This is a genomic window from Halobaculum rarum (assembly GCF_040025155.1).
GTDB classification, from domain to species: domain Archaea; phylum Halobacteriota; class Halobacteria; order Halobacteriales; family Haloferacaceae; genus Halobaculum; species Halobaculum rarum.
In genome coordinates, this window is record NZ_CP157275.1 from 1,384,755 (window position 1) to 1,439,188 (window position 54,434).

The window sequence follows — 54,434 nt, forward strand, 5'->3', positions numbered from 1 at the left end:
TAGAAGGGCTCGACCTCGAACTCGAAGTCGGGCCAGGAGGTGGAGACGTTGGCGAGGTTGTCCGAGAGGATGTTCGCGGCGGTGATCAGCATCGACTCCTGAGCGTCCCAGCCGTCCTTGGCGCGGCCCGTCCGGGACGCGCGGGAGAACGCCTTGTCGAGGAGTTCCTCCGCGCGGGGGGTGGTGGGGAGGTCTTCGAATGTCATAGTCAGTTGCAGGGAGTTGACGACGACGGCGTATAAGCCCGTTCGTTCGGGTTTCGCGTGCTCTCGGGTGTGTTTGGCGGAGTCGCAGTGACGGGCGGGCAGGACGACGTGGCGGTGCGACAGCCGAGCGCAACGCGGAGATCGCTCGCGTGCTCCGGGCAGACAGACCGCGGCCATGGCAGCGGTTCCACCCGAAACGGCGCCCGCGCGGCGCGGCTGAAACAGAGAGACACGCACGCGAAGCCGTCATCGTCGGAACAGCACCTTTATCAGTCGCACGAAGCGAAGTTCCAACGAGACTACTCTCGGAGGCTCATGGTGACGGAGCAAACACAACCGGAGGTGAACATCGGACTCGTCGGTCACGTCGACCACGGAAAGACGACGCTAGTGCAAGCGTTGTCGGGCGACTGGACCGACCAGCACAGCGAGGAGATGAAGCGCGGGATCTCCATCCGTCTGGGGTACGCCGACGCGACGCTGCGTCGGTGCCCCGACTGTGCCGAGCCCGAGTGTTACACCGTCGAGGAGACGTGCCCGGAGCACGACGTCGACACCGAGATCCTGCGGACGGTCTCGTTCGTCGACGCCCCGGGCCACGAGACGCTGATGGCGACGATGCTCTCCGGAGCGTCGATCATGGACGGCGCGGTGCTCGTCGTGAGCGCCACCGAGGACGTCCCGCAGGCGCAGACGGAAGAGCACCTGATGGCGCTGGACATCATCGGCATCGAGAACATCGTCATCGCCCAGAACAAGATCGACCTCGTCGACGACGAGCGCGCTCGCGAGAACTACGAGCAGATCAGGGAGTTCGTCGAGGGCACCGTCGCCGAGGACGCACCGATCGTTCCCGTCAGCGCCCAACAGGAGGTCAACGTCGACCTCGTCATCTCGGCGCTGGAGGAGCGCATCCCCACGCCCGAGCGCGACGAGACGCTCCCGGCGAAGATGTACACCGCCCGCTCGTTCGACATCAACCGCCCGGGAACGACGGCGAAGGACCTCCTCGGCGGCGTCATCGGCGGGTCGCTCGCGCAGGGAACCCTCTCGCAGGGCGACGAACTCGAACTCCGCCCGGGCCGTGAGATCGAGGAGGGCGGCTCCTCGGAGTATCACTCGATCGAGACCTCCGTGCGCTCGCTGCAGGCGGGCGGCCAGTCCCAAGACGAAGTCGGGCCGGGCGGCCTGCTCGGCGTCGGCACGGGGCTCGACCCCAGCCTGACGAAGGGCGACGCGCTCGCGGGCCAGGTCGCCGGCGAGCCCGGCACGCTGCCGCCGACCAGGAACGCGTTCGAGATGGAAGTCGAACTGCTCGACCGCGTCGTCGGCGAGGGTGACGTCGAGGAGATCTCCACCGGCGAGCCGCTGATGCTCACCGTCGGCACCGCGACCACGGTCGGCGCGGTGACGAGCGCCCGGACGGGCGAGTGCGAGGTCAACCTCAAACGCCCCGTCTGCGCCGAGGAGGGAGCGAAGATCGCGATCAACCGCCGGATGGGCGCCCGCTGGCGCCTCATCGGCGTCGGGACCCTCACGGAGTAACGAAGCCGGTGACGATGGTCGTCCTCGACACGAACGCGCTCATGATGCCGGTCGAGTGCGGCGTTCGCGTGTTCGAGGAACTCGACCGACTGGTCGACGACCCCGACCTCGTCACCCCGGAGGCGGTCGTCGCCGAGCTGGAGAAGCTCGCGGCGGGCGCCGGCGAGGAGGCCACCGCAGCGTCGGTCGGCCGCGACCTCGCCGAGCGGTGTCGAGTCGTGGAAACGACGGATCAGTACGCCGACGACGCGGTCGTCGAGCTCGTCGCGGGCGGCGCCGACACCGGCGCCGACGCGAGCGTCGACGGCTACGTCGTCACGAACGACCGCCCCCTGCGCGAGCGCCTCCTCGCTCGGGGCGTACGCGTAATCGGTTTAAGGGGCGCGAACACACTCGCGATAACAGAACCATAGCATGTACAAACGGGTACGACTCAAGGACACGGTCGAGGTCCCGCCGGAGCATCTGGCGGACGTGAGCCGCGGCCGCGTCCGCAAGCTCTTGCAGGACAAGTTGGAGGGACGCATGGACGAGGACGTCGGCAGCGTTGTCAGCGTCATCGAGGTCCAAGACATCGGCGACGGCGCCGTCCTCCCGAACAGACCGGGCGTCTACTATCAGGCGGAGTTCGACGCCGTGACCTTCGATCCGGACATGCAGGAGGTCGTCGACGGGAACGTCGTGGAGGTCGTCGAGTTCGGCGCCTTCGTCGGCATCGGCCCCGTCGACGGCCTGCTGCACGTCTCGCAGATCTCCGACGAGTACCTCGCGTACGACGGCGAGAACCAGCAGCTCGCCTCGACGGAGTCCGACCGGACGCTCGGCGTCGACGACGCCGTCAGGGTGCGCGTCGTCACGAAGTCGATCGACGAGCGCAATCCGCGCGACTCGAAGATCGGCCTCACCGCCAAACAGCCCGGGCTCGGCAAGCACGCCTGGCTGGAGGCGGACGTTCGACGCCGTGCCGAGGGGGCCCCCGCGGAGGGTAACTGATGGCGGAGGACCGCCTCGCCTGCCGCGAGTGCCACTTCGTCAACGGCCCGGACGCTCAGACCTGCGAGAACTGCGGTTCCTCCTCGCTGACGGAGGACTGGGCGGGGTATGTGATCATTCCCCACCCCGAGGAGTCCGAGATCGCCCCCGAGATGAACGTGAGCGAGCCGGGCAGCTACGCGCTGAAGGTCCGGTAACGGGCGAGCGCGAGGACGAACGCCATGCTCACGCTCCCCGACGACCTTCGCGGCGCGTTCAAAGATCCCATGGGCCCCGTCTACACCGACCCCGAGCGACTGCTCGCGGACGCCGGCCACCCGATCGTCGCCGTCGGCGACGTCGTCACCTACCACCTCCGCGTCGCCGGCCGCGACCCCGACGTCGCCGTGATCGACGGGAAGACGAAGCGCGAGGCCGTCGGCGAGGAGATCGCCGCCGTCCTCGACGGGGAGAATCGCCGGCTCGAAGTCGACAACGAGCCGGCGACGCTCTCGACGGCGATGCTCGACGCGCTGGTCGAGGCGCTCGCGAGCGACGACCCGATCGTGATCCACGTGACCGGCGAGGAGGACCTCGCGACCGTTCCCGCGATCGTCGCGGCCCCCGAGGGCGCGAGCGTCGTCTACGGCCAGCCCGATCAGGGGATGGTGCTCGTAGACGTGACCACGGAGTCGAAGCGGGAAGCGCGGGACCTCCTCGGGAAGCTCGATGGCGACACCGCTGGGGCGCTGGCGGCGCTGGGCGTCGACGGGTAGCCAGTCGCACACGCCGGGCTCCGCTCGCGGCCGCTGAATCGGGGTACAGCCCCTTCGAAATCCTTTTCCGCCTCTCGGGCGCACTCACTGACAACTGAACCATGGACATCGACATCATCTCCGAGGACGAGAACCCCATGCTCCACCGGACGGACGTCCGGTTCGAGGTGCAACACGACGAAGCAACCCCCGCCCGTCTGCAGGTCCGGGACTCGCTGGCCGCCAAGCTCGACAAGGGCTCCGACGAGGTCGTCATCCAGGACCTGGACACGAAGTTCGGCATGCGCAAGACCGTCGGCTACGCGAAGGTGTACGAGACGGCCGATCACGCCGCCGACGTGGAGCAGGACTACGTCCTCGAGCGGAACGCCATCACCGGCGACGAGGACGCCGAGGCAGAGGAAGCCTAACGCCGGATGCGCGTCCTCGGCGTCGAGGGCACGGCCTGGTGCGCCAGCGCCGCGGTGTTCGACGCCGAGGCCGACTCCGTGTTTATCGAGTCCGATCCCTACGAACCCGACAGCGGCGGCATTCACCCGCGCGAGGCCGCCGAACACATGGGCGATGCGATCCCGCGGGTCGTCGAGACCGCTCTCGAACACGCCCGCGAGAAGTACGACGACCGCGCTATCGACGAGCCGCCGGTCGACGCCGTCGCGTTCTCGCGCGGCCCGGGGCTCGGTCCGTGCCTGCGAATCGTCGCCACCGCGGCGCGAGCGCTGGCGCGGACGCTCGACGTGCCGCTGGTGGGCGTCAACCACATGGTCGCACACCTGGAGATCGGCCGCCACCGCGCCGGCTTCAACTCGCCCGTCTGTCTGAACGCCTCGGGCGCGAACGCTCACCTGCTGGGCTTTCACGACGGTCGCTACCGCGTGCTCGGCGAGACGATGGACACCGGCGTCGGCAACGCCCTCGACAAGTTCACGCGCCACGTCGGCTGGAGCCACCCCGGCGGCCCGAAGATCGAGGAACACGCCGAGGACGGCGAGTTCGTCGAGTTGCCCTACGTCGTGAAGGGGATGGACTTCTCGTTCTCGGGGATCATGTCGGCGGCGAAGGCCGCCTCCGACGACGGCGTTCCCGTCGAGGACATCTGCTTCTCGCTGCAGGAGCACGTCTTCGCCATGCTGACCGAGGTGGCCGAGCGGGCGCTGTCGCTGACGGGCACCGACGAACTGGTGCTCGGCGGCGGCGTCGGGCAGAACGCGCGCTTTCGGGAGATGCTCGCGGGAATGTGCGCCGAGCGCGGCGCCGACTTCCACGCCCCCGAGCCGCGCTTTCTCCGCGACAACGCCGGGATGATCGCGGTGCTCGGCGCGAAGATGGCCGCCGCCGGCGACACCGTCGCGGTGGCCGAGTCCGCCATCGACCCCGACTTCCGCCCGGATCAGGTGCCGGTGACCTGGCGCACGGGCGAGTCGGTCGCGCGGGTGCCGAGCGCGGCCGGCGAGGAGGATGGCGAGAGGGACGACCGCGACGCCACCGACCTGCGCGGCGCGGAGGCGACCGTCGAGGTCCGCGGCGACGAGGTCGTGAAACGGCGGCTCCCGAAGGGGTACCGCCATCCGGAACTGGACGCGACGCTGCGGCGCGACCGGACCGTAGCGGAGGCGCGCCTGCTCGCGGCCGCCCGCGAGGCGGGCGTGCCGACGCCGCTCGTGCGCGACGTGGACGTCGCCGAGGCGACGATCACGATGCAGTTCGTCGGGGAGCGCGATCTGGCGGCGGCGCTCACCGCCGACCGCGCACGGACGGTCGGCGAGCACCTCGCGCGGCTCCACGACGCCGGGATCGCCCACGGCGACCCGACGACGCGCAACGTCAGAGTCGGGCGTACAGGCGGATCTGAAGACCGACGGCTCTTCTTCATCGACTTCGGCCTCGGCTTCAGCTCCGATCACGTCGAGGACTACGCGATGGACTTGCACGTGTTCGAGCAGTCGATCGAGGGTACCGCGAGCGAGGCCGGCCGGCTCGTCGCGGCGGTCGAGGACGGCTATCGGGCGGTCGGCGACCCGGCCGTGCTGGACCGGCTCCGCGGCGTCGAGGGACGCGGTCGCTATCAGTAGCGCCGCCGATGGTCAACGCATCGGGACGACCGGGTCGCCATCCCGGATGAACCTTCGGCGCCGAACTGTCCGGCACGAGCCAAAACGATTTATCCGACGGCGTTGTTATCCGAGTCATGGCAGACAAACCGCAGACCGGGGAGCTCTTCGGGATCCCGTACAACTTCGAGCGTCCGAGCGTCGGTCGCCTGCTGTCCTCGTACTGGAAGCCCGGCAAGGGCATGCTGGTCAAGAAGCCGTTCGGCATCGGCTACACGCTCAACCTCGCGAACTGGCGCTCGTGGCTCGTCCTCGTCGTCGCGGGCGCGCTGCTGTACCAGGAGCGCTCGAGCGGCGACGGCGACGCCGACGAGGAGGCCGAGCCGGTCGAGGTCGTCGTCGACGACGACTGAGCGTCGGGATTCGACGCTTACTCCGTCCACTTCTCCGACTCCGCGCGATCCCGCCAGGCGCGCTGCTGTGCGCGCTCGGAGACGTGGTCGACCCCGTCGGCGACGTCCTCGCGGACGGTCGCCTCGAACGCGTCCAGTTCGTCGAGGAGGTTCCGCCGATAGGCGGTGACGAGCTCGTACGTCCAGCGGTCCTCGACGACGCCCGCGGGGAGCAGTCGGTCGCGGATCTCGTCGGCGTACTCGTCGTGGCCGGCAGCTCGGAGGAGGTCTTCCGCCTCCGCGAAGCGGTCCATCGCGTGGCCGGTTCTATGGTGACAGCCGAGCAGATCGGCGTACGCGCGGTATGCGTGTTCGATCCCGAGTTGTACCGAATGCAGCGCGGCTCGCTCGTCGGCCGTCAGGTCGGGGACGGGTGAAGCCGGTTCGTCGACGGACATACCTTGGGTTACGTCACCACACACCAAGGGCGTTGTGCGCCCGAACGGTTAGGGGGACCGACGCCGAGGGAGGTCGCATGAACGGGCCGTTCCTCGCGTCGGCGGCGCTGATGGTGTCGTCGCTCGCCGGCTACGTCCTCGGAACCGTCGCACCGTACCCCGGTCGGGAGGCGAGTATCGCGGGACTACTCGTGGGCGTGACGCTCTCGACGGTGACCTACGGTCGGAGCGGCGGCGGAGCGACCGAGCCCAGGAGCGATGCGGGAGCGACCGAGCCCAGGAGCGATGCGGGAGCGACCGAGCCCAGGAGCGAGGCACACGAGGGGAGTGAGTCGCGGTGATCCGCGCGATGTCGTACACGGACGGGGAGGCCGCGACGTTCGAGGAGGTGACGGCGGCCGCGGAGGCGCCGGGCACGACGTGGGTGTGGGTAAACGCAGCGGACGGGGACGCCGCCGCAGCCCGGGAGGAACAGGCGAGCGCGGGGCGCGTTCCGCGACCGACGGGCGACCTCGCGACGGTAACAGAACGGTTCGACATCCACCCCCTGCACGTCGAGGACGTGCTCGGCGACGCCCGCCCGAAGTCGGAGCTGCTGGACGAGTACGCGTTCCTGCTCGTGAAGAGCGCGCGATTTCGCGTCGGCGAGACGACGTTTCTCGAGGAGCTCCGGACGCGTCCGGTGGGCGTGTTCGTCGGCGACGACTGGCTGGTGACGGTGACGACGGACAGCGACGACGCCGTCGAGGCGGTGTGGAACCGACTCGCGGGCGCCGACAGGCGGGCGCTGGCGCGCGGGGCGGACTTCGCGGGCTACCTCGTCGTCGACCGGATCGTGGACGGCTACTTCCGCCTGCTGGACGAGTTGGAGGACGACATCGAGACCGTCGAAGAGCGCGTCATCGAGGCGCCCGACCCGAGCACTCTCGCGGCGATCAACGAACTCCGGCGGGAGCTGCTGTCGGTCCGGCGGGTCGTGTGGCCGACACGCGACGCGGTGAACGCGCTCTCGCGCGGCGACGCCGACCAGATCGCCGAGGCGACCGAGAAGTACTACCGGGACGTGTACGACCACCTCGTGCAAGTGGTGGAGTTGACCGAAACGTACCGCGATCTCACCGCCGGCGCGCGCGACATCTATCTCAATACGCTGTCGCAGTCGACGAACGAAGTGATGCGCCGGCTCACGGTCGTCGCGACGATCGTGCTCCCCCTGACGTTCGTCGCCGGCGTGTTCGGGATGAACTTCGAGTCGATGCCGGAGCTCGGCTGGCCGTACGCGTACCACGCGACGATGCTCGGGATGGCCGGCATCGCCCTCGTGCTCGTCGCGTACTTCCGGCGCGAGGGGTGGCTGTGATCCGAACGGGGTCGACGGCGCGACCGGTCCGCCGCCAGAGCCGAGTCGATCCGCCGGCCGCCGCGTGACGCTCACCCGTCGACGATCCGCCGCACCGACCCGCCGTCGTCGCCGACGGTACAGACGTACAACTCCCCGTCGGGCCCCTCCCCGAACGAGAGCAGCCCGCCCCCGAGCCCGTCGGTGGCGACCGCGCGGGTCGGCCATCGACCCGACTCGCGCGGCTCGGCCAGAAACAGGTCGCCGCCCGGGCGGTAGTCGCCGAACACGTACGTCCCCGCGAGGTCGGCGACGGCGTCGCCGCGGTAGACGTAGCCGCCGATGACCGAGATCCCGGTCACTTCGCCGTCGCCGGAGTGGGGGTACTCGATCACCGGGTCGATCAGCGGGTCGCCGTCGGGCGTCTCCGTCGGCGCCTCCGCGGCGTCGAACGGGTGGAACCCTTCCCGGACGTTCCAGCCGTAGTTGCCGCCGACACCGACGCGGTTCACCTCCTCGTAGCGGTTCTGTCCCACGTCGGCGACGAGGAAGTCGCCCGTCTCGCGATCGAAGCTGAACCGCCACGGATTGCGGAAGCCCCACGCGTACTGCTCCGGAAGTCCCTCGCCGTCGACGAGGGGATTGTCGTCGGGAACGCCGTAGGGGTCGCCGCCGTCGCCGATCCCTACGTCGTCGCCGCCGAGCGGATCGATGCGGAGAACGCTGCCGAGGAGGTTCTCCGCCACGTCCTGGCCGTTGCCGCCCGCGACGCCGTCGTACCAGTCCTCGACGTGGCCGGTCCCCCGGTCGCCGCCGCCGCCGCCGTCGCCGACGCCGACGTACAGCAGTCCGTCCGGGTCGAACACGATCGACCCGGCGTTGTGGTTGGCCTGCGGCTCCGCGATCTCGAGGAGGACGCGCTCGCTGTCGGGGACGGCGGCGTCGGGCGTCGCACGGAACTCCGAGAGGACGAAGGTGTGGCTGTAGTCGCTCGGCATCTCGTCGCGCAGAGGGGCGCTGTACCGGACGTACACTCGGTCCTCGTCGGGGAATTCGGGGTGAAACGCGAGCCCGAGCAGTCCCATCTCGCCGCCCGCCCGGGCCAGTCGGTCGGCCACATCGAGGAACGGCGACCGGTCGCCGCCGGAGCCGTCGTCCCCCCCGCTCGCGACGACGGTGACTGTGCCGCCCTGATCGACGACGTACAGGCGGCCGTCGACGGCGGCGGGCGCCTCCAGTCCCAGCGGCGAGGGGAACCCCTCGGCGACTGGTTCGGTCGCCAGCGAGCCGGGACCGACGGGCGCCCCGTCGGTGGTGGTTCCCTCGGTCGCGTCGGCGGTGTCGGTTCCGGCGGTCGTGTCGGATGCGTCGGTCGGATCGGTCGCCTGTCCGCCGCCGGGAGCGCCCACACAGCCCGCGAAGGCCGTCGCCGCGAACGTGCCCGCGACCCCCGTGCGCCGGAGGAACGACCGACGATCGAGCAGTTTCCCCCGTTCGGGTCGGTTCATGACCGCGGTAACGAGCCGTCGAAGGGAATACCCGTCGCCGGTTCAGGCTCACGGGAAACGGTATGGTGCCACGGAACGTACATTTCGGCATGAAGCGAACGACGTCCATCGCGCTCGGAGCCGCCGGCGGACTCGCAGCGGCTGTCGGGCTATGGGGCCTCTACCAGCGATACACGACCGAGACGGTGCCGTACACCGTCGTCGCGCACATCGGTGACACGGAGCTTCGCCGGTACCCGCCGACAGTCCTCGCGGAGACGGTCGCGGAGGACGAGCACGAGGCCTTCCGGCGACTATTCAGGTACATCTCCGGCGCCAACGAGGCGAGCGACGACATCTCGATGACCGCGCCCGTGAACGTGAGCGACAGCGAGAGCCGAGGCGACGGAGGCCGCGCGAACGACGACTCCGACGGCGTCTCCATCCCGATGACAGCGCCGGTCGAGCGAACGGACGCCCCCGGCGATGGTGCCCGCATGGCGTTTTCTCTCCCCGCCGACTACGACGCGGAGTCGGCGCCACGACCGACCGACGAGGACGTGACCCTCGTGGCGGTGCCAGAGCGAACGCTCGCGGTACGGCGGTTCTCGTGGCGGCCGACCGACGAGCGGATCGAGCGGGAGACCGACCGGCTTCGTGAGTCGCTGGCGGCGGCGGACGTGCCGACGGACGGAGAGCCGTTCTATATGGGGTACGACGCGCCGTGGACGCTGCCGTTCCTCCGGCGCAACGAGGTCGCCGTCTCGGTGGAATCGGCCGGGTGAGCGGTGCGAGGCGGTCGTGTGAGGCTATCGCGACAGTGATCAGACGGCGATCGTCTCGCCGAGGTCGGGTGCCGCGGCGTCGTAGCCGTCCGCGCGCAACTCCTCGGCGAACGTCGGGCACCGGTCGCCGTGGTTGACGAGGACCGTCGCGCCGTGGTAGTCATCGAGGAGCGACCGGAGGCCGTCGCGGTCGGCGTGCGCGGAGAAGTCGAACAGTTCGACGCGGGCGGCGATGGGGACGACGCCGCCGTCGAGTTCACAGCGGCCGTGTTCGAGCAGCTGTCGGCCGTTCGTCCCCTCGACCTGATAGCCGGTGAGACAGACGCGGTTCGTCGGATCCGAGCGGAGCATCGGGAGGTAGCGCATCACCGGCCCGCCGGAGAGCATTCCGGAGGTGGTGACGATGGCCTCGTTGTCGGCGGCGATGCGCTCTCGTTGGCCGTCACTCCCCGTCACGTACCGCGCGCCGGACTTCGCCCGCCGGAGCGCCTCCGGATCGCGGACGTACTCGGGGTACCGCCGGACGATGTCGGTGACACGCTGGCCCATCCCGTCGAGGTACGGCCGGATCTCGGTGTCCTCCAGCACCGTCAGCACCTCCTGCGTACGGCCGATCGCGAACGCGGGGATCAGCGCGGTACCGCCCTCGTAGCGCGTGGTGCGGACCGTCTCGACGAACCGCTCCTCGACACGGGCGCGGTCCTCGTGAGTCACGTCCGAGTAGGTGCTCTCGCAGATGACCGCGTCCGCGTCGGGGCGCGCCGTCGACCCGGACAGCAGGCGGGTGTCGTCGGTGTGGAAGTCGCCGGTGTACAGCAGCCGGGTGTCGCCGTCAGTAACGAGGACGTGGGCGCTTCCGGGGATGTGGCCGGCGTTGTGGAAGGTGATCTCGTACTCGGTGCCGCCGGCGGCGACGGTGAACGGTTCGCCGTAGCCGTGGCGCTGCTCGACCTCGCCGAGGCGCTGGACGTGGTTCTCGGTGAAGGTGCACTCGTAGCCGCGCAGCTTCAGCGTGTCGCGCGCGAGCACCCGCGCCAGCTCGGCCGTCGGCGGCGTCCAGTGGATCGAGGGCCGACGGTCGCCACGCAGCAGGGCGGGCACCTGCCCGACGTGGTCGAGGTGGCCGTGGCTGACGACGACCGCGTCCGGCTCCGGCCGGCCGACGGGGTACTGCGGCGGTTCCCCGGTCAACATCCCGTAATCGAGGAGGAGCGCGTCGTCGACGAGAATCGCCGAGCGGCCCACCTCGCGGGCGCCGCCGAGGAACTGAATCTCCATTGGCGGGACGGAGGCGCTCCGAGTGGTTGGCTTCGTCGGTTCGGGATGGACGAGGGGAACCGACGCCGGCGGACGACGCCGCGACGGCCCCCACGGGCGGGGCAACGACGGCGACGACGGCGGCGCTCTCAGATCACCTGGACGGCGACCAGCGCCGCTGCCCCCAGCGCCAGCACGCACAGCACGCCGACCGAGAGGGTCGACAGCCGATTCATGTTCATACCGGGATCCGGCGAGGAGTCGCCACATAGCCGTTCGATCCCCCGTATCAGGGGTAAAATCGAGATCGCGACGGGGGTCGCGCGGCGACCGTCACTCGACGAAGTGCGACCGCGCGACCGTGACGGAGCGGTCGCCGAGGGCGAACGATTCGATCGCCCGGCGGGCGATCCGGGAGCGTGCCGCACCGCGGCCGAACAGCGCCGCCGCGACGCGGACGAGGGACGGGGGAACGCGCCGCCCGTGGTCGAGCCAGAACGCGAGGTTCGCGGCGGATCGCCGCTGGAGCGCGATCACGCGCTCGACCGTCGGCCGTCGGCGTGCCTCGAACGCGCGGAGCCGGGACCGCGGGACGACCCCCTCCGAGTACGCGAGCGCACGGACGATCCGGTCGTGGGCGACGACCGCGTCCTCGACGGCGAGGGGGTTGCCCTGCGCGCCGATCGGGCTGGCGACGTGGGCGGCGTCGCCCAGGATCAGGAGCCCGTCGCGGGTCCAGGTGTCGGCGATCCCCGGCGAGACGTCCAGTAACGTCGTGTCAGCGAAGCCGTTGAGGTTGTCGTCGACGGCGGCGGCGATATCGGGGTCGACGGCGGCGACGCGCCCGCGGAAGGCGTCGAAGCCGGCCGCCCGGATCGCCGGCCACTCGCCGTCCCGGAGGAGATAGCCGACCTGCAGGTCGCCGCCGCCGAGGCCGAAGTGGACGAGGACCCCCTCGCGGGCGATCTGCCCCTGCGTGCCCGCGTCGACCGCGCCGGCCGGGAGCGTGAACCAGACGAGATCGATCGGCGACTCGAACAGGCCCGGATCGATCCCCGCCTCCTCGCGGACCGTCGAGTAGCGGCCGTCCGCGCCGACGACACAGCGCGCCTCGACCGCGACCGTCTCGTCGGCCGCGCGGTCGCGGGCGGTCACGCCGCGAACGGCTCCGTCGTCGTCCGTCACGAGTCCGGTAACGGTCGTGGCCGGATGAAACGAGAAGCCGTCGAAGGCACCGGCGCGGTCGACGAGGCGTTCGAGCAGCGCCGGCTGCTCCATCATCAGCGCGTACGGGTAGTCGGTGTCGAGCAGGTCGAACTCGAGGACTGAAACGCGCTCGCCGTACAGCGAGAACGCCCCCTCGGCGACCGTCTCGTGGGCGAGGTCGAGCACGTCCTCGAGCACGTCCATCTCGTCGAACAAGCGGACGACGCCGGGGTTCCAGCCGAATCCGCGGTACACGCGCTCGAAGGTGCCCTCCCGTTCCACGAGCGTCACGTCGACGCCGCTGCGTGCCAGCAGGTACGAGAGGACCGCGCCGCCGGGACCGCAGCCCACCACGGCGACGTCGGTACGGTCGGTCCGATCGGCCTCGGGCGGATCAGTCTCCGACAGGTCCGACCCTGGCGAACCCGCGGTGGGGGCGTCGACCATCGCGCCTCAGTCGTCGGCGCTCGCGGCGCCCACGTCCGTGTCCGCCTCGCCGAGTCCCGGAACGACGCCGTCCTCGCGCCAGCCGCGCGCCTCGTAGTACTCGTCCAGCGCCGCATCGAAGCCCTCGATGTCGTACGGGAGCGCGTCGTCCGCGCGGTCGAAGCCGCGGCGGTTGTTGAACGCCCGCTCCAGTTCGACCACCCGCGCGCCCACCTCCAGCAGGTCGTCGTAGTCGGCCTCCAGCAGGGAACCGAGCCGCTCCTCGGTCATGAAGTCGCGACTGAACTTGCAGGCGACCGCCGAATCGAGGACCGCGTTGTGGTTCTCCGCGGCGGCGACCATCGGCGCCTTCCCGTCGAGTCCGCGCTTGTCGACGGCCTGCTCCTTGTCGACGAGCGGGTACTCCTTCGGGTAGAAGCTGGCGTACATGTGGTCGGCGCCGCGGTTCGAGGTGGCAAAGGAGAGGCCCTGCCCGTTCAGCGTCCGACCGTCGTGAGCGGCGAACTCCAGCCCCTTCACCGACCAGTCCTCGACGCCCAGCTCGGGGGCGGCGCGGTGGACGCCCTCAGCGAGCAGGTCGCCGACCTCGCCCTCGCGGTAGGCGGCCTTCCGGAGCGCCTCGCGGGCGCGCTCGGGGTTCGCGAGGTCGTCCTCGCTCTTCAGGTAGGCGGCCATCGTGTCGCCCGCGGAGATGGTGTCGACGCCGAGGCGGTCGCACAGCTCGTTGGCCTTCATCACCTCGACCACGTCGTCGACGAGCTGGTTCGACCCCCACGCCATCACCGTCTCGAACTCCGGCCCCTCCGTCTCGACGCCGGATTCCTCGTCTCTCGTCGGGAGCTTGCACGCGAACGCGCACTGCGAGCAGGTGCCCTTCTTGTACTTCTTCGATTCGACCGCGTCGCCGCCGATCCCCTCGACGCCGTCGAACGACAGCGCCGAGAAGTAGTCGGTCGGCAGCGCCTCCACCTCGTTGGCGTACTCGGTGACGCTGGTGGTACCCTGCCGCTTCATCACGTGGTCCGACGTGGCCGCCTCGCGGTGGATCTCCGTCCCGATCGGGTCGATCTCCACGTCCGCCTCGCTGTCGCCGTCGAAGGTGAGCACCTTCACGTTCTTGCTTCCCAGCACCGCGCCCATCCCGGTCCGCCCGAACGCGCGCGTCTCGCTGGTCAACACGCACGCGTAGCGGACCAGGTTCTCGCCGGCGGGACCGATACACGCGAGATGCTCGGCCTCCAGATCGTGCGTGTCCTCGGCCCACTCGGTCACCGCGGGCACCTCCGCGCCCGCGAGGTCGGGAACCTCCTCGAACTCGACGCCGTCGTCGCGGACGTGGACCGCCAGGGGAACGTCACTGACGCCGCGGAGCTCGACGGCGGCGTACCCCGTCCCGGTGAAGTTCCGCGAGAGGAAGCCGCCGGCGTTCGAGGAGGCGACGCCGTCGGTCAACGGCGAGACGCTCGTCATGTTCATCCGGCCGGTGAAGCTCATTTGCGAGTGCTGGAGGGGGCCGGTCGCGAGGTAGACGCGGTTCTCCGGGCCGAGCGGGTCGACGTCGAACGGGACGCGGTCGAACGCCAGTTTCGTCGCGACGCCGCGACCCCCGGCGAACTCGCCGAGCACGTCGTCGATGTCCTCCTCAGTCGTCTCGCGGGCGCCGAGGTCGACCGACAGCAGCGGACCGGTCGCGTGAATCATACGCATGGGTTTCCCGGCGAGGGTCGTAAATCCCGCTGTCGGTGGGCGTGTCACAGACCACCGTGTGTCGCCGTCCGTGTCGGCAGATCGGGGCGAGAGCGCCACGCGCCGGTTCGGAACCACTATCCCGACGGCCGTCGGAGCCACGAACCGAATGAAGGTCTTCGGATCGAGCGGCACCCGCGGGGTCGTCGGCGAGGAGTTCACCCCGGAGTTCGTCTCCCGGGTGGCCGCGGCCGCGGCGGCGACGTGGGACGCCGAGCGCGTCGCCCTCGGCCGCGACACCCGTACCTCGGGGCGGACGTTCGCCGACGCCGCCGCCGCCGGCGTCACCGCAGCCGGGGTCGACGTGGAGCGAGTCGGGGTCGTCCCCACGCCGAGCCTGGTGCGCTACTGCGAGGTCGAATCGGTGCCCGGCGTGATGATCACCGCGTCGCACAACCCCCCGGAGTTCAACGGCGTCAAGCTCGTCGGCGACGACGGGATCGAGCTCCCGGTGAACCGGCTCGAGCTCGTCGAGGACCGCCTCCTCGCGGAGGAGCCGACGACGGTGTCGTGGGACCGGATGGGCGACTCCCGCCGCATTCCCGACGCCAACGACGACTACGTCGCGGAGATGCTCGACGCGATCGACCGCGACGCCGTCGCCGCCGCCGACCTCACGGTCGCGCTCGACCCCGGCCACGGCGCCGGCGCGCTCACCTCGCCCGAGTTCTTCCGCGAACTCGGCTGTGCGGTCGTCACGGTGAACGCCCAGCCGGACGGCCACTTCCCCGGCCGCGACCCCGAGCCCGTCGAGGCGAACCTCGACGACCTCGGGCGGCTCGTGCGCGCGACCGACGCCGACGTGGGGATCGCCCACGACGGCGACGCCGACCGCGCCATCTTCTTCGACGAGACCGGCTCGTACGTCGAGGGTGACGCCTCGCTGGCGGCGCTTGCCGCCCGCGATCTGGGCGAGGGCGACACGACCGTCGCCGCGGTGAACGTCTCCCAGCGCCTCGTGGACGTGTGCGAGGCCGCCGACGCGAACCTCGAACTCACCCCCATCGGCTCGACCAACATCATCACCCGGATCAAGGAACTGTGGCGCGAGGGCGAGTCCGTCCCCATCGCCGGCGAGGGCAACGGCGGGGTCTTCTTCCCCGATTACCGGCTGGTGCGCGACGGCGGGTTCATCGCCGCGAAGTTCCTCGAACTGCTCGCCGAGCGCGATGCCGCCGTCAGCGAGATCATCGCGCCGTACGCCGACTACACGAACGTCCGCGAGAACCTCACGTACGACACCGACGCGGAGTTGGACGCGATGCTCGCGGCCGCCGAGGCGTACGCCGACGCCGCCGACGCCGAGCCCGACACGAAGGACGGGTACCGCCTCGACTACGGCGACGCCTGGGTGCTCGTGCGCCCCTCCGGGACCGAACCCAAGGTGCGTGTGTACGCCGAGTCCGCCGACGCCGACCGCGCGGCCACGCTGGTGCGGGACGTGCGCGAGGCGCTGGAGGACGCGAAGGCCGACGTCGTGGGGTAGCCGACCGACCCTCGCCCTCCGGTCGCGAGCCCATCGGTCGCCCGTTCCTCGACCACCCATCCTCTCTCGGCCGCACACCCCCGAATCCTTTCCTCCTGTCGACCCCGAGACCCGCACATGGACATCGAGGTGCGGCCCGTCGCCTCCCCGACCGAGTTCCGTGCGGCCATGGCCGTCAACCGCGCCGCCTGGCGCGACGCGTACGCCGATATCCTCCCCGACGAGCGACTGGACGCGATGGCGGTCCCCGACGGCGTCGGGCTCCAGGAGCGGTACGACCGCGCGACCGCCGACGGTCGGGCGTTCCTCGTCGCCGTCGACCGACAGCCGGGCGCGGTCGTCGGCTTCGGCGACGCGGTGTGGGACGACGAACGGAAGGCGTTCTGCGAGCGCGACGACGCCGAGATCCGGGCGATCTACGTCGACCCCGACGCGCAGGGCGCGGGCGTCGGCTCGGCGCTGCTGGAGGCCGCGGTCGAGCGCGTCCCCGACGCGTGCTCGCGGCTGGCTCTCGAGACGTTCACCGAGAACCGCGCTGCCCGGGAGTTCTACGAGGCGCGCGGGTTCGAGCGGGTCGGCGCTTCGGCCTTCGAAGTAGGCGAGGAGTCGTACCCGACGGCGGTGTACGCGCGGCCGCTGTAACCGACCACTGTGAACGATCGCGGTTACGAGTCCGCGTCCGCAAGCGCGTCCGTCAGCAGTTCGCGTCGCTCACGCGCCTCGGCCAGCTCGGCGGCCGCCTCGCCCGAGGCGACCCGCTCGAACTCCGCGTCCGACAGCTCCGCCTCCGCCTCGGCGGCGCGGCGGAGCCGCTCGTAGTCGGGGTGGTCGGCGGCCTCGCGCAGCTCGCGGGCGCGGGCGACGGTCTCCTCGGGCGCGAACTTGGCGACGACCGAGACGAGCTCCTCGCGCTGGAACCGGAGCGTCTCGGCGGCCAGCGGCGGCCAGTCGACCGTGAGCGGCGCCGCGGACAGCCGTTCGAGGTACGTCCGGTGCGGTCGAACCCGCGCCGTGAACGTCCCCGAGTCGTCGACGTAGTGGTCGAGCTTGGAGGCGGAGTAGTCGGCGTACTCGAGGAGGTCCGGAAGCGCCGCGCCGTCCGCGGGCGACGAGTCGAGGAACGCGAGCAGCTCCGGCGGCGGCGCGGCGTAGTCGACGAACGGCGTCTCCGCCGCGTCCGCGACGAACGCCAGCAGCTCGCGGGCGGGCGCCTCCCGACGGAAGTCGTCGAACGCGTCGCGGACGGCGTCGTTGTAGGCGGCGATCGGCTCGCGAAGCTCCTCGGTGGGGGCGGTCAGGTCCGCCTCCCCCAACTCGACGAGCCGCTCCAGCTCCGCGATGCGGTCGTCCAGCGCGTCGAGTCGACGTGTGGCGTCGCGTTCGGCGTCGTGGACTGCGGTCTCGGCGGCCTCGCGCTCGGCCAGCCGTCCGGCGAGATCGCGGGCGGGCGAAAGCGCCTCGCGGGCGCGCTGGAAGTCCGACTCCGAGAGCCGGCGGCCGTCGACGGCCTCGTTGGCGCGTTCGAACGCGTCGTGTCCGGGGACGTCCTCGTCGAGGCCCTCGACGACGGCCGCGAACTCGCCCTGGAACTCGACGTACGCCTGGAAGTCGCCCGTCCCGGTCGCCGAGTCGACGTACCGGTCCAGCAGGCGGTCGGCGCGCTGAACCGCGTCGCGGACGGTCGAAAGCGTCGACTCGCCGTGTTCCTCGACGGCCGCCTCGGCGTCGGCACGGCGCTCACGCGCCTCACGGAGCGTCGCTGCGAGCGCGGCCGCGTCGCGCTCGGCGTCCGGGAGCGGGTCCGGCGTCGCGTTCGGCTCGGAGGTCGCGTTCGGCTTGGGGGCCGCGTCGGCGTCGCGTGCCATCCGTTACTCGTACACCGCGTCGGGGTCGAACACGCGCTCGCCGACGTGCTCGCCGTCGACCGTGCGGTGGAAACACGAGCGGTGCCCGGTGTGACACGCGCCGCCGGTCTGGTCGACCAGATACAGGAGGGTGTCGGCGTCACAGTCGACGCGGATCTCACGGATCTCTTGGGTGTGTCCGCTGGTGGCGCCTTTCTCCCACAGTTCGTCCCGGGAACGGGAGTAGTAGTGTGCACGGCCGGTCTCGCGCGTGCGGGCGAGCGCCTCCTGGTTCACATACGCGAGCATCAACACCTCGCCGGAGTCCGCGTCCTGCGCGACGGCGGGGATGAGCCCGTCGTCTCCGAAGTCGACCGCGATCCGGTCGTCGGGTTCGGCATCGGGCGTGGGATCACTCATCGATCCGAACGTCGGGGCTGCGGCGAATAGGTCTTGTGCGTGGCGGGCGCGACCTCGGCCCCGCGGCGGGTCGGGGACAGAGGAGTCTCGGCGAGGTCAGACCAGCCCGAGCGCCCCGAGCGCGACCGTGAGCACGTCGCCGTACGTCAACGCGAGCACGAGCCCCCCGAACAGCGGCACGAGGAACGGGAGCCCGGGAGACACCCACAGCGCCTCCTCGGCGGCGACGCGGTCCAGCCCCTCACGGAGCGTATCGGGCGTCGTGCCGTAGGCAGTTCCCTCGATGTCGTCGAGGAACCGCTCGGCGGCCCACGGGTCGTCGACGTCGCCGGCGGCGGCGTCCGCGTCGACTCCGGCATCGGCGTTCGGGTCGCCGGCGGCGTCATCGGCCGTCGCGTCCGACTCGGGGAACTCGAACCCGCCGTCGTCGACGCCCCCGTCCGTCCGGGGTCCGTCATGGACCGCGCCGTCGGTCGGCGGGTGCCTCTCGCCGACTGACGCCGGATCGCGGTGTGTCTCGGGATCCGCACGGACGGCCGCGAGCGTGGTGCCGCGCCACCGGAGGTACATCCGGAGCGCGTCGAGGTCGAGGCCCCGCTGCGGGCGGAGCCCATCGGCGCGGATGAGTTGGCCGTGCACGTCCGGGAGGTCCTCGACCGCGGTCCAGCGGCCGACGAACATCGCCGACGAGATCCGGCCGGCGGCGACGTTCGACACGAACAGCAGGGCGACGTAGCCGGCGCCGAACAGCACCGCGTTCGTCAGCGCCGACATCGCCGTGACGCCCAGCGCCGAGGGGTGAACGGGGAAGCCGACGGTGTGAAGCCACGTCACGTCCGGCAGGATCGACAGCGGGACGACGTATCCGGGGGTGGTCGGGAACGCGACCGCGAGCACGACGAGCGCTTTCATGTCGGCGCCGCCGAAGGCGGCCAGCCGATAGGCGAGTACCGAGAAGGGGATCAAAAAGAGGATCGAGAACCCGACCCGGACGAGGAACACCCGGCCGGCGTAGCCGTCGAACGGGTACGCGCCGGCCCCCTCCACGACGAGCGCGAGCGCGCCGATCGCGAGCAGCGGGAGCCAGAGGGAACTCGCGACGCGGCGGGTCCGGATGTCGCGGTAGGCGGCCCACGCGAACCCCGGGAGGACGAGGAGCCGGAGGAGGTCGGCCGCGGTGGCGACGCCGAGCACGGTCATACGGGGTCGCACGCGGCCGGGTAGTTAGGCGTTGCCGTCCGGATCTCGCTCGTGAAAGCGGCACGGACGGACGGGGGGACGGGGAGAACGGGTCAGCGGCCGGGGAGCCACTCGGCGAGCGAGGCGGGGGAACCGTCTCCGTCGCCGCCGTCGCCGCCACCGTTACCGCCGCGGCCGCCACCACCGCCGCCGTCGCCGCCGTTACCGCCACCGTCACCGCCGGTCCCCGGAAATCCCTGCACCGATAGCGACCCGAGGAGCCGCGAGAGCGCCTCCTCGTCTCGGTCGTCGACGAGTTGGACTTGCCCGTACACCATGAACGACCGGTCGCCGGTGAGCGCCGCGAAGTTCACCAGGGATGCGCCCTCGGGACAGCCCTCGAGGCGCTCGACGCTCCCGGCGAATTGGGCGTTGGTGTAGTCGCTCCGCGACGGCGTCCCGCAGACGTTCGTCGACAGCCCCTCGAGCACCGCGTTCGTGTCAGTTCCACGCCTGTCGGTGGCCACGATGAACGCCCCCGGCACCGTCCACGTCTGAGTGAACCCGTCCACGTCGGGCGAAGCCGCCAGGAACGGGCCGTCCGCCAGGTCGCCGTCGCGGACGTCCGTCCACTCGGTCGGCAGCTCCGCGCTGATCGTCCCCGCGGCGTTCGACACCGGCACGAAGGTGTACGCGCCGCCGGGCGCCTGTCCCTCGACGACCGACAGCGGCTCGCCCCGGACGCGGCCCTCCAGGACGACGCTGCTTCCGTCGATCTGCTCGCGGTGCACCTGGATCGTAAACCGCCCGGCCGCATTGCTGAACATGAGCGAACAGTAGGCGCTCTTCGTCGGGAACTGCTCGTCCGAGGCCGGGGTGACCGCCAGCGTACCGTTGATCCGGAGGATGCGGTCGCCCGGCTCGAGCCCGACGTCGAACGCCGGCGAGTCGTTGTTCACCGAGACCACGTGGATCGCCCGGTCGACGCCGCCAGCGGTCATCGGCGTCGGCGTCTCGACGGCGACGCCGTTGATCCCGAACCAGTCGGGGGCGTCGGCCTGTCGGAGCGTGTCGAGTTCCGCGACGATATCCGCGGCCCCGACCGCCAGGTTCACGTTGTACAGGGAACTGCCGGCGTAGTTCATGCCCACCACCTGCCCCTGATCGTCGACGAGCGGCCCGCCGGAGCTGCCGGGCGCGATACCTGCGGAGTGGCTCAGCACGGTCGAGACGGACGCCCAATCGGTGTTCCCGTCGAGACCCGTCGCCGAGATCCGTCCGAACGTCGTCGACAGCGGCAACCCCAGGGGGAACCCGTGGGCGGTGACGGGAGTCCCAGGTGCGACCGGCTCGTTCCGGAACGAGAGCGTCGAGAACCCGGCGCCTTGGAGCTGCACGACCGCGAGATCGGAGCAGTCCGAGCGGCCGATGACGCGGGCGCGGTATGCCCGCTGTCGGTCCTCGCCGACGTACGCCGTGATGCTGTCCGCGCCGTTCACGACGTGGTTCGCCGTCAGCACGACGCCGTCGGGAGAAATGAGGAACCCCGACCCGCCGCCGCTGCGGACGTCCACCTGACCGATGTCGGGAAAGTTGAAGTCGCCGGTGACATCCAGCCGAACCGTCGCCGCGCGTGCGTCCGCGACGGAGTCCTGCTGCTGGGTTCCGCCCGATCCCTCTTGGCCGTCCTGCTGCTGGGTTCCGCGCGATCCCTCTTGGCCGAGCGCGGTCCCGCTCGCGCCCGTCGCGAGAACGCCGACCGCGCCGAGCGTCTTCAGCGCAGTCCGCCGCGAGACGACCTGTCGGCCGGGGTCGTCTGATCCCACTCCCTCGGACGCCGACTCGACGGCGGCCGCCGATCCCCGTCGACGCGTCCGAAGTGTGATCGAGTCGGTGTTCTCAGGTACGTCCCGCCGCTTTCCGGCCGTTCGAGTGTGTCTCATCGCAGATATTCTGGTGGCGGGCCCGACTCTTTGTTATGGAATCCTGACGACACGGTGGTGTCGGGTAGGGTCGCCCGATCGGCCCTAGGTCGACGTTCGACGTCGGGAGCCCCGATTACCAGATCCTACCGCCGGCTTCGTTCGGCCTACCGGCACACCAGGCTCCGAGCACGCAGTCGGCCGCTCCACTGTCGAAACGTCGGGGTCGTGGAGATACGTGTGAGCCAGTCACGTGGAGAATGGATCCGCGACGCCTGGGGCGGCGTCCGAGCCCTCCGCTACCGGCTCCAGTACCGGGACAACCGATCGTATTCAGTTCCGGACCGCCGATCGCGCTTCGGGAGCGCGACGGCGGTCTCTGTGCCGTTCGAACGGCCGGTCCGACCGGCGTTCCGGCGACTCACGCGGTTCACCTCCCCCTCACCACGCACTTACGGCTGGCGAGGGAACTCGGGCCGGGATAGCGCGGGTCCCTCCGGGAACGGAGTACGATCGATCTCCGACGTGTCCGTCCGTCCGGCGTACGGATCGGTGACGTACTCGAGACTGGACTGTCGAAAAAAACGAAGGAGGTTGCATGTCGCGAACGCGTCGCCGCGTGCCCGTACGCGGGCACTCGAGCCTCAGATGACGCGGTTCTGGAGGTAGTCGAGGTGCTTCGCGTTGTAGACGATCCGGACCTCGTCGGTCTCCGGCGAGCCGATGCAGGTCAGGCGGACGTTCTTCTCCTCGACTTCCTCGTCCGAGAGGATCTGCTGCATGTCCATGCTGATCTCGCCCTCCCGCACGATGGCCGCACAGTTCGCACACGCGCCGGCGCGGCACGAGAAGGGCCAGTCGTAGCCCTGCGCCTCGGCGGCCTCGAGGATGTATTCGCCCTGATTGACCTCGAGTTCACCGTAGTCCTCCCCGTCCAACCCGGCGTCGGCCGCGTTGTCGAAGAGGTCGTCGTCGTCCATCTCCCAGCCGTTGTCGTCAAGTACTTCGTAGTTAAGGTATTCGACCGTGGGCATCTCGTTCCGTAATTCGCCGGCCGCACCATTAGTTGTTGCTATCTCGTAGAGCACAACCGCGTCAGACGGCTTTAGGCCGGCCAAAACAACCGCTCTGCGGATCTGAGAGGACCCCGCCGACACGATCGGCCGAGTCTCGCCACGTCGGAGGAGCACAGCGACCCGACACCGAGCCCAGTCACGGGAAAAACGGGTCACGAGAAGGCGAGTCATCGAAAGGCGAATCACAGGGGAACGACCGCGAACAGCGCGTACGAGCAGATAAACGAGACCGTGGGCGTGAAGATCCAAAACGAGACGACGCGACCGGTCGTACCGGGGTCGAACAGGTCCTCGGCGAGCAGTTCGCCCCCGTGTTCCTCGCCCATCCGCGGGACGCCGTCGGCGGCGTCGGGGCGGTCGGCCGCGAGCGCGTCGACGGACACCTCGGGGCGCTGCGCGTCCACCTGCTCTCGGTCGCCGCCGATCGTGCCGCCGACCGCGCCGCTGACGGCGTCGCCGAGTGTCGTCGTCCGGGTCGCCCGCCCCCAACCGAGCCCCACGATCGACATCGTCGCCGAGACGGCCAGCGACGCCGGGATCCCGATCGCCGAGAGGAACGTGATGAGGCTCGCCGCGACCACCTCGACGATGAGCGCCGCCAACAGCGGGAGGTCGGTGAGGTCGTTTCCGACGGTATCGAGCGTCCGGCGGGCGATGGTGAACGCGCCGACGGCGATCGCCGCGCTCGCGAGCACCACGCCCTGGCTCGCCGTCACCGAGCCGTTGCCCACCAGCGGCGCGACCGCGTTGGCGACGTTGGAGGCCCCCGCCGAGAACGCCATGTAGCAGGCGATGACGACCACGCCGGCCGTGCCGACGACCTCCCGGCCGGTCGCGCCGGGCGCGATCGTGGGTCGCACGCCGTCGAACGCGACGACGCCGCCGGTCGACCGGTCGAGCGCGAAGGCGGCGTCGAGATGCGGATAGAAGTACCGACCGACGACCGCGCAGATCCAGAAGGCGACGACGGGGGCGACGAGCCACCAGCCGACGATCCGCAACATGACATCGGCGTTGAGCGTCCCCGTCGCCGCGCCGAGGCCCGCGATGGCGCCGACGGCCGTCATCGACGTCGAGGCGGGGACGCCGAACGTGTTGGAGATCAGCAGCGCCAGCCCGACGAAGAAGAGCACGCCGACGCTCGCAGCGAGCGTGAACGCCGACGACGGGACGATCTCCCCGCCCATCGTGTCGATGACGTTGCGACCGACCGTCCACCCGCCGGCGAGCGCGAACGCGGACATGAGCGCCGCCGCGGCCGTCTTCGAGAGCGTGCCGCTGCCGACCGCGGGGCCGAACGAGACGCCCGTCGACGAGCCGCCGATGTTGAAGCCGACGAACACCGCGACGACCACGCCGACGGCCAGGAGTGCCTCGACCACACGCACGCACTCCCGCCATCGACCCATAAGTCCGGTCGATCCCTGCCGGTCCGCGACAGCGTTTAAACCATGGGTCCGATACTACGGGGTATGGAATGGAAGACAGACTGGGGCCTGCGGGGCCGGATGGTCCTGACAGGGTTCCTGCTGTTCGCCCTCTACATCGTGTTCATCGCGGTGTTGTCGGAGTTCGCGGGGTTGTTCTGGATGGTCGTCGTGATGGGCCTCTTCTCGCTGGGACAGTTCTTCTTCAGCGACAAGCTCGCGCTGTACTCGATGGGCGCGAAGGAGGTGTCCGAACAGGAGTATCCGGAACTGCACCGGAAGATCACCCGCCTCTCCCAACAGGCGGACCTCCCGAAGCCGACGGTCGCGGTCGCGGACACGCGCGTCCCGAACGCCTTCGCCGCCGGGCGCTCACAGAAGAACTCGACCGTCTGCGTGACGACCGGACTGCTTCGCACGCTCGACGACGAGGAGCTGGAGGGGGTGCTCGCCCACGAGCTGGCGCACGTCAAGAACCGCGACGTGATGGTGATGACCATCGCGTCGTTCCTCTCGACGCTGGCGTTCATCGTCGTGCGCTGGGGCTGGCTCTTCGGCGGCGGGGGCGACCGCGGCGGCGGCAACCAGGCGCCGGTCATCGTCGCCATCGTCGTCTCGCTGGTCGTGTGGGTGATCTCGTTCATGCTCATCCGCCTGCTGTCGCGCTATCGCGAGTTCGCGGCCGACCGCGGCGGCGCGGCGATCACGGGGAAGCCGGGCGCGCTCGCCTCCGCGCTGGTCACCATCGACAGCGGCATGGACCGCGTCCCGAAGGAGGACCTCCGCGACACCGCGGAGATGAACGCCTTCTTCGTCATCCCGATCAGGTCCGGGTTCGTCGGGAAGCTGTTCTCGACGCACCCGAGCACCGAGAAGCGCGTCGAGCGGCTCCAGGACCTGGAACGCGAGTTCGAGACCGCCTGAGCGGGGCCTCACCCTCCGACTCCTGAACGGTCCTCGCCGGACGACCCGTCCCGCCGGTGTGAAGCTTGAAATACGGTTCCGCGGAAGGGACCGTATGAGCGACCGCACGTACGACATCTCCGGGATCGAACTCACCGACGACACCTACACCGTCGTCCAGAGCCTCGTGCGCAACAAGTACCGAGCGGAGGACTCGGCGGGGAACGTCGTGTTGCGCGGAAAACAGAAGATGCTGAAGCTGAAAGAGCAGTTCCCGTTCGTCGACGCCGACGGAACCGAGGTGTTCTCGGTGAAGGCGGCGGGGATGCTCGACGTCGCCGGCAACTACGTCCTCACCGACTCCCGGACCGGCGAGGATCTGGTGATCCTCGACAACGACTACTCGATCCTCCAGGACACGTGGACGATCCGCGACGCCGACACGGAGGCGGCACTCGCGAGGATCGACTCCCGCGGCGCCATGGCGACGGTCGCACGGAACGTCCTCCCGTTCGGTCACTGGATCCCGCACCGTTACGAGATCACCGACGCGAACGGCGCCCACGTCGGCACGATCGCGGGGAAGTTCTCCCTGGCGGACACCTACGAGATCACCATCGACGACGCCGGCGGCGTGCCGAAGGAGGCGGTCGTCGCCGCCGCGATGGTGATCGACGCGATCCAGGGGAACTGACGACGCCGGCGATGTGACGGTGTCGACCCAGGAGCGACCGCCCGCGCGAGCGACGGCTTGAACACGGCTCCCCACGGAGTACCGACAGCGCCAATGGGGATTCTCGACACACTCAGATCCGTGCTCGGCTCGCGCGCGGAGGCCGACGCCGTCAGCGACGCCGACCCCGAGGACCTGTTCGGCATGAGCACCGCCTACGTCACGATGGAGGCGGATCTCGGCTTCCGGTCGGTCGACGAGGCGGCGCTGTGCTTCTCGTCGGTCGACTCCACCGACTTCGCCGACACCGTCGACTCCGTGGAGGCGATCCTCGACGCCGGCGCCGAGGAGACGGGGACGACGTTCCGCCGCCGCGAGGACGACCACGGCTACCACTGGGTCGTCCTCACCGACGACGATCCCGAGGACCTCGTCACAACCGTCCACTTCGCGGCCGACGAGTTCGTCGAGCGGGGGTACGGCTCGCGGCTGCTGGCGGCGGTGTTCGGCTTCGCCGACGAGCGTGACCCCGACCGCCACGCCTACTGGATCTACTCGTTCCGCCGCGGCGCGTACTACCCGTTCGCGCCGACGGGGACCAGCAGTCGGGACAACAAGACCGAGTTCAAGCTGGAGTCGGTGCTGGACGGGGAGCTCGGCGTCGAATCCGACAAGGAATACTGGTACCCCCTGTGGCCGGACAGCCCGAACGGCCACCCCTGGGGCTAGATCCCGCGAACACGACAGTTACGCCGAACGCGGCCCCGTCGACGACCGCCCCATCCCTTCTGAATCTTCGCACACCGATCGTGAGTGAGTGGTTCACGTACCGCGATTTCACTTTCACTTTGGTGTTAACGAGGGTTTATGGGGGGAGCCGAGCAAGGAGGAGATACGATGGCAGAAGACGATCTCCAAGAACTCCCCGGCGTCGGCCCCGCGACCGCAGACAAACTTGTCGACGCAGGCTTCGACAGCTATCAGAGCATCGCGGTCGCGAGCCCCGCCGAACTGGGCAACACGGCCGACATCGGCGACTCGACGGCGAACGACATCATCCAGGGCGCCCGCGAGGCGGCCGACGTCGGCGGCTTCGAGTCCGGCGCGCAGGTGCTCGAACGACGCGAGGAGATCGGCAAGCTCTCGTGGCAGATCGACGAGGTCGACGACCTCCTGGGCGGCGGGATGGAGACGCAGTCGATCACCGAGGTGTACGGCGAGTTCGGCGCCGGCAAGTCGCAGGTGACCCACCAGATGGCCGTGAACGTCCAGCTCTCCCGCGACGACGGCGGACTGGAGGGATCGGCCATCTTCGTCGACTCCGAGGACACGTTCCGGCCCGAGCGGATCGACGACATGGTCCGCGGGCTGGACGACGAGATCATCGAGCGCGAGTTCGAGCGCCGCGAGATCGAGGGATCGCCCGGCAACGACGACGACATGCGCACGCTGGTCGAAGATTTCCTCGACCACATCCACGTCGCGAAGGCGTTCAACTCCAACCACCAGATCCTGCTGGCCGAGAAGGCGAAAGAACTCGCCAGCGAGGCCGAGGACACCGACTGGCCCGTCCGGATGCTCACCGTCGACTCGCTCACCGCCCACTTCCGCGCCGAGTACGTCGGCCGGGGCGAACTCGCCGAGCGCCAACAGAAGCTCAACAAGCACCTCCACGACCTGATGCGCATCGGCGACCTCTACAACTGCGTCGTGCTCGTCACGAACCAGGTCGCCTCCAACCCCGACTCGTACTTCGGCGACCCGACCCAGCCGATCGGCGGCAACATCCTCGGCCACACCTCGACGTTCCGGATCTACCTCCGCAAGTCGAAGGGCGACAAGCGGATCGTGCGACTCGTGGACGCCCCGAACCTGGCGGACGGCGAGGCCGTGATGCGCGTGCAGGACGGCGGACTCAAGCCCGAGTAAGCCGTTCACCCTCGTTCCAGAAGGGGAGTACCGCGTGGCCAGATCCGTGAGAGTTTTTAACACGATTCCCGCCCTCGGTACAGGTATGAGCACCGAAACGGCGTCCGAGGGGTTCGCCCTCCACACGGAGACGATGACCGGGCTACACTGGCTCGGGGTCGCGCTCGCGGCGATCACCGGCGCCATCCACCTGTGGCTCGCGTACGCGTTCAGTTCGGAGACCGGGATGGCCGTCGCGTTCCTGATCGCGGGAGTCGGCTTTCTCGGCGGCGTGGCGGCGGTGCTGTTCAACTACCGTCGCCGCCTGTTCTACGTGCTCGGGATCCCGTTCACCGCCGGGCAGATCCCGCTGTGGTACGTCGCGAACGCCCCCGACTTCGGGGCGACCGGGATCGCGGACAAGGTCGTGCAGGTGGCTCTCATCGTCGTCCTCGTCGTGCTCTACAGACGCGAGTCGTAGGCCGTGATGGCGTTCACGCACGCCCTGTCGGGCGCAGTGCTGGCAGCTCCCGTGGTCGCGGTCGCGCCCGAGTTGGCCGCTCCGGCCGCAGTCGCGGGGATCGTCGGCGGACTCCTCCCGGATCTCGACCTGTTCGTCGGACGCCATCGGCGGACACTCCACTTCCCCGTGTTGGGGTGGGCACTGGCGCTCCCGGCGATCGGCATCGCCGCGGTCGCTCCGACGGCTGCGACCGTCGCGGCGGCCGTGGGGACCGCGTCGTTCGCCGTCCACGCTGGAACCGACGCCCTCGGCGCAGGCGACGAGATCCGGCCGTGGGAACGCACCTCCGCGGAGGCGGTCTACGATCACCTCCGCGGTCGGTGGATCCGGCCGCGCTACTGGATCCGGTACGACGGCGCCCCCGAGGACGTCGTCGCCACCGCTGTGCTCGCGACCCCGGTCGTGGCGTTCTACCCCGCGCCGCTGCCGGCAGTGGCGGCCGCCTGCGTCGTCCTCGGCGTTGCGTACGCCGCCGTCCGTCGTCGCCTTCCGCCGATCGTCGAGGAGTTCGTCGGGTGAACGTCGTACGCCGTCGCCGGACGCCTACGACACGTTTAGGGTGGCGGAGTCGCTGTGATCGCTCGTCAGATCGACGGACGCGACGCGGAGCGCGCTCGTCCCGACGCGACGGGGCGTCCCCGACCGCGGTCGTCCCGCCCGCCCCAACACATGACATACCGAACGACCGTCACGCGGCAGTTCGTCGCACAGCACTACCTCACTGTCCCGGATCCCGGCCCCGAGGGCGATCTTCACTCGCACGTCTTCTCCGTGGAGGCTACCTTCGCCGGCCCGTCGCTCACCGAGTACGACTACCTCGTCGACATCGACGACGTGCGCGCGGCGCTGGACGAGGCCGAGTCGCGCTACCGCGACGCGACGCTGAACGACCTGCCCGAGTTCGAGGGGTACAACCCCAGCGTCGAGCGGTTCGCGCGCGTCCTCCACGACCGTCTCGCGCCGGCCGCCGCGGGCGACTCCGCCGAGTCGCTGCGCGTGACCGTCTGGGAGGACGACGAGGCCGCCGCCGGCTACGAGGGGCCGATCGCCGGCGCCGACGCCGTCGCCGCGGACGACGCCGACACCGATGGCTGAGCCCGAGGCGCCGGCGGGACCGACCGCGCCCGTCGACGGCGACAGCGGCGGCGACCGCGACGGCGAGCGTGACGGCCCTGCCGGCGACAGTCTCGCGGCCGCGCTCGTCGTCCCCGGCGACCCCGCGACCACCTCCGGCGGCTTCCGGTACGACCGGCGCCTCGTCGCCGGCCTCCGCGCGACCGGCGCATCGGTCCGGGTGTTCTCGGTGCCGTGGCGCCGCTACCCCCTCGGCGTCCTCGATGCACCGGGGCTCGCGACCGGGATACCGGCGGGCCTGCGAGACGCCGACGTGGTCGTCGTCGACGAACTCGCCCATCCGAGCACGTGGGGGCTCGTCCGCCGACTCCGTCGCGGAGGCACGCCCGTCGTCGCGCTGGTGCACCACCTTCGACACGCCGAGGGAGGTCGACTCACGCCGATCGCAACGCGGCTGGAACGACTCTTCCTGCGCGGGTGTTCGGCCGCCGTCTGCGTGAGCGAGGCGACCGAGCGCGACGTGACGGCCCTCGTCGACGGCATTCCCACCCACGTCGCACGCCCGCCGGCCGACCAGTTCGAACCCGAGGTCACCGCGGCCGACGTGGATCGGCGCGCCCACGAGTCCCCGTTCCGCGTCGTCTCGCTCGGGTCGCTCGTCCCGCGGAAGGGACACCCGACGCTGCTGCGGGCGCTCGCGGGATTCGATTCGGACGGCACGAGCGGGGGTGACGCCGGCCCGGTCCCGGACTGGCGACTCGCCGTCGTCGGCCCCGAACCGGATCCGGACTACGCCCGCACGGTGCGCGCGCTCGCGGCCGACCTCGGTGTCGCCGACCGCGTGTCGTTCCGCGGGAAGCTGTCGACGGCCGACCTCGCGAACGTCCTCCGGGAGTCGCACGTCCTCGCGGTCCCCTCCGAGTACGAGGGGTTCGGGATGGCGTACTTGGAGGGGATGGGCTTCGGCCTCCCGGCGGTCGCCTCCGCCGCCGGGGGTGCGTCCTCGGTCGTCGCCGACGGCGAGAACGGCTTCCTCGTCGACCCCGGCGACGTTGCGGGCGTCCGAGAGGCGCTCGGCGCGCTCGCGGACGACCGCGACCGGCTGGCGAGGATGGGACAGGCGGCGCTCCGGCGGTTCGACGCCCACCCCGACTGGGAGGACACCGTCGCCGGCGTCCGCGGCTTCCTCGCGGAGGTTGTCGATGAAGGGTGACGACGTGGCGTATCTGGAGGCGGCGCGGACGGTCGACGCGCGCGCCCACAGCGAGGCCGCGACCGACGCGTTCCGGGCGGCGTTGGGGCGGCCGACGCTCCGGGCGGACGAGGAGCCGGGTTCGGTGGACGGGATCCGCGTGTTCGAAGCCGGCGCCGGCACCTGCGGGATGCTTCGACGTCTGCTCGCCGACCGCGTGCTGCCGGCGGGCGAGTGGGTCGCCGTCGACACCGACGAGCGGGTGCTGTCGGCCGGACGAGAGCGGCTGCACGAGGAGGCACGCGAGGCGGGGTACGGAGTCGAACCCGAGGGGCCGAAGCTCCTGCTCGACCAGCCCGACGGGGACGCGACGCTTCGCGTCCGGTTCGCGGTCGACGACGCTCGCGAGGTCGCTGACGACCTCGGGGGCGACTTCGACGGCGTGGTCGCGCGGTCGTTCGCGGATCTGTTGGCGCCCGAGGAAGTGCTCGCGCTCCTCCGTACGGCCGCCCCGAACGGCTGGTATCACCTGCCGCTTACCTTCGACGGCGAGACGCGGTTCGCGCCCGAGCACCCGGCCGACGACGCCGTGATCGACGCCTTCCACGGGACGATGCGCAACCGCGGGCGGGCGGCGACGCTGCTCGCCGAGCGGTTCCGGGAGGCCGGGACGCCGCCGGCGGTCGACGCGCGCGCGGACTGGGTCGTCGGCGGGGCCGCCGATGGGGCGGGGGAGCGGGGAGGCACCGCCTACCCGGGCGACGAGGCGACGTTCCTGCGGATCGTCCTCGACACCGTCGTCGCGTCCGTGCGCGAGTCGGGGACGGTGCCGGCGGCGACGCTGTCGGCGTGGACGGAAACGAGAACCGCGCAGTTGGAACGGGGAGCACTCGGCTACGTCGCCGTGAACCGCGATCTGTTCGGACGGGTTCCGTGAATCGTCGGCGGAGCGAACGGGGGGGACGAACGAACGGGGACCCGCGAGTCGGCGTCAGTCCTCGGTTTTGGTGATGTCGAGGTCGTCGATCTCGCCCTCGTGCAGCTTCGCGCCGTCCTGCGCGACCTGCCGGGCGAGCACGGCGCACTTGATCCGCATCGGGGAGATGTCGACGCCGAGCATCTCCGTGATGTCGTCGGTGTCCATCGCCTGCAACTCGTCGAGGCTCATCCCCTGCAGGCGCTCGGACAGCATCGACGCCGATGCCTGCGAGATGGCGCAGCCGTCGCCCGAGAACGCGACGTACTCGATCGTCTCGCCGTCGTCCTCCAGCCGGACGTCGACGGTGATCGTGTCGCCGCAGGAGGGGTTCTCGCCGGTGTGGGAGAACGTGGCGTCGTCGAGTTCGCCGTGGTTCCGTGGGTTCTTGTAGTGGTCGAGGATCTGCTGGCGATACATGTCGGAGCCGCCGCCAATGCCCATTGTTGGCGGGAATTGGCGAGTGCGCCGGTTAAGAGTTCTGGGGAGATCGGGGGGCCATCGCGGTCGCTATGTGAGAGACGAACAGCCAAAATCTGGTTGGCTATAATCGGGTGATGAGATCGTGGACGTCGATATCCGTCGATGGCTGTTCCAGGCCGTTCGCTATCGAGAGGATGATGTCGACCTCGCTGGAGGTGTCTGTGATGCGAACCTGCCGGTTCTCACGGTCGTACTCGATGCTGTCCGCCTCCGCTATCTTCGGGAGATGTGTGTGATTCAACGTCAGAACGACGTGCTCGAACGTCTCGTCGGGTATCTCCGCTTCGGAGGGATCGCGTTCCCACTCGCTGATCGTCCGGGCGAGCTGCTCGATGGCGACCGGCCCGTCCTGTTGATGTAGGTAGTAGAGCGCGTACCGTCGACGTTCCTCACTCAGGAGTCGAAATACCTCGTCTAATGGACTCACATCGCCTCTCTAGCGGTTGGCGAATAAATACATCTCGCCGATCCACCGGAGGAACCGAAGCGAAGAACGCCGGCTGACGCCGACTGCACCGTTTGTACCGGTCAGTCGGACGGTCGTTCATGCCGGGCGGTTGTTCCCCGGCAGCGATCTGGACCGTATCGCGGGCCGTCGAGCCCGATCGCTACGCGAACAGCTGTCGCGCGTCGTCGACCGCCTCGACCAGCGTGTCGATCTCCTCGCGCGTGTTGTAGATGTAGAAACTCGCGCGGGCGCTGGCGGCGATCCCGAGTTTGTCGTGGAGCGGCTGGGTGCAGTGGTCGCCGGCGCGGACCGCGACGGCGTGGTCGTTGAGGATGCTGGAGAGGTCGTGGGCGTGGACGCCGTCGAGGTTGAACGCCACGAGCCCCGCGCGGTCGTCGCCCGGCGGCCCGTAGATGTCCACGTCGTCCTGCTCGGTGAGCCGATCGTAGGCGTACTCCGCGAGCAGTTGCTCGTGGGCGTGGACGTTCTCCATCCCGAGATCTTCCAAGTAGTCGATCGCCGCGTGGAGAGCGATCCCCTGCGCGATGACGGGCGTGCCGGCCTCGAACTTCCACGGGAGGTTCTCCCACTCGGAGTCCTCGAAGGTGACCTTCCGGATCATCTCCCCCCCGTAGAGGTACGGCTCCATCCCCTCCAACAGGTGCTCCTTCCCGTACAACACGCCGATCCCGGTGGGGCCGCACATCTTGTGCCCCGAGAACGCGAAGAAGTCCGCGTCGATCTCGGCCACGTCGACGGGCATGTGCGGCACCGACTGTGCGCCGTCGACGAAGATCAGTCCGTCGTGGTCGTGGACGAGATCCGCGAGTTCGCGGACGGGGTTCACCGTGCCGAGGGTGTTCGAGACGTGGACGACGTTCGCCATCGCGGTGTCGTCGTCGACGAGTTCGCGGGCGTGGTCCATGTCGAGGCGGCCGTCCCCGTCGACGCGGATGAACCGCACGTCAGCGCCGGTTCTCTTGCCGATCTGCTGCCAGGTTACCAGCGACGCGTGGTGCTCCATCTCGGTGAGGACGACGTTGTCCTCGGGCCCGAGTTCGTTGAGCCCCCACGCGTAGGCGACGAGGTTCTCCGCCTCGGTGGTGTTCTTCGTGAAGACGACCTCCTCGCGTCCCTCGGCACCGATGAACTCGGCGACGCGGTCGTGAGCGTTCTCGTAGGCGACCGACGCCTCCTGGCTCAGGTGGTGGATGCCGCGGTGGACGTTGGAGTTGTACGAGCGGTAGTAGTCCGCGATCGTGTCGACGACCTGGTCGGGCGTGTGACTCGTTGCCGCGTTGTCGAGGTAGACGAGCGGCTTCGTGTCCCCCTCGTCCTCGCCGGGGACCGTCACGTCGCCGCCGACCTTCCGCTGGAGGATGGGGAAATCGGCGCGGACGGCCTCGATATCGAGCGGGTACGGTTCCTGCTCAGGCGCTTCCATTACCGGAGATGAGGGGTCGGAGGGGTAACATCCCTTCGGTCGTTTCGCCGGTTCGTAACCGAAACCGGCTACGAGTCGCCGCCAGCCCTGAGGACCGGTGGCGGGTTAGAGCCAGAGCAGTTGCGCGTGCAGCGTCTCGCCGACCTCCAGCACGCGGTCGGCGTCGATGACGCCGGCGTCGACGGCGACGCCGACGCAGCCGGCGCCCACGAGGTTCGCGGTGTCGGCGTCGTACAGCCCCTCGATGACCGCGTCGGCGTCGGCGGCCTCGGCCTCGTCGCCGCCGTAGAACGCCTCGGTCACCTCCAACGTTACCTCCCCGTCCTCGAACGTCTCGCCGAGCACGTCCGCGTCGCAGACGGCGACGAGCGTACCCTCGGGCGTTTCCCGGCGCGTGATCAGGTACTCGGCGTCCGGGTCGCCGTCGCCGTCCTCGTGGTCGCCGAGGCCCCCGTCGGCGTCCCCGGCGTCGTCGCTCATCTACAGGCCCCCGAGATCGAGGTCGTCGTCGCCGTCGCGGCCGCCGAGACCGCCCGGTCCGCCGCCGGCGCCGCCCATCGCGCCGGCCGATCCCGCGCCGCCCTCGGCCTGCTCTTCGACCATCCGCTGTTCGGCCTCCTCGCGGATCTCCTCGGCGCGCTCGGCGGCCTGCTCGGCCTCGTCCTCGCGGCCGAGTTCGTCGAGCGCGCGAGCCTTCTCTTCGAGCACCTCGGCGTTACGCATCCCCAGCCGGATCGCGTTGTCGAAGGCCGTGACGGCGTCCTCGAGCAGGCCGCGCTCGACGAGGAAGAACCCGCGGTTGTACCACGCCTGCGGGAATCGCGGGTCGATCTCGACGGCGTTCTCGGCGTGTTCGAGCGCCTGTTCGCCCTGGCCGTTCTCGTGAAGCGCGTACGCGAGGTTCGTCTCGGCGCTGGCGGCGTGTTCGGAGTCGTCGTCGATGCGCAACGCCTCGCGGTAGGCGCCGATGGCCTCGTCCCATTCCTCCAACTGGGCGTGGGCGACGCCCTTGTTCACCCACGCCTCCTGCTGTTCGAGGGAGTCGTCCTCGGCGAACTGGGCGGCGCGCTCGAACGTCTCGGTCGCCTCCTCGAAGCGGTTGATCCCCATGTAGGAGAGCCCGACCTCCATCAGGCTCTCCACGTCGACGCGGTCCTTGGGGATGTTGCGCTCGTCGAGCAGGTCGGTGAGGACGCGCGTGTCGACGGGGTCGACCTGGGAGGGGTCCGCCTGCAGCTCTTCCGGGTCGAGGGTGAACTCCTCGTAGTCCTCGTCGAGGCCCTCCCCCTCGGAGAACTTGTGTGGCTTGCGTTCGGACTCGTCGTCGCTCATTGCTACGAGTTCGACCGTGTGGACGGATGTATGTTGCGCGTGCGGACCGGGAGGTGCGCCGCGGGCCGGGAGGTGCGCGTGCGGACCGGGTGGTCCGCCCCGATTTTTTGTTCCCCGACGACGACGAACCCGTATGCCGCGACTGTTCGTCTCGGTCGACCTGCCGGACCGGCTCGCGGACGCGTTCGAAGCCGTGCAGGAGCCCCTTCGCGACGTCGAGAGCCTCCGGTTCACCGATCCCGAGCAGGCGCACTGCACACTGAAATTCCTCGGCGACGCCGACGAGGCACGCGTCGGCGACGTGACAGAGGCGCTGGAAGCTGCCGTCGCGAGCGCGGGACGAAGCCCCACGGAGAGCCGGACGGAGTCCGGCGGTGCCGGTGTCGGGCCGGTCGAACTCGAGGTGGGCGGCCTGGGCGTCTTCCCGTCGACCGACTACGTCAGCGTCGTCTGGGTCGGTGTGCGTGAGGGCCACGGCGCCGCCGAGTTGGCCCGGCTCGCCGAGACGGTCGAGCGCGAGACGGTCTCGCTCGGGTTCGACGAGGCCGACCACGAGTTCACCCCGCATTTCACCCTCGCGCGGATGGACGACGCCCGCGGGAAACGGCGGGTGCTGGAGTATCTGAACGAGGACCCGACGGTTGGCCGGTTCGAGGTCGACGAGATCCGCCTCACCGAGTCGACGCTGACGAGCGATGGGCCCGAGTACGAGACGCGGGCGCGGGTGCCGCTGTAACGGTCGGCGGCAGGCGGAGTCGGTATCGGATCGGTCGGGGAAACGCGGATGAAACGGCCGGGACAACAGGGATGATCGGCTTGTTGAAACCCTCAATACGGATCGGTTCCGGGAACCGTGCTGGATACAGAGCAGAATAGCGCATACCGGTCCAGTACCTGTTCTCGGGGCCCGAGATGACTTGGAGATCCGGGTCGTAGCGAAGGTATGTCCGCTGTGACAGATGACCGCTGTGATTATCAACTCGAAGTCGGCTTAGCCGATCAAGACCTCTCCGCCGAACCCTGTGGCCGGCCCGTCTGGGAGGACCACGATCGCTGTGTCTGGCATGCAAAGGTGAACGGCAAACCGATCGATGTGCTCGAAGCGGCCCGGCCGAAATCGGGAGAAACCCTCGACGGAGCATATCTCCGAGAGGCCGAGTTGGTTGGCGTGGACTGGTTGGCGGGTGCGTCGTTAGTCGGCGCCGACTTCACCGACGCTCGGTTGAACGGCTCCGACTTCTCGGAGGCCGATCTGATGCTTGCGACCCTGACGAACGCGTCCGGAATCAATGCGGATTTCAGGGGCGCAAACCTCGAAGGAGCGATCTTCAAGGACGCCGATCTTCGCCGGGCGACGCTCGAATACGCACGTCTCTATGAGACGATCCTCACTAACGTACACATCGGGGACGATACCGCTCTCGGAGATCGCTCAGTGTATGAGCAGGCGAACGTTCAACCAGTGTTGAGTAACGACAACCCGTTAGAGGCTGCCTCCTGGGTGTATCGCCAGCTGCAACAGATATATCAGCAGAACGCCCATCCCAAACTGGCCCGACAGAGCTATATTCAGGAAAAGGACAGCCGCCGGAGACTCGCCTGGGACCGCACCAACTACGGGGAGGCGATCCGGTGGGAGCTGTCCCGATGGGTGATGCGGTACGGCAGTAGTTCCTCTCGCATACTGCTTACGTCACTCACCGTGATCGTCGTCGCTGCAGTTCTCTATCCCCTCACGGGCGGGGTTGAAGAGCTGACGGGTGACCAAGCAGTCACGTTCGCGTTTGAGGATCCGGGAGACGCCTCCCAGTGGTGGATCGGCACCGTCCTATTCAAGAGCCTCTACTTCAGCGTCATCACGTTCGCTACACTGGGATACGGTGACATTCGACCAGTCGGTGAGATAGCGCGATTGATAGCCGGGGTCGAGTCGCTTTTCGGCGCGCTCTTGGCGGCACTGCTGGTGTTCGTGCTCGCCCGAAACGTAACATGGTAAGCCGGGACACTAGTCAGTCCCGTTCGTCAGGCGAATACGCCAAGAAGAAGAGTAGGGTACCTTTTGCGTGCGTGCATAAGCGCTCCACTTGAGGACGAGTTCACGGAACTACGTCCACCGGATACGTGACCGGACGAACGTCCCGACGTTCTGCGTAATCGCGGCGTTCACCGTCTCGTACAGATTCCGTCCCTGAGATAGATCGTTGTCAACTCGCACAATCCATCGGACGATCGAGACAGCCGAGCACTCACCGAACCGGTCGAGCCCGACGTTTCAGGTGAGTAAGATGAAAGTGCGGATTTGTGCGTCGCGACCCATGGTCCGGTGTGAACTCTGTCGATACCAGCACACGAACCGAGCGGGAATCGGACGACGACCCCTCGAAAGACGTTGCGAACCGCGCCCGCAAATCCCTCTCGACGGGGACCGCGATGGCGGTCGTGGGCGCAGCGGGCCTCCTCGCCGGCCTCCGAGCGTTCCGGCGCGGGAACCGGGGGCGCGGACTCGCCGGGCTCGCCGTCGGCGCCGCGCTCCTAGCGACCGCACTCGCCCGACGGTCCCGAAGCCGCGACGCGGAGACGGACGTCACGGACACGTCCCCGGACACCGAGGACGTGGGGTCGGGGGTCGAACCTGCGTCCGAATCCGAGCCCCGACCCGAGTCCGACACCGGCGCCGAGTCGGCGGCGGTCGATCAGCGCGAGGTCGGCGACACCGAAACCGTGGCGGAGGAAATCGAGCGTAAAACGGGGGCCATCGGCGACACGGACGGAACGACCGACGGCGCGGCGACGGGCGCGAGGGGCACCGGCGAGGTAGCGGCCGAGGGCGTCGAACCCGAGAAGATCGATCGGCTGGGCGAGGCGGCCCTCGACAGGCAGAGCCGGGAGGTCCCGGTGCCTCAGCGGGCGTTCAACCGGGGCTTCCTGTCGCACTCGGCGGAGGCGTTCTGGGGGATCCGTGCGGGCGACGACGCGGTCGTGGTCTCCCAAAACTACGACGCCATTCAGGACCGCGACGGGATGCGGTACGTCGCCAGCACCCAGATCGGCGAGGACGTCCGCGAACTGCCGATCCCCGACACCGTGCTCGACCACTGGGACGAGGTAGCCGGCGGCGGCACCGCCGTCGCCGGCGGCGACGACATCCTGTTCGTCACCACCGACGACCTCTCGGCCGACGGCATGCTGCGCGTGCTCCCCTCGGAGTGGGCCGACGACATCGACGAGTCCGGGTGACGAGCGAGACGGCCGGGTGAACGGACTGACCGAAGGACTGGAGAACGGTGCCGGCGGATACGGCGCGGCGACGAGTACGACGGCCGGTGTGCCGCCGCGCCGACCGATCGGCTACCTCAGGTGCCGTGCTGCCACGAGCCCATGTACTCGCGCTGCTCGTCGCTGAGGGCGTCGAACTCGACTCCCTCGGCCGCGAGCTTCACCTCGGCGACCTCGCGGTCGAGTTCGTCGGGCACCTCGTGGACGCCGGCGTCGTAGGCCTCGCCGTTCTCGACGAGTTCGCGGACGCAGACGGCCTGCACGCCGAAGCTCTGGTCCATGACCTCGACCGGGTGGCCCAGCGCGATGGGCGCCGCGAGGTTGACGAGGCGCCCCTCCGCGAGGACGTTGAGGCGGCGGCCGTCGGCCATCTCGTAGGCCTCGACGCCGTCGCGGGCCTCGTATCGGTCGACCGCGAGGTCGTCCAGCTGATCGAGGTTGATCTCCACGTCGAAGTGGCCCGCGTTCGCGAGGAGGACGCCGTCCTGCATCCGCTCGAAGTGCTCCTCGGTGATCACGTCGCGGTTGCCGGTGGTGGTGATGAACACGTCACCCTGCTCTGCGGCGTCCTCCATCGGCATCACGTCGTAGCCCTCCATGTGCGCCTCCAGCGCCTTCCGGGAGTCGACCTCGCAGACGATGACGTTCGCGTTCTGGCCGGAGGCTTTCTTCGCGACGCCCTTGCCGCAGTAGCCGAAGCCGCCGACGACGACGTCCTTGCCGGCGAACGAGAGGTTCGTCGTCATGGCGATGGTGGCGAGGGAGGACTCGCCGGTGCCGTGGACGTTGTCGAACAGCCGCTTCATCGGGGTGTCGTTCACCGCGAAGACGGGATAGTGGAGCTCGCCGTCCTCGTCCATCGCGCGCAGACGGTGGACGCCCGTGGTCGTCTCCTCGGCGCCGCCGACGATGGAGTCGATGAGTTCGGGGTAGTCCTCGTGGATCGCGGCGACCATGTCCATCCCGTCGTCCACGGTGATCGTGGGCTCGTGGGCGATAACCGACTCGATGGCGGCGTAGTAGTCCTCGTCGCCGACCTCCCGGACGGCGTAGGAGGTGATGTTCTCGTGGGCGTCCAGCGCCGCGCTCACGTCGTCGTGCGTCGAGAGCGGGTTACAGCCCGTGATGGCGACCTCCGCGCCGCCGTCGGCGAGCAGTTCGACGAGGTTCGCGGTCTTCGCCTCGACGTGCATCGCCATGCCGATGGTCTGGCCCTCGAAGGGGCGCGTCTCCTCGAACTCCTCGCGGAGGTGGTTCAGGATGGGCATGTGCTGGAGCGCCCAGTCCATCTTCCGGCGGCCCTCTTGGCGGGCCGATTCGGGGTCGTCGAGGTGGTCGGTGACAGGCGGATACGACTGCGTACTCATGTGATCAGGGTGGGCCGGGCACGGTATAATCCCGCCGGAGTCGACGCGGCTCGGTTGTTAGTCTTCGGCCCGCGCAACGAGCGTCTCGGCGTGTTCCTGCGCCCGCTCGCGCACGGCGTCCCCGTCGAAGGCGAGCACGTCGCGGTCGCGCATGAGCACCTTGCCGTCGCACACCGTGTGGCGCACGTCGCTGCCACGGGCGGCGTACGCGAGATGCGAGACGAGATCGTGTTCGGGCGTCAGATGAGCGGCCTCGAGGTCGACGACGGCGAGGTCGGCGTTCGCGCCCGCCTCGATCCGGCCGGAGTCGAAGCCGAGCGCGTCGGCGCCGCCCTCGGTCGCCATCCGGACGGCGGTTTCGGCGTCGACCGCCGCGGCGTCATCAGCGGCGAGCTTGCCGAGCATCGCGGCGTCGCGGATCTCGTCGAAGAGGTCGAGGTCGTTGTTCGAGGCGGCGCCGTCGGTCCCGAGCGCGACGGTCACGCCCGCGTCGAGCATGTCCTGGATCGGCGCCATCCCCGACGCGAGCTTCATGTTCGAGGCCGGGCAGTGGGCGACGCTGGTGCCGCGCTCGGCGAGCGTCTCGATCTCCGAGGCATCGGTGTGGACGCCGTGGGCGACCCACGTGTCCTCGGCGAGCAGGCCGAGGTCGTCGGCGTACTCGGTCGGCCGGACGCCCGCCTCGGCGTCGATCTCGTCGATGTACGTCTCGGTCTCGTTCAGGTGGAAGTGTAGCGGGACGCCGGCCTCGCGGGCCTTCGGGACGAACTCCTCGAAGTACTCGGTGCCGACGGTGTGGGGCGCGTGCGGCATCACTGCCGTCCGGACTCGGCCGGCGGCGGCGCCGTCGTACTCCTCGGCGACCGCGATCGACTCGGCGAAGTCGTCGCGTGCGGCCTCGTCGTCCTTGCCGACGGTGACGACGCCGTGGCCGACGCGGGCGCGGAGGCCGGCCTCGCGGACCGCGTCGACGACCTCGCCCACGTGGAAGTACATGTCCGCGAACGCGGTGGTCCCGCTCCGGATCAGCTCGACGGCCGCGAGTCGGGTGCCGACGGCCACGTCCTCGGCGGTCAGTTCCGCCTCCGCGGGCCAGATGTCCTCCTGCAGCCAGTCCTCGAGGTTCTTGTCGTCGGCGTAGCCGCGGAGGAGCGTCATCGTCGCGTGGCCGTGGGCGTTCACGAGCCCCGGCATCACGAGCGAGTCGGTCGCATCGAGCGTCTCGTCCGCGTCGCCGGCGAGGTCGGGACCGACCTCGAGGATCTCGCCCGCGTCGGCGTCGATCAGCACGTCGGCTCGGATCACGTCGAACGCGGGCGTGAGCACGCGCCCGTCGGTGACGGCGAGTGTGTCGGTCATGCCTGTGGATCGCGGGGGTCGGCTACTGAATGCGTCGAGATCGGCACGCGAGCATGTGGCGGGATCGGTGCGGGGGAGCACGACGAAACCGTCGCGCAAGTATGCGGCGGCCAACCGCCCCGCTCACGCGAGGAACACGACCAGCGCGACCGAGATGAACACCACCTTCAGCGCCGTGTTCACCGCGATCACCTTCGAGCCGAACTCCGGTCCCCAAACGCCGTACTGGAACGGGATCGACCGCTTGAACGTCGAGAACGCAAACGAGACGATCCCGCCGATCAGCATTCCGGCGACCGCCTGCTCGGGCGTCAGCGTCGAGCCGATGAGCGGCGCGAACGCCGCTGCGCCAGCGGTCGTATCGAAGACGAAGACGATGATCGCGGGCACGACCGCCGCCGGCAGGCCGACGACCTCGGCGAACGGCCCGGCGACCTCGCTCGACAGCGCCTGCAGGTCCACGCGAGCCACGAGCACCGTGACGAGTACGTACACGAGCGCGAGTCGCGGCACGATCCGGCGGAGCGTCGACCACGTCGACTCGGCGGCCGCCGCAAGTTTGTCGCGGAGCCCCGTGTCGACATCCCCGTCGGTGTCGGCGTCCCCCGGATCGTCGGCGACGGCGTCAGCGTCGGTGTCATCCGCATCCGGGGAGTCACCACCGGACCCGCCGGCCGCGGCACCGCCGTCGGTCGCCTCTCGGAGCGGTTCGGAGTCCGGGCGGCTCTGCGCCTCGCCACGAAGCAACAGCGCGCCGGCGAGCACCCCGGTGAACGTGATCGCGAGCGCGATAGCGCCGCGGGTGCCGACGTACAGCACGCCGGTCTCGCGGCCGAGGATGGGGATGACGACGGGGACGTAGAACGTGAACAGGTGCTGAACGAAGCCGAAGAACGTGTTGATGACGACGGCGACCATCGTCGCGCGGTCCGACAGCCGACCGGACTCGCGGAAGTCCGCGAGCATGCCGTAGCCCGCCGTCGTCGACGCCGCGGTCGTGACGATGGCGGTGCCGGCCTCGTCCGGGAGGTTCGCCGGGCCGGTGAGGTACCGCGAGAACCCCGCGATCCGCTCGACGAGCCCGAACTCGACGGCGACGTTCGCGAGAAACACCCCGACTGCGATGAGCAGCGCGATGCGCGCGACCCGCGCCACCGCGTCGGCGACGAGCGGGAGGAGGTCCACGAGAACCGAGACGAACTCCGCGGGAGCCGGGAGCCGATCCGCGACGAGCGCGGCGCCGACGGGGTCCATGGACGCACTCCGGGCGCGGACGACAAGCCGGTTTCGCCGCGCCGACACGCCCCGTCGCGCCGCCCCTGCGCAGTCGTTCCGTTTATTGGGGCGGCGGATTTATCTTGTCAGCTGTGAAATCAACCGCGAATGCGTGGCCGAGGGCAGACGAAGACGACGATTCGCCACCGGGTGAGCGAGCCGGCGCTGACGGGGCTCGCGGCCGGCGCCGTCGTCGTCCCCGCCCCGCTGTTCGCCGCGGCCGTCGCCGTCGGCGGGTGGACCGCCGGGCTCGTCGGGCTCGCGGCGACGGTCGGCGTCGCGCTGCACGCGGCGTTCACGGCCGCGGACGCCGACGACGGCGGGCTCTCGGCGGCCGGCGACTCGGTCCGCCGGGCGGGGCTGGCCGGCGGCGGGGCGTTCCTCGCCGGCGCGCTCCCGTCGCTGGTGGTGCTCGCGGAGATCGGATTGGGGTTCCTGCTCGCGGTCGCCGTCGTCGCCGTCGAGTTGGCGGTCGTCGCCGGGCTGCGCGTCCGGCTCGTCGGCGGCGACGCACTGGAGACGGCGGTGCGCGTCGCGCTCGGCGGCGCGCTCGCGGTCGCCGTCGGCGCGGGGATCGGGTCGTTGGCGGGGCTGTGAGCCGGGCGACTCCCGCCTCGGATCCGCGTGCCTATCGAACACCCTCCACGCGCACGTCGTCGAGATAGTGGGTGGCGTCCGCCTCCCAGACGACCGCGACGCCCACCGAGAGGTGGAGTTCGTCCGGGACGTCGCTCGGGCGCCACTCGAACCGGTACTCGTCCCATCCCTCGACGCGGTGGAGCGGCTGTCTGAGCCCGCCCACCGCGGTCGGCGTCTCCGGCGTCGTGACCGTCTCGGGCGGCGGGAAGTCCTCCTCGGTCGTCGGCGGCTCGGGGCCGATCCGGACGGCGAGGTTGCGGAGAACGTTGAAGCTCTCCGACTCGCTCCAGGCGTGGACCGACACGCGCACCACGTCCGCGTCGAGATCGGTCGTGTCGATGGTTCGGGTCAGCCAGGCGATCCCGTCGTCGTAGTCGCCCTCGGTGAACACCTCGACGCTTCGGGCGCCGGTGTTGGCCCGCGCCGCCGACGGCGAGATCGACCGCTCGAACTCCTCGAGGGGTACCTCCGGACCGATGGCGGCGCCGGTCGTCCACGCGTCCATCCCGTCCTCGAAGGAGTCCGACAGCGCCGGCGGGGGGCGACGGCCGACCACGCAGCCGGCGAGCGATCCGAGTCCGGCGGTCGCGAGTCCGCCGGCCGCCCGAAGCGCGTCACGTCTGTGCACGGGGGAGTCCTGTTCGAGCACGAACAAAAATGCGCCGCCAACGTCGAGGGAGCCGGTCCGGATGGACAGGGTTTTCCCTTCCGACGGTGAATCTGCCGGATACCATGACTAAGAAATCCAAGGCCAAGAAGAAGCGCCTTGCCAAGCTGGAGCGGCAGAACAGCCGCGTGCCGGCGTGGGTGATGATGAAGACCGACATGGAAGTGACCCGCAACCCGAAGCGACGCCACTGGCGGCGCTCGGACACCGACGAGTAAATGAGCGCCAACGACTTCGAGGAGCGCGTCGTCACGGTCCCGCTCCGCGAGGCGAAGCAGGCGCCGTCCCAGGAGCGCGGCGACAAGGCGATGTCGCTCATCCGGGCGCACCTGGCGAAGCACTTCTCGGTCGACGAGGCCGACGTCCGCCTCGATCCGGCGGTCAACGAGACCGTCTGGGCGCGCGGGCGCCAGAAGCCGCCGAGCAAGGTTCGCCTGCGCGCGGCTCGCTTCGACGAGGACGGCGAGGTCGTCGTCGAAGCGGAGCCGGCCTAAGGGCGTGCTTCGCGTTTCGTTCGCCGGGTCGTCGTACGTCGGAGTCTACGCGCACGCCGCCAGCGACTGCCTCGTCGTGCGGCCCGACGTAGAGGACGATCTCGCCGACCAACTCGAGCGCGAGTTCGGCGTCGACGTGCTGGCCACGACCGTCGGCGGCTCCGGCACGGTCGGTTCGCTGGTCGCGGGCAACGAGAACGGGACGCTCGTCTCCCGACAGGCGACCGACCGCGAGATCGACGCGCTCCGCGAGGCGACCGACGATCCCGTCGAGCGCCTCCCCGGCAAGCTCAACGCCGCCGGCAACGTCGTCCTCGCGAACGACTACGGCTCGTACGTCCACCCCGAGCTGACCGATGAGGCGGTCGACGTCGTCGAGGACGTGCTCGACGTACCGGTACAGCGCGGGTCGCTCGGCGACGTCAACACCGTCGGCACCGCCGCGGTCGCCAACAACACCGGCGTCCTCTGTCACCCGCACAGCGAGGAGCCGGAGTTGGAGGCGCTGGAGGAGCACCTCGACGTGTACGCCGACCTCGGCACGGTCAACTACGGCGCGCCGCTGGTCGGCTCCGGATTGCTCGCCAACGACGACGGATACGCCGTCGGCGGGGACACGACCGGGCCCGAACTGGGTCGGATCGACGACACGCTCGGGTTCATCGAGTAAGGCGAGGCCGACCGCAGGGAGGCCTCGGAAGAAGGGCGGCGAGCTTGTGGGCGAGCCGCCAACAGACGGAGCGAATAACGACCTCGAAACCGACCGGACAGGTCGTCGTCGCCGCGGGCGTCGGTTGGGTTCGGGACCCCGAGTCGGAAGGTACTTCCCGCTCCCGAGCGGTTTTTTGGGCACATGAGCCAGTACACTGTTAGCGGCGAGTTCCAAACCCGAGACGGGATGCAGGCGTTCACCCGCTCGCTCGACGCGGTCAACGAGAACGTCGCGCGCGAGCACGTCCTCTCGAAGTTCGGCGCCGAGCACAACCTGAATCGCAGCCAGGTCGAGATCGGCGAGGTGGTCGCCGAATGAGTCTCGGCGGCGGCGGTCAGGGTCAGCAGCAGCTCCAGCAGATCTCCCAGGAGATCCAGGCGATCGAGGGCGAGATCGAGGAGCTCGAAGGCGAGATCGAGAGTCTCCGACAGGAGCAGCGTGACATGGACGACGCCATCGACGCCATCGGCCAGATCGACACCGGGTCGACGGTGCAGGTGCCGCTGGGCGGCGGCGCGTACGTCCGCGCGGAGATTCAGGACCTCGACGAGATCGTCGTGAGTCTCGGCGGCGACTACGCCGCCGAACTCGAGGAAGACGACGCCGTGGAGGCCCTCGAACAGCGCAAGGACACCCTCGACGACCAGATCGACACCGTCAGCGAGGAGAAGGCCGACCTCGAGGCCGAGAGCCAGCAGCTCGAACAGCAGGCCCAGCAGATGCAACAGCAGATGCAGCAACAGCAGATGCAGCAGATGCAGCAGATGGCCGACGAGGGCGACGACGGGGACCAGTAAGGGATGTTCGACGGCCTGAAGGACAAGCTCTCCTCGTTCCGGGAGGACGCCGCCGAGGAAGTCGAGGAGAAGGCCGACGCGGTCGACACCGAGGCGGAGGCTGCCGCTGACGCTGATGCGACGAGCGCGGACGCCGAAGCGGCCCCCGACGCGGTCGACACCGACGCGTCGAGCGCCCCGACGGCCGACGAGGGATCGGCGGTCGAACCCGACGGAGACGAGGCGGCCGACGACGAGTCCTCAGGCCCGGGACGGCTCAAACGCGCGGCGGCGTTCGCCACCGGGAAAGTCATCATCGAGGAGGAAGACCTCGAAGCGCCCCTTCAGGATCTGGAACTCGCGCTGCTGTCCAGCGACGTGGAGATGAGCGTCGCCGACCGAATTCTCGACACCGTCCGCGAGAAGATGCTCGGCGAGGCGCGCGCGCAGGTCCAGACGACGGACCAACTCGTCACCGAGGCGCTCCACGACGCGCTGCTGGACGTGATCAGCGTCGGGCAGTTCGATTTCGAGCAGCGGATCGCCGAGGCGGACAAGCCCGTTACCATCGTGTTCACCGGCGTCAACGGCGTCGGCAAAACCACGAGCATCGCGAAGCTCTCGGAGTGGCTCGACGACCGCGGCTACTCGTCGGTGCTCGCGAACGGCGACACCTACCGTGCGGGCGCGAACGAACAGATCCGCGAGCACGCCGAGGCGCTCGACCGGAAGCTCATCGCCCACGAGCAGGGCGGCGACCCGGCGGCCGTCATCTACGACGGCGTCGAGTACGCCGAGGCCAACGACATCGACGTGGTGCTCGGCGACACCGCGGGGCGGCTCCACACCAGCAACGACCTGATGGCGCAACTGGAGAAGATCGACCGCGTCGTCGACCCCGACATGACCCTCTTCGTCGACGAGGCGGTCGCGGGCCAGGACGCGGTCAAGCGCGCCCAGGAGTTCGACGACGCGGCGGCGATCGACGGCACGGTCCTCACGAAGGCCGACGCGGACTCCTCGGGCGGCGCCGCCATCTCCATCGCGTACGTGACCGGCAAGCCGATCCTCTTCCTCGGCGTCGGGCAGGGGTACGACGACCTGCGGCGGTTCGACCCCGAGGAGCTGGTCGACGAACTGCTCGGCGAGCACTAGCGACGCTCCGTTTTCAGATCGCCGTCAGTTCCTTCGATCGAGCAGGTCACCGCAGTTGCGGAGATACCGTCTCCGGTAGCAAGCCCGCCCGCTACGACCGCTCCAACACGTGCACGTGTCGAACGAGGCTCCGGTGGACCCGCCGCTCGAAGGTGTCGGTCACCCGCCAGCCCGCGTCGACGGCGGCCTCGTGCCACGACCGATCCGCGACCAGCACGCCCCGCGGCGCGACACGGGCGGCCTCCGCGAGCGCGTCGCTCACGAGGTCATCGAGGCTGTGGCGCGCGATCTTCGACTGGCGACCGTAGGGCGCGTCGAACACGACGCCGTCGGCCACGTCGCCCCGGAGCGCGAGCGCGGTCGCGTCGCCGCGGAGAAGGTCGAACCCGCCGGGCGGGTCGTCCGTGCCCGTCGGCGACTCCGCGTCCCCGCCCACGTAGTGCGCGAGGTTCTCGCGGGCGCCGCGGACCATCTTCGCCTGCGCGTCGTTGCCGACCACGTCGCTTCCGACGAGTCCGGCCTCGATGAGCACGCCGCCGGTCCCGCACATCGGGTCGAGAATGCGGGCACCCGGTCCCGCGCCGGCGAGGTTCGCGTACGCGCGGGCGTCCATCGGCGCCATGCTCCCCGGTTGGAAGAAGGGCCGATCCGTGGGCCGACGCGTCGAGAAGTCGCGGACGGACTCGGCGACCACCCACCCGGCGAGGCAGGTGTCGTCGGCGAACAGCACGCGGAGGGTGTGGTCGGGGTCGTCCAGGTCCACGTCGAAGCCGCGCGCGACGAGCGCGCTCCCGCACTCGCGTTCCACCTCGCTCGTCGAGACGGCGGCGCTGTCGCGGAGGACGCGCGCGCGGACGGCGACGGTTCCCTCGCGTTCGATGCCCGCGGCCTCGACGACGGCGCGGGCACTGTGCGGGTCGGCGTCCGCCCGGCCGAGAAGGTCGAGCGCGCGTCTGGTGTACGCCAGCCCGCGCACCCGATCGGAGTCGACCGCGTCGGCGACCGCCAGCCCCGGGGCGACGCGTTCGACCCCGGTCGCCGCGGCGATGCCCGCCTCCAGCGCCGCGAAGCGGTCCTCGTCGCCGACGAACTCCAAGCCGTACACGAACAGGTGTGCGACGCCGCGGCGCTTGAACGCACGGGTTCGGATCGGGGTCGGTATCGTTCGATCGAACCGAGCGAACCCGCATCGGGCATGGCGGTACTACTTTATCCGTTTAAACCGTCAGTTCGGACAAGAATGGCTGACCCCACGGAGTCGATCAACATCGAGAACGTCGTCGCGTCGACGGGGATCGATCAGGAATTGGACCTCCAGACGGTCGCCATGGACCTCGAAGGGGCCGACTATGACCCCGAGCAGTTCCCCGGCCTCGTCTATCGCACCACCGACCCCAAGAGCGCGGCGCTCATCTTCCGCTCGGGCAAGATCGTCTGCACGGGCGCCAAGAGCACCGACGCCGTCCACGAGGCGCTCCACATGGTGTTCGACGAACTGCGGGCGTTGGACATCCCGATCGAGGACGACCCCGAGATCACCGTCCAGAACATCGTCACCTCCGCGGATCTGGGTGCGGATCTCAACCTGAACGCGATCGCGATCGGGCTCGGCCTGGAGAACATCGAGTACGAGCCCGAACAGTTCCCCGGGCTCGTCTACCGGATCGACGACCCCGACGTGGTGGCGCTGCTGTTCGGCTCCGGGAAGCTCGTCATCACGGGAGGGAAGCAGCCGGCCGACGCCGAGGCCGCCGTCCGCGTCATCTCCGAGCGACTCTCGGAACTGGGGCTCCTCGGCTAGCGTGTTGCTGCAGCTGGCTCCCGCCGGGATACTCGGCGGATTCCTCCTCATCGCGGTGCTGTCGACGCTTCTGGCGAACACGGCCGCCTACTTCGTGCTCGGGAACGAGGCGGAACTCCGGCAGGCGATCCCGCCGGGCGTCGCGATGGCGCTCGTCGGCCTGTCGGCGGCCGTGTTATCGCCGGCTCGCGTCATCGCCATCGCGCTCGTCGTCGACTTCGTCGTCGTGCGCCTCGCGTACGGGCTGGACCGTCGCGGCACCGCGATGATCACGGCGATGCACTACACGCTGACAGTCCTGGCGGCCATCGGGATCCAACAGATCCTCGCGATCTACCAGACAGCTCCCGGATGACCGGGGTCGTCGACGCCGTTCGGTCTGCAGTCTGGAACGACGCCGAGCGCCGCCCGCGCGCGCCCGTCCGCCTCTGTGCCGCGCTCGTTCTCGTCGGGCTCGCGCTCCTCGTCGGCGGCGTCGCCGCGGTCACGCTCGGCGTCCCCGTCCCGGTGTCGACCGTCCTCCCGATGCTCGCGGTCGCCGGGGCCACACTGCTTTCGGCGCGATACGTCGACCGCCGACAGTTCTCGGATCTGGGGCTCCGGCGCGAGTCCGGGTGGCTCGCCGACCTCGCCGCCGGGCTCGCGCTGGGCGTGCTTCTCCAGACGCTGATCGCGGGTGTCGGCCTCGCCGCCGGCTGGTTCCGCGTCGCCGACACGCTCGTGGGGACGGCCGCCGGCTTCGGCTCCGTCCTCCTCGTGTTCCTCGTCGTCGGCGTCTACGAGGAACTGCTCTCGCGAGGGCTCCTGCTCGTCAACGTCGCCGAGGGGCTCCGGTTCGCGGGCGAGCGCGTAGCGGTCGGGGGCGCGCTCGCCGTTTCGGCCGCCGTCTTCGGCCTGCTCCACGCGGGCAATCCGGGAGCCTCGCCCGCGTCGACGCTCGGGATCACGCTGGCTGGCGCGTTCCTCGGCGTCGGCTTCGTGCTCACCGGTCGACTCTCGTTTCCTGTGGGCGTCCACATCTCGTGGAACGCGGCACAGGGGCTGTTGTACGGCTTCTCCGTCAGCGGGCTCGGCGTCGACGCCGCCGTCGTCGACCTCGAACCGACCGGCCCGGCGCTCGTGACCGGCGGGTCGTTCGGCCCCGAGGCGGGACTGCTCGGGATGGGCGCAATCGTGCTCGGCGCCCTCGCGACGGGCGCGTGGGTCCGCTACCGCGACGGTGACGACCACGGAATCGGGATCGATCCACGGGTGGTGGCGCCGGCGCTGCGGTGGCGAGCGGACTGAGTTCGGACGGGACCCGTAGAGTCCGGCCACACAGAGACGATCCGGCCGCATCGTGAGCGCATCTGGTAACGCTCCTATTTATCCTCGCGAGTCGTACATGATCGTTGGTGATATAAAATGGCGAGCACAGCGGCACGGAGCAACCTGGAGGTCGTCCAGGAGATGTACAGCGCGTTCAACGACGGCGACGTGGAGACGGTGCTCGGGCACATGGACCCGGACGTCGAGTGGATCGAGCCGGAGGGGTCGCGATACGCCGGTACCCACCACGGCCCCGAGGCGGTCACGGAGAACGTGTTCGCGCCGGTGATGGAGGACATGGAAACGTTTGCGGCCGACCCGGAGCGGTTCATCGACGGCGGCGACACGATCGTCGTCCTCGGCACCGACCGCGGGACGGTCCGCTCCTCGGGGGAGTCCTTCGAGACACCGTTCGCGCACGTGTGTGACTTCCGGGACGGACAGCTGATCAAGTTCGTCGACTACACCGACACCGTTGCCTGGCAGCAAGCGATCGAGAGATAAGGCAGCGAGAACGTTCAGAGCGTAATGTCGTCGGCCGCCGCGGCGATCGGTGACTCGTGGCGAATCGAACGGCGAATCGAAGCCCAACGGCGGATCGAATCCCGGTTTTTAAGCGCGGCAGCGCGGCGCTACTCCACGAGCCGCTCGATCTCGGTGACGAGGACGTCGCTCGCGCCGACACGCTTGAGCTCGTCGATGACCTCGAACACCGCGCGCTCGTCGACGACCGCGTGGACGGCCACCTGCTCGGTGTCGCCGTCGGCGACGTCCATCACCGTCGGTCCCCCCATCCCGGGAAGTACCTCCTTCACGTCCGCGAGCGCCTCGCGGGGGGCGTTCATCATCAGGTAGCGTTTGTCCTCGGCGGCGATCACCGACTCGAACGCCGTCGTCACCTGCCTGACCTTCGGGTCGTCGGCCACGTCCTGGCGAGCGAACAGCCGGACTGAGGAGGCGAGCACCTCGTCGACGATCGCGAGGCGGTTTACCTGCAGGGTGGTCCCGGTGGAGGTGATGTCGACGATCGCGTCGGCCATGTCGACGTGCGGGGTGAGCTCGGTCGCGCCCGTCACTTCGACGACCTCGCAGTCGATACCCTTCCGCTCGAAGTACTCGCGGGTGATCCGGGGGAACTCGGTCGCGACCGTCAGCCCCGCCACGTCCTCCGGTTCGGTGATGTCGCCGTCCTCGGGCGCCGCGAGCACGAGCCGACAGCGGCCGTAGCCCAGGTCGAGGAGGTCGACGAGGTCGTGCCCCGACTCGCGCGCCTGATCGAGGCCGGTGACCCCCACGTCGGCGGCGCCGTCGGCGACGTACTCGGGGATGTCGGCGGCGCGCGCGAACAGCACGGACACGTCCGGATCGACCGTGTCGGCGTACAGCTGCCGGTCGGCGGTGTTCTCGATGTGCAGGCCCGCCCGTTCGAGCAGGTCGATCGTCGGCTCGTGCAGGCGGCCCTTGTTGGGCACGGCGATGCGCATGGACGGGGTGACGGTGGCGCCGTCCTTGAGTCCGTCGGGCGGAGCGTCCGCCGACAGCGTCCCGCGGATCACCGCCGAATCACCACCAGTTTCCGTCCCCAAACGAAGGATGAGGGGTCGATGAACCGACGAGAGTATCTCCGGTCGACGGCCGGCCTCGCGGCGATGGGGACGGTCGGTCTGGCCGGCTGTATGGGGGGATCGGGCGGAACGGGAACGCTGGCGACACATGTGAGCGACCAGCCGGGCGACATCGGCGACTTCGAGTCGCTCGTCGTGACGGTGTCGGAGGTCCGGATCCAGCCGGCCGACGGCGAACTGATCACGGAGTCCGTGGACGACGTGACCGCGGATCTGACGAAGCTCCAGGGCGACAAACAGAAGCTCGTCGCCCAGTCGGAGCTTGAGCCCGGCGACTACGAACACGTCCACCTCGGCATCTCGAACGTCGAGGGGACGCTCTCGGACGGGAGCGAGGCGAGTGTCGACACCGCCGGCGAGGCGGGCCTGAAGTTCCAGACGTTCGTCGTCGACGGCGAGGAGTCGGAGACGTTCGAGATCCGCGCCGACGAGACCGCCTCCTTCACCGCGGACTTCACGCCGGTCAAGCAGGGCGGCTCCGGGAGCTACCTCCTGCGGCCGGTCGCCGACGAGGTGACCGTCACCTACGAGGACGTCACGGCGACGACCTCGGCGTAGACTGCGGGCGCACACCGTTTTTCCACGCGAGTCGGACGACCAGCGACGCCGCCCCTCGTCGACGGGCGGCACGGTTTTGGTCCGGGCGACGACACCGGGGTGCATGGTCCCGCTCCAGTCCTCCCCCGCGCCCGATCTCGGCCCGCCGCTGGCGTTCTGGCTCCTCCTGTGTCTGCTCGCGCTCGTCGGGGGAGCCGTCGGCAGCGCCGTCGCGCGCCGGCTCTCGAACCCCGTCGGAAAGTACCGCATGCTGTACGTCGGCGCCGTGCTCCCGCTCGGCGTGCTCGCGTACGGCCTCCTATCGATCCTCGATCTGGGTGCGGCCGTCCGCGCCACGCTCGTCGGGGCGGCCACCGGCGTCGCGGCGGTCGACGTGTTCCTCGCGGAGTTCCTGACGATGGCGGCCGCCGGCACCGTCGCGCTCGTCGGGTACGCGCCGACGGTACGCGGCGTCCGTGCCGTTCGCGACATCGACCTCGGGACCGGGCGGGCGGTCGCCCGGATGGCGCGGTGGCTGCTCGGCGCGAGCGTCGTGTTCGCGCTCGCGTTCACGCCCTTCCGGCTCGGGATCGGCTCCGGCACCTCGACGGCCGCCGTCGGCGTCGGGGTCGTGACGCTCGTCGTCGTGGTCCTCGCCGCGTCGCCGTGGGCGATCGCGGCGCTGCGCTCGACGGATCGACCCGCCGGCGACGACGCCGCGCGGATCGCCCGCCTCCGCGAGCGCGTCGGCCTCGGCGCCGGCCTCGTCCGTGACGTGCGCGTGCTCGACACCGACGACGAGGGGACCGCGAACGCGTTCGTCCGGGGGCTCGGCCCGACCCGACGGCTGTTCGTGACGAGCACGTTCCTCGACGCCTTCGACGACGCCGACGCCGCGGCGCTGCTCGGAGTGCAGGCCGGCCGCGTCAGGTCGCGAGCGCTCGGCCGTCGACTTGGCTCGGTCGTCGCCGCCGCGGTGCCGCTGCTCGCCGCGTTCGGCGCCGGGGGCCCGACCGGCCCGCTCGTGGCCGTCGCCGGCGTCGCGCTCGTCGGCGGGCTGTGGTACGCGCGCCGCGGGATCGTCGCCGCGGACGACCACGCGGCGGAGTTGTTCGGCGCCGATGCCGTCGCCGACGCGTTCGAGCGCTATGCCGAGATGCACTCGATGGAACTGTCGCGGCGGCGCGTCCCGAACCCGCTGTCGGCGAACGTCCCCCTGGGTGACCGGATCGATCGCCTCCGCGAGCGCGCCGCCGGCAGCGACGACGGCGAGTCGTAGCAACCGTCGGGTCATGCGACCCGCACGACCAGCGCCGCCGCCAGCGCGACCAGCACGGCGGCGGACGCGACCCGGACCGCGCGGGCGGTGCGGCCCGAGAGCAACCCGCCGATCCGTCCGGCCAGCGCGCCGACGACGCCGAGATACGCGACGGTGAGCAGAGCGTACACCGCGCCGAGGGCGAGCATCGTCGCCGTCTCACCCTCGCCGGCGAAGCCGGGGAGGAACGCGAGGAAGAACAGCGCGACCTTCGGGTTCGCGACGTTCGTGAGCAGGCCGCGACGGAAGCCCGCCGCCGCAGTCCCCGTGTCGGTCCCGCCGTCGGTGCGGGCCGGATCGGTCTCTCTCGAGGTTGACGCGAAGCCGTCCCCGCGGAGGGTGTCAACCGCGAGCCAGCAGAGGTACGCCGCGCCCAGCAGTGTCACCGCGGTCGCGGCCGTCGGGAGCGCGCGGTAGATCGCCGCCAGCCCCAGCGCCGCCGCGGTGGCGTGGACGAGGACGCCGACGGCGACGCCGACCGCGGCCGCAACCCCGGCACGGACGGACTCGAACCCGCGGGTGAGCACGACGAGCGTGTCCTGCCCGGGAACGAGGATCAGCGCGCCCGCGGCGGCGACGTAGGCCGCGAGGGTGGCGGGCTCGACGGCGAACACGAGGCCTTGTTCGCGGGACCGACGGTAGGCGTTTCGGTGAGGTTCGGGATCGGATCTGGCGCGCGCCGCCGCGGCTTCGACCGCGGCGGAAGCGCGCGAGGGATGAGCACCGGAGCGTGAGCGAAGCGAACGCGAGGAGCGGAATCGGCTGGGGAGGTCGTGGCTGCGGTGCGGTCGCGGCGGGTGGGAGTGAAAGGGGCTGGCCGTGTCGTCGAGCGAGTCGCAGCCGACGACACGGCCAGGGGCTTTCGAGGCCAAGACGACCCGACGTACCGAACCGCGGACGGATTCGTACGCTGGAACACGCGAACGAGCCACCGACGGACAGGGAAGCCTTTACCGCACGGACCGACTACCGCAACCAAGACCAATGGTACTCGACGATCTGGGGACCTCCCTCCGGAGCACGATGGACTCGCTCCGCGGGAAGTCCCACATCGACGAGGACGACGTGCAGGCAGTCGTCAAGCAGATCCAGCGCTCGCTGCTGGCGGCCGACGTCGACGTCGACCTCGTGATGGAGCTGTCGGACAG

At 69.9% G+C, this 54,434-nt stretch carries 63 protein-coding genes (2 of these 63 cut by a window edge); 39 read left to right on the forward strand and 24 right to left on the reverse strand.

Features of this window, described 5'->3' with window-relative positions; genetic code table 11:
• A protein-coding gene (locus ABJD39_RS07315) for an NOG1 family protein (RefSeq protein ID WP_348613520.1) crosses the window boundary here: on the reverse strand, positions 1-206 show its beginning. It extends 763 nt beyond the left edge of the window; the window shows 206 of its 969 coding nt (coding positions 1-206); it begins with the start codon at positions 204-206; the stop codon falls past the left edge of the window.
• Between the two features lie 315 nt (positions 207-521).
• On the opposite strand from ABJD39_RS07315, the gene ABJD39_RS07320 reads away from it, so the two are divergent.
• The 8 genes from ABJD39_RS07320 to ABJD39_RS07355 all read left to right on the forward strand — a co-directional run bounded on the left by ABJD39_RS07320 (position 522) and on the right by ABJD39_RS07355 (position 5,963).
• Entirely contained in the window at positions 522-1,751 is a 1,230-nt protein-coding gene (locus tag ABJD39_RS07320) for a translation initiation factor IF-2 subunit gamma (protein WP_348613522.1), read from the forward strand.
• Positions 1,752-1,765: 14 nt separating this feature from the next.
• A complete protein-coding gene (locus ABJD39_RS07325; RefSeq protein ID WP_348613726.1) occupies positions 1,766-2,164 on the forward strand; it encodes a PIN domain-containing protein in 399 nt (132 codons plus the stop codon).
• A 1-nt stretch (position 2,165) separates the two neighbouring features.
• Positions 2,166-2,744, forward strand: coding sequence for a DNA-directed RNA polymerase (locus tag ABJD39_RS07330; RefSeq protein WP_348613524.1), 579 nt, complete (start codon positions 2,166-2,168; stop codon positions 2,742-2,744).
• A complete protein-coding gene (gene spt4 / locus ABJD39_RS07335) occupies positions 2,744-2,941 on the forward strand; it encodes a transcription elongation factor subunit Spt4 (RefSeq protein ID WP_073308612.1) in 198 nt (65 codons plus the stop codon). The genes ABJD39_RS07330 and spt4 overlap by 1 nt, the downstream gene beginning before the upstream one ends.
• Before the next feature lie 24 nt (positions 2,942-2,965).
• Positions 2,966-3,499 (forward strand): GTP-dependent dephospho-CoA kinase family protein, encoded by a 534-nt coding sequence (locus ABJD39_RS07340; RefSeq protein ID WP_348613526.1) that lies wholly within the window; start codon positions 2,966-2,968, stop codon positions 3,497-3,499.
• Positions 3,500-3,600: 101 nt separating this feature from the next.
• Complete coding sequence (locus tag ABJD39_RS07345) at positions 3,601-3,909, forward strand: 30S ribosomal protein S24e (protein ID WP_348613528.1); 309 nt, start codon at positions 3,601-3,603, stop codon at positions 3,907-3,909.
• Positions 3,910-3,915: 6 nt separating this feature from the next.
• The gene (locus ABJD39_RS07350; RefSeq protein WP_348613530.1) at positions 3,916-5,571 is read left to right on the forward strand and encodes a bifunctional N(6)-L-threonylcarbamoyladenine synthase/serine/threonine protein kinase; all 1,656 of its coding nucleotides are present in this window, start codon (positions 3,916-3,918) and stop codon (positions 5,569-5,571) included.
• A gap of 116 nt (positions 5,572-5,687) precedes the next feature.
• Entirely contained in the window at positions 5,688-5,963 is a 276-nt protein-coding gene (locus ABJD39_RS07355) for a DUF5808 domain-containing protein (RefSeq protein WP_348613532.1), read from the forward strand.
• A gap of 17 nt (positions 5,964-5,980) precedes the next feature.
• Here ABJD39_RS07355 and ABJD39_RS07360 read toward each other — a convergent pair whose 3' ends face one another.
• Entirely contained in the window at positions 5,981-6,400 is a 420-nt protein-coding gene (locus ABJD39_RS07360; RefSeq protein WP_348613534.1) for a hypothetical protein, read from the reverse strand.
• A 77-nt stretch (positions 6,401-6,477) separates the two neighbouring features.
• Here ABJD39_RS07360 and ABJD39_RS07365 point away from each other — a divergent pair, with 77 nt between their 5' ends.
• Positions 6,478-6,741, forward strand: coding sequence for a hypothetical protein (locus ABJD39_RS07365; protein WP_348613536.1), 264 nt, complete (start codon positions 6,478-6,480; stop codon positions 6,739-6,741).
• Positions 6,738-7,760: a magnesium/cobalt transporter CorA gene (gene corA, locus ABJD39_RS07370; RefSeq protein ID WP_348613538.1), complete on the forward strand. Its 1,023-nt coding sequence runs from the start codon at positions 6,738-6,740 to the stop codon at positions 7,758-7,760. The genes ABJD39_RS07365 and corA overlap by 4 nt, the downstream gene beginning before the upstream one ends.
• Positions 7,761-7,831: 71 nt before the next feature.
• On the opposite strand, the gene ABJD39_RS07375 is transcribed toward corA, so the two are convergent.
• Positions 7,832-9,247 carry a PQQ-dependent sugar dehydrogenase gene (locus tag ABJD39_RS07375; protein ID WP_348613540.1) on the reverse strand — a complete coding sequence of 472 codons (1,416 nt, stop codon included), beginning with the start codon at positions 9,245-9,247 and terminating at the stop codon, positions 7,832-7,834.
• Between the two features lie 89 nt (positions 9,248-9,336).
• On the opposite strand from ABJD39_RS07375, the gene ABJD39_RS07380 reads away from it, so the two are divergent.
• A complete protein-coding gene (locus ABJD39_RS07380; protein ID WP_348613542.1) occupies positions 9,337-10,011 on the forward strand; it encodes an SOUL family heme-binding protein in 675 nt (224 codons plus the stop codon).
• Between the two features lie 39 nt (positions 10,012-10,050).
• On the opposite strand, the gene ABJD39_RS07385 is transcribed toward ABJD39_RS07380, so the two are convergent.
• The 3 genes from ABJD39_RS07385 to ABJD39_RS07395 all read right to left on the reverse strand — a co-directional run bounded on the left by ABJD39_RS07385 (position 10,051) and on the right by ABJD39_RS07395 (position 14,622).
• Positions 10,051-11,289, reverse strand: coding sequence for an MBL fold metallo-hydrolase (locus ABJD39_RS07385; RefSeq protein ID WP_348613543.1), 1,239 nt, complete (start codon positions 11,287-11,289; stop codon positions 10,051-10,053).
• Positions 11,290-11,601: 312 nt separating this feature from the next.
• Positions 11,602-12,921 carry an FAD-dependent monooxygenase gene (locus ABJD39_RS07390; protein WP_348613544.1) on the reverse strand — a complete coding sequence of 440 codons (1,320 nt, stop codon included), beginning with the start codon at positions 12,919-12,921 and terminating at the stop codon, positions 11,602-11,604.
• Positions 12,922-12,927: 6 nt separating this feature from the next.
• Positions 12,928-14,622, reverse strand: a complete 1,695-nt coding sequence (locus ABJD39_RS07395; RefSeq protein ID WP_348613545.1) for an aldehyde ferredoxin oxidoreductase family protein — start codon at positions 14,620-14,622, stop codon at positions 12,928-12,930.
• 154 nt (positions 14,623-14,776) lie between these two features.
• On the opposite strand from ABJD39_RS07395, the gene glmM reads away from it, so the two are divergent.
• Entirely contained in the window at positions 14,777-16,153 is a 1,377-nt protein-coding gene (gene glmM, locus ABJD39_RS07400) for a phosphoglucosamine mutase (RefSeq protein ID WP_348613546.1), read from the forward strand.
• Between the two features lie 117 nt (positions 16,154-16,270).
• Positions 16,271-16,795, forward strand: a complete 525-nt coding sequence (locus ABJD39_RS07405; RefSeq protein WP_348613547.1) for a GNAT family N-acetyltransferase — start codon at positions 16,271-16,273, stop codon at positions 16,793-16,795.
• A 23-nt stretch (positions 16,796-16,818) separates the two neighbouring features.
• On the opposite strand, the gene ABJD39_RS07410 is transcribed toward ABJD39_RS07405, so the two are convergent.
• The 6 genes from ABJD39_RS07410 to ABJD39_RS07435 form a co-directional block, all read right to left on the reverse strand.
• Positions 16,819-18,018: a DUF7118 family protein gene (locus ABJD39_RS07410; protein WP_348613548.1), complete on the reverse strand. Its 1,200-nt coding sequence runs from the start codon at positions 18,016-18,018 to the stop codon at positions 16,819-16,821.
• Between the two features lie 3 nt (positions 18,019-18,021).
• Entirely contained in the window at positions 18,022-18,417 is a 396-nt protein-coding gene (gene hisI, locus ABJD39_RS07415; protein WP_348613549.1) for a phosphoribosyl-AMP cyclohydrolase, read from the reverse strand.
• Between the two features lie 96 nt (positions 18,418-18,513).
• On the reverse strand, positions 18,514-19,617 hold the full coding sequence (locus ABJD39_RS07420; protein ID WP_348613550.1) for an A24 family peptidase: 1,104 nt from the start codon (positions 19,615-19,617) through the stop codon (positions 18,514-18,516).
• A 92-nt stretch (positions 19,618-19,709) separates the two neighbouring features.
• Entirely contained in the window at positions 19,710-21,422 is a 1,713-nt protein-coding gene (locus ABJD39_RS07425; RefSeq protein WP_348613551.1) for a trypsin-like peptidase domain-containing protein, read from the reverse strand.
• Positions 21,423-22,162: 740 nt separating this feature from the next.
• Complete coding sequence (gene fer, locus ABJD39_RS07430) at positions 22,163-22,552, reverse strand: ferredoxin Fer (RefSeq protein ID WP_348613552.1); 390 nt, start codon at positions 22,550-22,552, stop codon at positions 22,163-22,165.
• A 224-nt stretch (positions 22,553-22,776) separates the two neighbouring features.
• Complete coding sequence (locus tag ABJD39_RS07435; RefSeq protein ID WP_348613553.1) at positions 22,777-23,976, reverse strand: inorganic phosphate transporter; 1,200 nt, start codon at positions 23,974-23,976, stop codon at positions 22,777-22,779.
• 90 nt (positions 23,977-24,066) lie between these two features.
• Here ABJD39_RS07435 and htpX point away from each other — a divergent pair, with 90 nt between their 5' ends.
• The 9 genes from htpX to ABJD39_RS07480 all read left to right on the forward strand — a co-directional run bounded on the left by htpX (position 24,067) and on the right by ABJD39_RS07480 (position 31,231).
• The gene (htpX, locus tag ABJD39_RS07440; RefSeq protein WP_348613554.1) at positions 24,067-24,945 is read left to right on the forward strand and encodes a zinc metalloprotease HtpX; all 879 of its coding nucleotides are present in this window, start codon (positions 24,067-24,069) and stop codon (positions 24,943-24,945) included.
• Positions 24,946-25,039: 94 nt separating this feature from the next.
• Positions 25,040-25,618: an LURP-one-related/scramblase family protein gene (locus ABJD39_RS07445; protein ID WP_348613555.1), complete on the forward strand. Its 579-nt coding sequence runs from the start codon at positions 25,040-25,042 to the stop codon at positions 25,616-25,618.
• Positions 25,619-25,711: 93 nt separating this feature from the next.
• The gene (pspAB, locus tag ABJD39_RS07450) at positions 25,712-26,326 is read left to right on the forward strand and encodes a PspA-associated protein PspAB (protein WP_348613556.1); all 615 of its coding nucleotides are present in this window, start codon (positions 25,712-25,714) and stop codon (positions 26,324-26,326) included.
• Between the two features lie 168 nt (positions 26,327-26,494).
• A complete protein-coding gene (gene radA, locus ABJD39_RS07455; RefSeq protein WP_348613557.1) occupies positions 26,495-27,526 on the forward strand; it encodes a DNA repair and recombination protein RadA in 1,032 nt (343 codons plus the stop codon).
• A gap of 85 nt (positions 27,527-27,611) precedes the next feature.
• Complete coding sequence (locus ABJD39_RS07460; RefSeq protein WP_348613558.1) at positions 27,612-27,986, forward strand: DUF7475 family protein; 375 nt, start codon at positions 27,612-27,614, stop codon at positions 27,984-27,986.
• Positions 27,987-27,992: 6 nt separating this feature from the next.
• Positions 27,993-28,547 carry a metal-dependent hydrolase gene (locus tag ABJD39_RS07465; RefSeq protein ID WP_348613559.1) on the forward strand — a complete coding sequence of 185 codons (555 nt, stop codon included), beginning with the start codon at positions 27,993-27,995 and terminating at the stop codon, positions 28,545-28,547.
• 150 nt (positions 28,548-28,697) lie between these two features.
• Positions 28,698-29,123, forward strand: a complete 426-nt coding sequence (locus ABJD39_RS07470) for a 6-pyruvoyl trahydropterin synthase family protein (RefSeq protein ID WP_348613560.1) — start codon at positions 28,698-28,700, stop codon at positions 29,121-29,123.
• On the forward strand, positions 29,116-30,315 hold the full coding sequence (locus ABJD39_RS07475; protein ID WP_348613561.1) for a glycosyltransferase family 4 protein: 1,200 nt from the start codon (positions 29,116-29,118) through the stop codon (positions 30,313-30,315). The genes ABJD39_RS07470 and ABJD39_RS07475 overlap by 8 nt, the downstream gene beginning before the upstream one ends.
• Positions 30,305-31,231: a class I SAM-dependent methyltransferase gene (locus tag ABJD39_RS07480; protein ID WP_348613562.1), complete on the forward strand. Its 927-nt coding sequence runs from the start codon at positions 30,305-30,307 to the stop codon at positions 31,229-31,231. Before ABJD39_RS07475 ends, ABJD39_RS07480 begins: the two co-directional genes overlap by 11 nt.
• Before the next feature lie 54 nt (positions 31,232-31,285).
• Here the strand turns inward: ABJD39_RS07480 and sufU are convergent, their stop codons facing one another.
• The 5 genes from sufU to ABJD39_RS07505 form a co-directional block, all read right to left on the reverse strand.
• On the reverse strand, positions 31,286-31,708 hold the full coding sequence (gene sufU, locus ABJD39_RS07485) for a Fe-S cluster assembly sulfur transfer protein SufU (protein WP_348613727.1): 423 nt from the start codon (positions 31,706-31,708) through the stop codon (positions 31,286-31,288).
• 106 nt (positions 31,709-31,814) lie between these two features.
• Positions 31,815-32,180 (reverse strand): DUF7344 domain-containing protein, encoded by a 366-nt coding sequence (locus ABJD39_RS07490; protein ID WP_348613563.1) that lies wholly within the window; start codon positions 32,178-32,180, stop codon positions 31,815-31,817.
• A 181-nt stretch (positions 32,181-32,361) separates the two neighbouring features.
• A complete protein-coding gene (locus tag ABJD39_RS07495) occupies positions 32,362-33,645 on the reverse strand; it encodes an aminotransferase class V-fold PLP-dependent enzyme (protein WP_348613564.1) in 1,284 nt (427 codons plus the stop codon).
• A gap of 105 nt (positions 33,646-33,750) precedes the next feature.
• Complete coding sequence (locus ABJD39_RS07500) at positions 33,751-34,125, reverse strand: DUF424 domain-containing protein (protein ID WP_431357873.1); 375 nt, start codon at positions 34,123-34,125, stop codon at positions 33,751-33,753.
• Positions 34,126-34,977: a tetratricopeptide repeat protein gene (locus tag ABJD39_RS07505; RefSeq protein WP_348613565.1), complete on the reverse strand. Its 852-nt coding sequence runs from the start codon at positions 34,975-34,977 to the stop codon at positions 34,126-34,128.
• A 133-nt stretch (positions 34,978-35,110) separates the two neighbouring features.
• On the opposite strand from ABJD39_RS07505, the gene thpR reads away from it, so the two are divergent.
• From thpR to ABJD39_RS07520, 3 genes are all read left to right on the forward strand, one after another.
• Positions 35,111-35,713, forward strand: coding sequence for an RNA 2',3'-cyclic phosphodiesterase (gene thpR / locus ABJD39_RS07510; RefSeq protein WP_348613566.1), 603 nt, complete (start codon positions 35,111-35,113; stop codon positions 35,711-35,713).
• Positions 35,714-35,920: 207 nt separating this feature from the next.
• Positions 35,921-36,973 carry a pentapeptide repeat-containing protein gene (locus ABJD39_RS07515; protein ID WP_348613567.1) on the forward strand — a complete coding sequence of 351 codons (1,053 nt, stop codon included), beginning with the start codon at positions 35,921-35,923 and terminating at the stop codon, positions 36,971-36,973.
• Positions 36,974-37,302: 329 nt separating this feature from the next.
• A complete protein-coding gene (locus ABJD39_RS07520) occupies positions 37,303-38,214 on the forward strand; it encodes a hypothetical protein (protein WP_348613568.1) in 912 nt (303 codons plus the stop codon).
• Between the two features lie 116 nt (positions 38,215-38,330).
• Here the strand turns inward: ABJD39_RS07520 and ABJD39_RS07525 are convergent, their stop codons facing one another.
• From ABJD39_RS07525 to ABJD39_RS07535, 3 genes are all read right to left on the reverse strand, one after another.
• Entirely contained in the window at positions 38,331-39,620 is a 1,290-nt protein-coding gene (locus tag ABJD39_RS07525; RefSeq protein ID WP_348613569.1) for an adenosylhomocysteinase, read from the reverse strand.
• A gap of 57 nt (positions 39,621-39,677) precedes the next feature.
• Positions 39,678-40,979 carry an amidohydrolase gene (locus tag ABJD39_RS07530; RefSeq protein WP_348613570.1) on the reverse strand — a complete coding sequence of 434 codons (1,302 nt, stop codon included), beginning with the start codon at positions 40,977-40,979 and terminating at the stop codon, positions 39,678-39,680.
• 123 nt (positions 40,980-41,102) lie between these two features.
• Entirely contained in the window at positions 41,103-42,233 is a 1,131-nt protein-coding gene (locus ABJD39_RS07535; protein ID WP_348613571.1) for a nucleoside recognition protein, read from the reverse strand.
• A 129-nt stretch (positions 42,234-42,362) separates the two neighbouring features.
• Here ABJD39_RS07535 and ABJD39_RS07540 point away from each other — a divergent pair, with 129 nt between their 5' ends.
• Complete coding sequence (locus ABJD39_RS07540; RefSeq protein WP_348613572.1) at positions 42,363-42,851, forward strand: hypothetical protein; 489 nt, start codon at positions 42,363-42,365, stop codon at positions 42,849-42,851.
• A 31-nt stretch (positions 42,852-42,882) separates the two neighbouring features.
• Here the strand turns inward: ABJD39_RS07540 and ABJD39_RS07545 are convergent, their stop codons facing one another.
• Positions 42,883-43,521 (reverse strand): hypothetical protein, encoded by a 639-nt coding sequence (locus tag ABJD39_RS07545; protein ID WP_348613573.1) that lies wholly within the window; start codon positions 43,519-43,521, stop codon positions 42,883-42,885.
• 104 nt (positions 43,522-43,625) lie between these two features.
• On the opposite strand from ABJD39_RS07545, the gene ABJD39_RS07550 reads away from it, so the two are divergent.
• The 6 genes from ABJD39_RS07550 (at position 43,626) to ftsY (ending at position 46,697) form a co-directional block, all read left to right on the forward strand.
• Positions 43,626-43,778, forward strand: coding sequence for a 50S ribosomal protein L39e (locus tag ABJD39_RS07550; RefSeq protein WP_073308560.1), 153 nt, complete (start codon positions 43,626-43,628; stop codon positions 43,776-43,778).
• A complete protein-coding gene (locus ABJD39_RS07555; protein ID WP_348613574.1) occupies positions 43,779-44,054 on the forward strand; it encodes a 50S ribosomal protein L31e in 276 nt (91 codons plus the stop codon).
• Positions 44,055-44,058: 4 nt separating this feature from the next.
• Positions 44,059-44,724, forward strand: a complete 666-nt coding sequence (locus ABJD39_RS07560; RefSeq protein WP_348613575.1) for a translation initiation factor IF-6 — start codon at positions 44,059-44,061, stop codon at positions 44,722-44,724.
• Positions 44,725-44,907: 183 nt separating this feature from the next.
• A complete protein-coding gene (gene rpl18a / locus ABJD39_RS07565; protein WP_222917553.1) occupies positions 44,908-45,084 on the forward strand; it encodes a 50S ribosomal protein L18Ae in 177 nt (58 codons plus the stop codon).
• A complete protein-coding gene (gene pfdA / locus ABJD39_RS07570) occupies positions 45,081-45,563 on the forward strand; it encodes a prefoldin subunit alpha (protein WP_348613576.1) in 483 nt (160 codons plus the stop codon). The genes rpl18a and pfdA overlap by 4 nt, the downstream gene beginning before the upstream one ends.
• A gap of 3 nt (positions 45,564-45,566) precedes the next feature.
• The gene (gene ftsY / locus ABJD39_RS07575) at positions 45,567-46,697 is read left to right on the forward strand and encodes a signal recognition particle-docking protein FtsY (protein WP_348613577.1); all 1,131 of its coding nucleotides are present in this window, start codon (positions 45,567-45,569) and stop codon (positions 46,695-46,697) included.
• A gap of 91 nt (positions 46,698-46,788) precedes the next feature.
• On the opposite strand, the gene ABJD39_RS07580 is transcribed toward ftsY, so the two are convergent.
• Entirely contained in the window at positions 46,789-47,793 is a 1,005-nt protein-coding gene (locus ABJD39_RS07580) for a THUMP domain-containing protein (protein ID WP_348613729.1), read from the reverse strand.
• Between the two features lie 144 nt (positions 47,794-47,937).
• On the opposite strand from ABJD39_RS07580, the gene ABJD39_RS07585 reads away from it, so the two are divergent.
• The 4 genes from ABJD39_RS07585 (at position 47,938) to ABJD39_RS07600 (ending at position 50,310) form a co-directional block, all read left to right on the forward strand.
• Positions 47,938-48,498, forward strand: a complete 561-nt coding sequence (locus ABJD39_RS07585) for a TATA-box-binding protein (protein ID WP_348613578.1) — start codon at positions 47,938-47,940, stop codon at positions 48,496-48,498.
• Position 48,499: 1 nt separating this feature from the next.
• On the forward strand, positions 48,500-48,853 hold the full coding sequence (locus ABJD39_RS07590) for a DUF7473 family protein (protein ID WP_348613579.1): 354 nt from the start codon (positions 48,500-48,502) through the stop codon (positions 48,851-48,853).
• Entirely contained in the window at positions 48,850-49,785 is a 936-nt protein-coding gene (locus ABJD39_RS07595; protein ID WP_348613580.1) for a CPBP family intramembrane glutamic endopeptidase, read from the forward strand. Before ABJD39_RS07590 ends, ABJD39_RS07595 begins: the two co-directional genes overlap by 4 nt.
• Before the next feature lie 117 nt (positions 49,786-49,902).
• The gene (locus ABJD39_RS07600) at positions 49,903-50,310 is read left to right on the forward strand and encodes a nuclear transport factor 2 family protein (protein ID WP_348613581.1); all 408 of its coding nucleotides are present in this window, start codon (positions 49,903-49,905) and stop codon (positions 50,308-50,310) included.
• A gap of 128 nt (positions 50,311-50,438) precedes the next feature.
• Here the strand turns inward: ABJD39_RS07600 and hisG are convergent, their stop codons facing one another.
• The gene (gene hisG / locus ABJD39_RS07605) at positions 50,439-51,290 is read right to left on the reverse strand and encodes an ATP phosphoribosyltransferase (RefSeq protein WP_348613730.1); all 852 of its coding nucleotides are present in this window, start codon (positions 51,288-51,290) and stop codon (positions 50,439-50,441) included.
• A gap of 120 nt (positions 51,291-51,410) precedes the next feature.
• On the opposite strand from hisG, the gene ABJD39_RS07610 reads away from it, so the two are divergent.
• On the forward strand, positions 51,411-51,989 hold the full coding sequence (locus ABJD39_RS07610) for a DUF4382 domain-containing protein (RefSeq protein ID WP_348613582.1): 579 nt from the start codon (positions 51,411-51,413) through the stop codon (positions 51,987-51,989).
• A gap of 103 nt (positions 51,990-52,092) precedes the next feature.
• Positions 52,093-53,247 carry a M48 family metalloprotease gene (locus ABJD39_RS07615; protein WP_348613583.1) on the forward strand — a complete coding sequence of 385 codons (1,155 nt, stop codon included), beginning with the start codon at positions 52,093-52,095 and terminating at the stop codon, positions 53,245-53,247.
• An 11-nt stretch (positions 53,248-53,258) separates the two neighbouring features.
• On the opposite strand, the gene ABJD39_RS07620 is transcribed toward ABJD39_RS07615, so the two are convergent.
• The gene (locus ABJD39_RS07620) at positions 53,259-53,900 is read right to left on the reverse strand and encodes a LysE family translocator (RefSeq protein ID WP_348613584.1); all 642 of its coding nucleotides are present in this window, start codon (positions 53,898-53,900) and stop codon (positions 53,259-53,261) included.
• Between the two features lie 370 nt (positions 53,901-54,270).
• On the opposite strand from ABJD39_RS07620, the gene ABJD39_RS07625 reads away from it, so the two are divergent.
• On the forward strand, positions 54,271-54,434 hold the 5' portion of the coding sequence (locus tag ABJD39_RS07625) for a signal recognition particle protein Srp54 (RefSeq protein ID WP_348613585.1). It continues 1,228 nt past the right edge of the window; 164 of the gene's 1,392 nt are visible here — the first part of the coding sequence; its start codon is at positions 54,271-54,273; its stop codon lies off the right edge, out of view.

Bases quoted from the DNA above. Each gene is read 5' to 3' on its own strand.
- ABJD39_RS07320 (WP_348613522.1), top strand. From the start codon at position 522: ATGGTGACGGAGCAAACACAACCGGAGGTGAACATCGGACTCGTCGGT.
- ABJD39_RS07325 (WP_348613726.1), top strand. From the start codon at position 1,766: ATGGTCGTCCTCGACACGAACGCGCTCATGATGCCGGTCGAGTGCGGC.
- ABJD39_RS07330 (WP_348613524.1), top strand. From the start codon at position 2,166: ATGTACAAACGGGTACGACTCAAGGACACGGTCGAGGTCCCGCCGGAG.
- spt4 (WP_073308612.1), top strand. From the start codon at position 2,744: ATGGCGGAGGACCGCCTCGCCTGCCGCGAGTGCCACTTCGTCAACGGC.
- ABJD39_RS07340 (WP_348613526.1), top strand. From the start codon at position 2,966: ATGCTCACGCTCCCCGACGACCTTCGCGGCGCGTTCAAAGATCCCATG.
- ABJD39_RS07345 (WP_348613528.1), top strand. From the start codon at position 3,601: ATGGACATCGACATCATCTCCGAGGACGAGAACCCCATGCTCCACCGG.
- ABJD39_RS07350 (WP_348613530.1), top strand. From the start codon at position 3,916: ATGCGCGTCCTCGGCGTCGAGGGCACGGCCTGGTGCGCCAGCGCCGCG.
- ABJD39_RS07355 (WP_348613532.1), top strand. From the start codon at position 5,688: ATGGCAGACAAACCGCAGACCGGGGAGCTCTTCGGGATCCCGTACAAC.
- ABJD39_RS07360 (WP_348613534.1), bottom strand. From the start codon at position 6,400: ATGTCCGTCGACGAACCGGCTTCACCCGTCCCCGACCTGACGGCCGAC.
- ABJD39_RS07365 (WP_348613536.1), top strand. From the start codon at position 6,478: ATGAACGGGCCGTTCCTCGCGTCGGCGGCGCTGATGGTGTCGTCGCTC.
- ABJD39_RS07375 (WP_348613540.1), bottom strand. From the start codon at position 9,247: ATGAACCGACCCGAACGGGGGAAACTGCTCGATCGTCGGTCGTTCCTC.
- ABJD39_RS07380 (WP_348613542.1), top strand. From the start codon at position 9,337: ATGAAGCGAACGACGTCCATCGCGCTCGGAGCCGCCGGCGGACTCGCA.
- ABJD39_RS07385 (WP_348613543.1), bottom strand. From the start codon at position 11,289: ATGGAGATTCAGTTCCTCGGCGGCGCCCGCGAGGTGGGCCGCTCGGCG.
- ABJD39_RS07390 (WP_348613544.1), bottom strand. From the start codon at position 12,921: ATGGTCGACGCCCCCACCGCGGGTTCGCCAGGGTCGGACCTGTCGGAG.
- ABJD39_RS07395 (WP_348613545.1), bottom strand. From the start codon at position 14,622: ATGATTCACGCGACCGGTCCGCTGCTGTCGGTCGACCTCGGCGCCCGC.
- glmM (WP_348613546.1), top strand. From the start codon at position 14,777: ATGAAGGTCTTCGGATCGAGCGGCACCCGCGGGGTCGTCGGCGAGGAG.
- ABJD39_RS07405 (WP_348613547.1), top strand. From the start codon at position 16,271: ATGGACATCGAGGTGCGGCCCGTCGCCTCCCCGACCGAGTTCCGTGCG.
- ABJD39_RS07410 (WP_348613548.1), bottom strand. From the start codon at position 18,018: ATGGCACGCGACGCCGACGCGGCCCCCAAGCCGAACGCGACCTCCGAG.
- hisI (WP_348613549.1), bottom strand. From the start codon at position 18,417: ATGAGTGATCCCACGCCCGATGCCGAACCCGACGACCGGATCGCGGTC.
- ABJD39_RS07420 (WP_348613550.1), bottom strand. From the start codon at position 19,617: ATGACCGTGCTCGGCGTCGCCACCGCGGCCGACCTCCTCCGGCTCCTC.
- fer (WP_348613552.1), bottom strand. From the start codon at position 22,552: ATGCCCACGGTCGAATACCTTAACTACGAAGTACTTGACGACAACGGC.
- htpX (WP_348613554.1), top strand. From the start codon at position 24,067: ATGGAATGGAAGACAGACTGGGGCCTGCGGGGCCGGATGGTCCTGACA.
- ABJD39_RS07445 (WP_348613555.1), top strand. From the start codon at position 25,040: ATGAGCGACCGCACGTACGACATCTCCGGGATCGAACTCACCGACGAC.
- pspAB (WP_348613556.1), top strand. From the start codon at position 25,712: ATGGGGATTCTCGACACACTCAGATCCGTGCTCGGCTCGCGCGCGGAG.
- radA (WP_348613557.1), top strand. From the start codon at position 26,495: ATGGCAGAAGACGATCTCCAAGAACTCCCCGGCGTCGGCCCCGCGACC.
- ABJD39_RS07460 (WP_348613558.1), top strand. From the start codon at position 27,612: ATGAGCACCGAAACGGCGTCCGAGGGGTTCGCCCTCCACACGGAGACG.
- ABJD39_RS07465 (WP_348613559.1), top strand. From the start codon at position 27,993: ATGGCGTTCACGCACGCCCTGTCGGGCGCAGTGCTGGCAGCTCCCGTG.
- ABJD39_RS07470 (WP_348613560.1), top strand. From the start codon at position 28,698: ATGACATACCGAACGACCGTCACGCGGCAGTTCGTCGCACAGCACTAC.
- ABJD39_RS07475 (WP_348613561.1), top strand. From the start codon at position 29,116: ATGGCTGAGCCCGAGGCGCCGGCGGGACCGACCGCGCCCGTCGACGGC.
- ABJD39_RS07480 (WP_348613562.1), top strand. From the start codon at position 30,305: ATGAAGGGTGACGACGTGGCGTATCTGGAGGCGGCGCGGACGGTCGAC.
- ABJD39_RS07495 (WP_348613564.1), bottom strand. From the start codon at position 33,645: ATGGAAGCGCCTGAGCAGGAACCGTACCCGCTCGATATCGAGGCCGTC.
- ABJD39_RS07500 (WP_431357873.1), bottom strand. From the start codon at position 34,125: ATGAGCGACGACGCCGGGGACGCCGACGGGGGCCTCGGCGACCACGAG.
- ABJD39_RS07505 (WP_348613565.1), bottom strand. From the start codon at position 34,977: ATGAGCGACGACGAGTCCGAACGCAAGCCACACAAGTTCTCCGAGGGG.
- thpR (WP_348613566.1), top strand. From the start codon at position 35,111: ATGCCGCGACTGTTCGTCTCGGTCGACCTGCCGGACCGGCTCGCGGAC.
- ABJD39_RS07515 (WP_348613567.1), top strand. From the start codon at position 35,921: ATGTCCGCTGTGACAGATGACCGCTGTGATTATCAACTCGAAGTCGGC.
- ABJD39_RS07525 (WP_348613569.1), bottom strand. From the start codon at position 39,620: ATGAGTACGCAGTCGTATCCGCCTGTCACCGACCACCTCGACGACCCC.
- ABJD39_RS07530 (WP_348613570.1), bottom strand. From the start codon at position 40,979: ATGACCGACACACTCGCCGTCACCGACGGGCGCGTGCTCACGCCCGCG.
- ABJD39_RS07535 (WP_348613571.1), bottom strand. From the start codon at position 42,233: ATGGACCCCGTCGGCGCCGCGCTCGTCGCGGATCGGCTCCCGGCTCCC.
- ABJD39_RS07540 (WP_348613572.1), top strand. From the start codon at position 42,363: ATGCGTGGCCGAGGGCAGACGAAGACGACGATTCGCCACCGGGTGAGC.
- ABJD39_RS07550 (WP_073308560.1), top strand. From the start codon at position 43,626: ATGACTAAGAAATCCAAGGCCAAGAAGAAGCGCCTTGCCAAGCTGGAG.
- ABJD39_RS07555 (WP_348613574.1), top strand. From the start codon at position 43,779: ATGAGCGCCAACGACTTCGAGGAGCGCGTCGTCACGGTCCCGCTCCGC.
- rpl18a (WP_222917553.1), top strand. From the start codon at position 44,908: ATGAGCCAGTACACTGTTAGCGGCGAGTTCCAAACCCGAGACGGGATG.
- pfdA (WP_348613576.1), top strand. From the start codon at position 45,081: ATGAGTCTCGGCGGCGGCGGTCAGGGTCAGCAGCAGCTCCAGCAGATC.
- ftsY (WP_348613577.1), top strand. From the start codon at position 45,567: ATGTTCGACGGCCTGAAGGACAAGCTCTCCTCGTTCCGGGAGGACGCC.
- ABJD39_RS07585 (WP_348613578.1), top strand. From the start codon at position 47,938: ATGGCTGACCCCACGGAGTCGATCAACATCGAGAACGTCGTCGCGTCG.
- ABJD39_RS07595 (WP_348613580.1), top strand. From the start codon at position 48,850: ATGACCGGGGTCGTCGACGCCGTTCGGTCTGCAGTCTGGAACGACGCC.
- ABJD39_RS07600 (WP_348613581.1), top strand. From the start codon at position 49,903: ATGGCGAGCACAGCGGCACGGAGCAACCTGGAGGTCGTCCAGGAGATG.
- hisG (WP_348613730.1), bottom strand. From the start codon at position 51,290: ATGCGCATCGCCGTGCCCAACAAGGGCCGCCTGCACGAGCCGACGATC.
- ABJD39_RS07610 (WP_348613582.1), top strand. From the start codon at position 51,411: ATGAACCGACGAGAGTATCTCCGGTCGACGGCCGGCCTCGCGGCGATG.
- ABJD39_RS07615 (WP_348613583.1), top strand. From the start codon at position 52,093: ATGGTCCCGCTCCAGTCCTCCCCCGCGCCCGATCTCGGCCCGCCGCTG.